Source organism: Streptosporangium longisporum (genome assembly GCF_039534895.1).
In the GTDB taxonomy this organism is placed as follows: domain Bacteria; phylum Actinomycetota; class Actinomycetes; order Streptosporangiales; family Streptosporangiaceae; genus Streptosporangium; species Streptosporangium longisporum.
This window is the reverse complement of the sequence record NZ_BAAAWD010000015.1, coordinates 172,482-230,152: the sequence shown is the minus strand read 5'-3', so window position 1 is coordinate 230,152 and position 57,671 is coordinate 172,482. Positions and strand designations below refer to the sequence as shown.

At 70.5% G+C, this 57,671-nt stretch carries 51 protein-coding genes and 1 pseudogene (2 of these 52 cut by a window edge); 30 read left to right on the top strand and 22 right to left on the bottom strand.

The genetic code is table 11. From position 1 onward, the window contains the following. Window positions 1–468 carry the 3' portion of an isochorismatase family protein gene (locus tag ABD832_RS27450; protein ID WP_344900450.1) on the top strand. Its footprint begins 87 nt before the window's first position, so the window shows 468 of its 555 coding nt (coding positions 88–555); the start codon falls outside the window, past its left edge; its stop codon occupies window positions 466–468. A gap of 189 nt (window positions 469–657) precedes the next feature. Then, a complete protein-coding gene (locus tag ABD832_RS27445; protein WP_344900448.1) occupies window positions 658–1,311 on the top strand; it encodes a TetR/AcrR family transcriptional regulator in 654 nt (217 codons plus the stop codon). A 96-nt stretch (window positions 1,312–1,407) separates the two neighbouring features. Here the strand turns inward: ABD832_RS27445 and map are convergent, their stop codons facing one another. Next, window positions 1,408–2,190, bottom strand: a complete 783-nt coding sequence (map, locus tag ABD832_RS27440; RefSeq protein ID WP_344900446.1) for a type I methionyl aminopeptidase — start codon at window positions 2,188–2,190, stop codon at window positions 1,408–1,410. Between the two features lie 66 nt (window positions 2,191–2,256). On the opposite strand from map, the pseudogene ABD832_RS27435 reads away from it, so the two are divergent. Then, window positions 2,257–2,560, top strand: a pseudogene (locus ABD832_RS27435) (helix-turn-helix transcriptional regulator). 264 nt (window positions 2,561–2,824) lie between these two features. Here the strand turns inward: ABD832_RS27435 and ABD832_RS27430 are convergent. The 3 genes from ABD832_RS27430 to ABD832_RS27420 form a co-directional block, all read right to left on the bottom strand. Next, window positions 2,825–3,094, bottom strand: a complete 270-nt coding sequence (locus tag ABD832_RS27430; protein WP_344900444.1) for a hypothetical protein — start codon at window positions 3,092–3,094, stop codon at window positions 2,825–2,827. A gap of 190 nt (window positions 3,095–3,284) precedes the next feature. After that, the gene (locus ABD832_RS27425; RefSeq protein WP_344900442.1) at window positions 3,285–4,310 is read right to left on the bottom strand and encodes a phosphotransferase family protein; all 1,026 of its coding nucleotides are present in this window, start codon (window positions 4,308–4,310) and stop codon (window positions 3,285–3,287) included. Between the two features lie 254 nt (window positions 4,311–4,564). After that, window positions 4,565–5,479 (bottom strand): TIGR03620 family F420-dependent LLM class oxidoreductase, encoded by a 915-nt coding sequence (locus tag ABD832_RS27420; RefSeq protein ID WP_344900440.1) that lies wholly within the window; start codon window positions 5,477–5,479, stop codon window positions 4,565–4,567. Window positions 5,480–5,588: 109 nt separating this feature from the next. On the opposite strand from ABD832_RS27420, the gene ABD832_RS27415 reads away from it, so the two are divergent. Continuing rightward, complete coding sequence (locus tag ABD832_RS27415; RefSeq protein ID WP_344900438.1) at window positions 5,589–6,170, top strand: TetR/AcrR family transcriptional regulator; 582 nt, start codon at window positions 5,589–5,591, stop codon at window positions 6,168–6,170. Window positions 6,171–6,230: 60 nt separating this feature from the next. Here the strand turns inward: ABD832_RS27415 and ABD832_RS27410 are convergent, their stop codons facing one another. The 7 genes from ABD832_RS27410 to ABD832_RS27380 form a co-directional block, all read right to left on the bottom strand. Beyond that, window positions 6,231–8,045 (bottom strand): acyclic terpene utilization AtuA family protein, encoded by a 1,815-nt coding sequence (locus ABD832_RS27410; RefSeq protein WP_344900436.1) that lies wholly within the window; start codon window positions 8,043–8,045, stop codon window positions 6,231–6,233. After that, a complete protein-coding gene (locus tag ABD832_RS27405) occupies window positions 8,045–8,857 on the bottom strand; it encodes an enoyl-CoA hydratase-related protein (RefSeq protein WP_344900434.1) in 813 nt (270 codons plus the stop codon). The genes ABD832_RS27410 and ABD832_RS27405 overlap by 1 nt, the downstream gene beginning before the upstream one ends. A gap of 52 nt (window positions 8,858–8,909) precedes the next feature. Then, window positions 8,910–11,048, bottom strand: a complete 2,139-nt coding sequence (locus ABD832_RS27400; protein ID WP_344901765.1) for an acetyl/propionyl/methylcrotonyl-CoA carboxylase subunit alpha — start codon at window positions 11,046–11,048, stop codon at window positions 8,910–8,912. 38 nt (window positions 11,049–11,086) lie between these two features. After that, window positions 11,087–12,670 carry an acyl-CoA carboxylase subunit beta gene (locus ABD832_RS27395; protein WP_344900432.1) on the bottom strand — a complete coding sequence of 528 codons (1,584 nt, stop codon included), beginning with the start codon at window positions 12,668–12,670 and terminating at the stop codon, window positions 11,087–11,089. Beyond that, entirely contained in the window at window positions 12,667–13,425 is a 759-nt protein-coding gene (locus tag ABD832_RS27390; RefSeq protein WP_344900430.1) for a TetR/AcrR family transcriptional regulator, read from the bottom strand. The genes ABD832_RS27395 and ABD832_RS27390 overlap by 4 nt, the downstream gene beginning before the upstream one ends. Before the next feature lie 125 nt (window positions 13,426–13,550). Beyond that, window positions 13,551–13,754, bottom strand: a complete 204-nt coding sequence (locus ABD832_RS27385) for a DUF397 domain-containing protein (protein ID WP_344900428.1) — start codon at window positions 13,752–13,754, stop codon at window positions 13,551–13,553. 9 nt (window positions 13,755–13,763) lie between these two features. Next, window positions 13,764–14,606 (bottom strand): helix-turn-helix domain-containing protein, encoded by an 843-nt coding sequence (locus ABD832_RS27380; RefSeq protein ID WP_344900426.1) that lies wholly within the window; start codon window positions 14,604–14,606, stop codon window positions 13,764–13,766. 413 nt (window positions 14,607–15,019) lie between these two features. Between ABD832_RS27380 and ABD832_RS27375 the strand changes: the two genes are divergently transcribed. The 4 genes from ABD832_RS27375 (at window position 15,020) to ABD832_RS27360 (ending at window position 21,532) form a co-directional block, all read left to right on the top strand. Next, window positions 15,020–15,463: an ATP-binding protein gene (locus ABD832_RS27375; RefSeq protein WP_344900424.1), complete on the top strand. Its 444-nt coding sequence runs from the start codon at window positions 15,020–15,022 to the stop codon at window positions 15,461–15,463. After that, entirely contained in the window at window positions 15,460–15,696 is a 237-nt protein-coding gene (locus tag ABD832_RS27370; protein WP_344900422.1) for a hypothetical protein, read from the top strand. Before ABD832_RS27375 ends, ABD832_RS27370 begins: the two co-directional genes overlap by 4 nt. Window positions 15,697–16,624: 928 nt before the next feature. Then, window positions 16,625–20,407: a LamG-like jellyroll fold domain-containing protein gene (locus tag ABD832_RS27365; protein WP_344900420.1), complete on the top strand. Its 3,783-nt coding sequence runs from the start codon at window positions 16,625–16,627 to the stop codon at window positions 20,405–20,407. 66 nt (window positions 20,408–20,473) lie between these two features. Beyond that, on the top strand, window positions 20,474–21,532 hold the full coding sequence (locus ABD832_RS27360; RefSeq protein WP_344900418.1) for a DUF6461 domain-containing protein: 1,059 nt from the start codon (window positions 20,474–20,476) through the stop codon (window positions 21,530–21,532). A 479-nt stretch (window positions 21,533–22,011) separates the two neighbouring features. On the opposite strand, the gene ABD832_RS27355 is transcribed toward ABD832_RS27360, so the two are convergent. Beyond that, a complete protein-coding gene (locus tag ABD832_RS27355; protein ID WP_344900416.1) occupies window positions 22,012–24,066 on the bottom strand; it encodes a protein kinase domain-containing protein in 2,055 nt (684 codons plus the stop codon). 151 nt (window positions 24,067–24,217) lie between these two features. Beyond that, on the bottom strand, window positions 24,218–25,579 hold the full coding sequence (locus tag ABD832_RS27350; protein ID WP_344900414.1) for an FAD-binding oxidoreductase: 1,362 nt from the start codon (window positions 25,577–25,579) through the stop codon (window positions 24,218–24,220). A 367-nt stretch (window positions 25,580–25,946) separates the two neighbouring features. On the opposite strand from ABD832_RS27350, the gene ABD832_RS27345 reads away from it, so the two are divergent. From ABD832_RS27345 to ABD832_RS27330, 4 genes are all read left to right on the top strand, one after another. After that, window positions 25,947–28,670, top strand: a complete 2,724-nt coding sequence (locus tag ABD832_RS27345) for an immune inhibitor A domain-containing protein (protein WP_344900412.1) — start codon at window positions 25,947–25,949, stop codon at window positions 28,668–28,670. Window positions 28,671–28,765: 95 nt separating this feature from the next. Beyond that, window positions 28,766–29,053 (top strand): diacylglycerol kinase family protein, encoded by a 288-nt coding sequence (locus ABD832_RS27340; protein WP_344900410.1) that lies wholly within the window; start codon window positions 28,766–28,768, stop codon window positions 29,051–29,053. Window position 29,054: 1 nt separating this feature from the next. Next, window positions 29,055–29,705, top strand: a complete 651-nt coding sequence (locus ABD832_RS27335) for a diacylglycerol/lipid kinase family protein (protein WP_344900408.1) — start codon at window positions 29,055–29,057, stop codon at window positions 29,703–29,705. Window positions 29,706–29,794: 89 nt separating this feature from the next. Beyond that, window positions 29,795–29,953: a hypothetical protein gene (locus ABD832_RS27330; protein ID WP_344900406.1), complete on the top strand. Its 159-nt coding sequence runs from the start codon at window positions 29,795–29,797 to the stop codon at window positions 29,951–29,953. 164 nt (window positions 29,954–30,117) lie between these two features. Here the strand turns inward: ABD832_RS27330 and mads6 are convergent, their stop codons facing one another. After that, window positions 30,118–31,845 carry a methylation-associated defense system protein kinase MAD6 gene (gene mads6, locus ABD832_RS27325; RefSeq protein ID WP_344900404.1) on the bottom strand — a complete coding sequence of 576 codons (1,728 nt, stop codon included), beginning with the start codon at window positions 31,843–31,845 and terminating at the stop codon, window positions 30,118–30,120. A 361-nt stretch (window positions 31,846–32,206) separates the two neighbouring features. Here mads6 and ABD832_RS27320 point away from each other — a divergent pair, with 361 nt between their 5' ends. The 5 genes from ABD832_RS27320 (at window position 32,207) to ABD832_RS27300 (ending at window position 35,806) form a co-directional block, all read left to right on the top strand. Further along, on the top strand, window positions 32,207–32,605 hold the full coding sequence (locus ABD832_RS27320; protein ID WP_344900402.1) for a phage holin family protein: 399 nt from the start codon (window positions 32,207–32,209) through the stop codon (window positions 32,603–32,605). Then, window positions 32,602–33,309 (top strand): DUF3618 domain-containing protein, encoded by a 708-nt coding sequence (locus tag ABD832_RS27315; protein ID WP_344900400.1) that lies wholly within the window; start codon window positions 32,602–32,604, stop codon window positions 33,307–33,309. Before ABD832_RS27320 ends, ABD832_RS27315 begins: the two co-directional genes overlap by 4 nt. Window positions 33,310–33,412: 103 nt before the next feature. Beyond that, window positions 33,413–34,315, top strand: a complete 903-nt coding sequence (locus tag ABD832_RS27310) for a YihY/virulence factor BrkB family protein (protein ID WP_344900399.1) — start codon at window positions 33,413–33,415, stop codon at window positions 34,313–34,315. A 426-nt stretch (window positions 34,316–34,741) separates the two neighbouring features. Next, entirely contained in the window at window positions 34,742–35,308 is a 567-nt protein-coding gene (locus ABD832_RS27305) for a hypothetical protein (protein ID WP_344900397.1), read from the top strand. 9 nt (window positions 35,309–35,317) lie between these two features. Continuing rightward, window positions 35,318–35,806 (top strand): VOC family protein, encoded by a 489-nt coding sequence (locus ABD832_RS27300; protein WP_344900395.1) that lies wholly within the window; start codon window positions 35,318–35,320, stop codon window positions 35,804–35,806. Window positions 35,807–35,972: 166 nt separating this feature from the next. Here the strand turns inward: ABD832_RS27300 and ABD832_RS27295 are convergent, their stop codons facing one another. Then, a complete protein-coding gene (locus tag ABD832_RS27295) occupies window positions 35,973–36,671 on the bottom strand; it encodes a TenA family protein (RefSeq protein ID WP_344900393.1) in 699 nt (232 codons plus the stop codon). A gap of 131 nt (window positions 36,672–36,802) precedes the next feature. On the opposite strand from ABD832_RS27295, the gene ABD832_RS27290 reads away from it, so the two are divergent. The 4 genes from ABD832_RS27290 (at window position 36,803) to ABD832_RS27275 (ending at window position 39,977) form a co-directional block, all read left to right on the top strand. Beyond that, entirely contained in the window at window positions 36,803–37,639 is an 837-nt protein-coding gene (locus tag ABD832_RS27290; RefSeq protein WP_344900391.1) for a FadR/GntR family transcriptional regulator, read from the top strand. A 47-nt stretch (window positions 37,640–37,686) separates the two neighbouring features. After that, on the top strand, window positions 37,687–38,205 hold the full coding sequence (locus ABD832_RS27285; protein WP_344900389.1) for a MaoC family dehydratase: 519 nt from the start codon (window positions 37,687–37,689) through the stop codon (window positions 38,203–38,205). 29 nt (window positions 38,206–38,234) lie between these two features. Further along, window positions 38,235–39,395, top strand: coding sequence for an acyl-CoA dehydrogenase family protein (locus tag ABD832_RS27280; protein ID WP_344900387.1), 1,161 nt, complete (start codon window positions 38,235–38,237; stop codon window positions 39,393–39,395). Window positions 39,396–39,536: 141 nt separating this feature from the next. Continuing rightward, window positions 39,537–39,977, top strand: coding sequence for an HIT family protein (locus tag ABD832_RS27275; protein WP_344900385.1), 441 nt, complete (start codon window positions 39,537–39,539; stop codon window positions 39,975–39,977). Here ABD832_RS27275 and ABD832_RS27270 read toward each other — a convergent pair. Beyond that, window positions 39,923–40,891: an EamA family transporter gene (locus ABD832_RS27270; protein WP_344900383.1), complete on the bottom strand. Its 969-nt coding sequence runs from the start codon at window positions 40,889–40,891 to the stop codon at window positions 39,923–39,925. The two genes, ABD832_RS27275 and ABD832_RS27270, sit on opposite strands and share 55 nt — an antisense overlap. Window positions 40,892–40,930: 39 nt before the next feature. On the opposite strand from ABD832_RS27270, the gene ABD832_RS27265 reads away from it, so the two are divergent. The 8 genes from ABD832_RS27265 to ABD832_RS27230 all read left to right on the top strand — a co-directional run bounded on the left by ABD832_RS27265 (window position 40,931) and on the right by ABD832_RS27230 (window position 49,355). Then, on the top strand, window positions 40,931–41,446 hold the full coding sequence (locus ABD832_RS27265) for a MarR family winged helix-turn-helix transcriptional regulator (RefSeq protein ID WP_344900381.1): 516 nt from the start codon (window positions 40,931–40,933) through the stop codon (window positions 41,444–41,446). A gap of 87 nt (window positions 41,447–41,533) precedes the next feature. Continuing rightward, window positions 41,534–42,637, top strand: a complete 1,104-nt coding sequence (locus ABD832_RS27260; protein WP_344900379.1) for a sensor histidine kinase — start codon at window positions 41,534–41,536, stop codon at window positions 42,635–42,637. A gap of 228 nt (window positions 42,638–42,865) precedes the next feature. Further along, entirely contained in the window at window positions 42,866–43,627 is a 762-nt protein-coding gene (locus ABD832_RS27255; RefSeq protein ID WP_344901762.1) for a LytR/AlgR family response regulator transcription factor, read from the top strand. Continuing rightward, window positions 43,624–44,142 carry a hypothetical protein gene (locus tag ABD832_RS27250; RefSeq protein WP_344900377.1) on the top strand — a complete coding sequence of 173 codons (519 nt, stop codon included), beginning with the start codon at window positions 43,624–43,626 and terminating at the stop codon, window positions 44,140–44,142. The genes ABD832_RS27255 and ABD832_RS27250 overlap by 4 nt, the downstream gene beginning before the upstream one ends. Before the next feature lie 49 nt (window positions 44,143–44,191). Beyond that, window positions 44,192–45,691, top strand: coding sequence for a sodium/solute symporter (locus ABD832_RS27245; RefSeq protein ID WP_344900375.1), 1,500 nt, complete (start codon window positions 44,192–44,194; stop codon window positions 45,689–45,691). 210 nt (window positions 45,692–45,901) lie between these two features. Then, window positions 45,902–47,218 (top strand): MFS transporter, encoded by a 1,317-nt coding sequence (locus tag ABD832_RS27240; protein ID WP_344900373.1) that lies wholly within the window; start codon window positions 45,902–45,904, stop codon window positions 47,216–47,218. 200 nt (window positions 47,219–47,418) lie between these two features. Beyond that, complete coding sequence (locus ABD832_RS27235) at window positions 47,419–47,748, top strand: DUF485 domain-containing protein (protein WP_344900371.1); 330 nt, start codon at window positions 47,419–47,421, stop codon at window positions 47,746–47,748. After that, window positions 47,745–49,355, top strand: coding sequence for a solute symporter family protein (locus ABD832_RS27230; RefSeq protein ID WP_344900369.1), 1,611 nt, complete (start codon window positions 47,745–47,747; stop codon window positions 49,353–49,355). Before ABD832_RS27235 ends, ABD832_RS27230 begins: the two co-directional genes overlap by 4 nt. Window positions 49,356–49,547: 192 nt before the next feature. Here the strand turns inward: ABD832_RS27230 and ABD832_RS27225 are convergent, their stop codons facing one another. From ABD832_RS27225 to ABD832_RS27205, 5 genes are all read right to left on the bottom strand, one after another. Further along, window positions 49,548–50,450: an aldo/keto reductase gene (locus ABD832_RS27225; protein ID WP_344900367.1), complete on the bottom strand. Its 903-nt coding sequence runs from the start codon at window positions 50,448–50,450 to the stop codon at window positions 49,548–49,550. Window positions 50,451–50,547: 97 nt separating this feature from the next. Beyond that, complete coding sequence (locus tag ABD832_RS27220; RefSeq protein ID WP_344900365.1) at window positions 50,548–52,152, bottom strand: wax ester/triacylglycerol synthase family O-acyltransferase; 1,605 nt, start codon at window positions 52,150–52,152, stop codon at window positions 50,548–50,550. A gap of 187 nt (window positions 52,153–52,339) precedes the next feature. Next, on the bottom strand, window positions 52,340–53,527 hold the full coding sequence (locus tag ABD832_RS27215; RefSeq protein ID WP_344900363.1) for a sulfite oxidase: 1,188 nt from the start codon (window positions 53,525–53,527) through the stop codon (window positions 52,340–52,342). Window positions 53,528–53,749: 222 nt separating this feature from the next. After that, window positions 53,750–55,435 carry a DNA polymerase/3'-5' exonuclease PolX gene (polX, locus tag ABD832_RS27210; protein WP_344900361.1) on the bottom strand — a complete coding sequence of 562 codons (1,686 nt, stop codon included), beginning with the start codon at window positions 55,433–55,435 and terminating at the stop codon, window positions 53,750–53,752. A 215-nt stretch (window positions 55,436–55,650) separates the two neighbouring features. Further along, entirely contained in the window at window positions 55,651–56,793 is a 1,143-nt protein-coding gene (locus ABD832_RS27205; RefSeq protein WP_344900359.1) for an FAD-dependent monooxygenase, read from the bottom strand. Window positions 56,794–56,890: 97 nt separating this feature from the next. Here ABD832_RS27205 and ABD832_RS27200 point away from each other — a divergent pair, with 97 nt between their 5' ends. After that, window positions 56,891–57,493: a TetR/AcrR family transcriptional regulator gene (locus ABD832_RS27200; protein ID WP_344900357.1), complete on the top strand. Its 603-nt coding sequence runs from the start codon at window positions 56,891–56,893 to the stop codon at window positions 57,491–57,493. A 97-nt stretch (window positions 57,494–57,590) separates the two neighbouring features. On the opposite strand, the gene ABD832_RS27195 is transcribed toward ABD832_RS27200, so the two are convergent. Continuing rightward, window positions 57,591–57,671 carry the 3' end of a cupin domain-containing protein gene (locus ABD832_RS27195; protein ID WP_344900355.1) on the bottom strand. Its footprint extends 567 nt past the window's final position, so the window shows 81 of its 648 coding nt (coding positions 568–648); the start codon falls outside the window, past its right edge; it ends in the stop codon at window positions 57,591–57,593.

Genomic DNA, 57,671 nt, shown 5'->3' with positions numbered 1-57,671 from the left:
GCCCGGCTGCTGGCCGCGGCCCGCGAGGCGGGCGTCCCGGTGGTGCACACCCGCGTCTCCTACGGGCCGGGCGGTGCGGACGGCGGCCTGTTCTTCCGCAAGGTCGCCCCGCTGCGGCACCTGGTCGGCGACGGCCCGCTCGGCGCGCTCATGCCCGAGGTGGCCCCCGCCCCGGGCGAGCTCGTCGTCGTCAAGCAGTACGCCAGCGCCTTCTTCGGCACCTCCCTGGCCTCCACCCTCACCGCGCTGCGCGCCGACACCCTGGTCGTCGCGGGCGTGTCCACCAGCGGCTGCGTCCGGGCCACCGCGGTCGACGCGATCCAGCACGGCTTCCTGCCCGTCGTGGTACGCCAGGCCGTCGGTGACCGGGCCCCGGGCCCGCACGAGGCGAGCCTGTACGACATCCAGGCCAAGTACGGGGAGGTCTGGGACGAGGCCGAGACCCTGGCCCGCCTGCGCGCCCCCTGACAGGCGGTTCTCTCACCCGGCGTCAACGGTCGCCTCTGCGGTCGAGCCGCGCCGGGGACGCGCGCCGTCCCGGACGCTCCTCGTCCGTGCGGTGACCGGAAACGGTCGTCCGGGCAGGAACGAAAGTGTTGACTGGTCGGCCAATCAGTAGTATTAGGGAGGGTTGCGGCGCTGCTGTAGTCTTGCGCCGTGCACAGCGGAGGAGGGGCGCGCAGCAGCCGCGCCGACCAGGCCGACCAACGGCGCGCGGAGCTCCTCGAGGCGGCCAGGCGGGTCGTGCTGGAGCGCGGGCTGGCCAGCACCCGGGTCGCCGACATCGCCAGGGCGACGAACGTGAGCGGTGGGCTGATCCACTACCACTTCGCCACCAAGGACGACCTCATCACCGAGATGCTCCGCAGCACCAGCGACTCCGAGGTGCAGCGGCTGAGGGAGATCGTGGCGGAGCCCGGCACCGCCGTCCAGCGTCTCGACCGCGTCCTGCGCTTCTACATCCCGGCCTCCCGCTCCGACCAGAGCTGGATCCTCTGGCTGGACGCCTGGGCCGTCGGGGTGCGCGAGGAGCACGTCCGCACCATCCTGCTGGAGCTGGAGGGCTCCTGGATCGAGATCCTCGGCCAGGTGATCTCCGAGGGCGTCACCTCGGGCGAGTTCGCCTGCGACGATCCGGTGGGCTCGGCCGAGCGGATCGACGGCATGCTCGACGGCCTGGTGGTCCGCTACACCCTGCACACCGGGAACATGTCCCGCAGCCGGTTGCTCCACCACGCCCGGGTCGCCGCCGCCCGGGAGGTCGGTCTGGACCTGTCGGCCTTCTCCGCCGAACCGACCGAGGCGTCCTAGCCGACCGGCCGGGGACGCCGGGGGGAGGGCGGTCCCGCACCCCGGCGGCGACGGACGGCGCACCGCCGGCAGCGGGGAACACGGCCGGCCGTCACCTCACGGCCGCGCCTGCGTGGGCAGGGTGAGGATCTCGGCCCCGTCCTCGGTGATGGCGATCGTGTGCTCGCTGTGCGCCGTCCGGCAGCCCGTCGCGCTCCGGAGCGTCCAGCCGTCGGCGTCGGTGACGAGCTCGGCGGTGTCCGCCATGACCCACGGCTCCAGTGCCAGCAGCAGCCCGGGACGCAGCGTGTACCCGCGGCCGGGCCGTCCCGTGTTCGAGACGTGCGGGTCCTGGTGCATCGTCGATCCGACGCCGTGGCCGCCGAACTCGGTGTTGATCGGGTATCCCGCCTCGCTGAGGACCGAGCCGATGGCATGGGAGAGGTCACCGATGCGCGCTCCGGGCCCGGCCGCGGCTATCCCCGCGCTCAACGCGCGCTCGGTCGCGTCGATCATCGCGACGCTCTCCGGGGGCCTCGCGTCGCCCACGACGAAGCTGATGGCGGAGTCGGCGACGACCCCGCCCACGGAGACGGCGAGGTCGAGCGTCAGCAGGTCGCCGTCGGCGAGCGTGTAGTCGTGCGGCAGTCCGTGGAGCACGGCGTCGTTGACCGACGTGCAGATGTAGTGGCCGAACGGCCCGCGTCCGAAGGAGGGCTCGTAGTCGACATAACAGGACCGCGCCCCGGCCTCGGTGATCATGCCGTGGGTCCACCGGTCGATGTCCAGGAGGTTCGTGCCGACCGTGCTGCGGCTCTTCATCGTCTGCAGGATGTCGGCGACCAGGGCGCCGGCGTCCTTCGCTCGCAGCAGTGCGGTGGGACTCAGGATCTCGATCATGCAACGTCTTCCTCGTGTGACCAATAAGTATCCCGGCCATATTATCCCGGTATTAGAGTTGGAGGCATGGTCAGATTGCCGCTCACTCCCGCAGAGATCGAACGTGGACAGCGCCTCGGCGCCTTCCTGCGACGTGCCAGGGGGGGACAGACCGATGCTCGACACCGCGCTGCGGGCGGGCGTCTCACCGGAGACCCTCCGGAAGATCGAGTCCGGTCGCGTGGCCACCCCCGCCTTCCCGACCATCGCCGCGATCGCCGACGTCCTCGGCCTCTCCCTCGACGCGGTGTGGTCGGAGATCAAGCGGTCGGACGGCGAGGCCGGACTCGCCCGGTCGGATCGCGGCGCGGGTGAGCGGCTGGCCTCGTAGGCCCCCTGACGGCCGCGGTTTCCGCACCGGCATGCACACCGAGGAGGCCGCGCACGCCCGGGAGGCCGCGCACGCCGGGGAGACCCGGGTGCGCCTCGACCTGATCGCGACCTGGCGGGGGGCGACGGTGCTCACCGATCGCCGGTGTCCCGGACGTCGTTCCGGCGCCGCGGTCACACCCGTGGTGCAGGAACGGGGGCGGTCACGACCCGGTGGAGCACATGGCGGCCCTGCCGGTCGCGCGAGGGCGGGCAGGGCGGCCGGTCACACCCGGGGGGCGGGCATGGCCGCGAGGAGGAAGGCCAGCCGGGCCGCGGCGCCGTCGATGTTCTCGCTGCTGCCGAGCCGGTAGCCCCACGAGGTGATGAAGCCCCCGTCGGGGGAGCACGTCACGGTCTCGGCCAGGGTGTTGCTGAAACGGTTGCGGACGTAGACGTACGCGGGGTCGCCGAAGGAGATCCGCCGTACCGACAGGTCGGCGTGCTGCCGTACCGCGGAAACGAACCGTTCCAGGCAGGCCAGCGTGTCCGGCATCGTGCGTCACCTCCGTCTCGACAGAGAATTGCACGATCTTGAGATGCTTATCAAGCAATTGTCGTTTTAGCGGGCGTTCGTATGGACAGATCAGAACGTTGACCCAGTCCGGGGACGCCCGGGAACTCCAGGACGCCCGCGCGTCACGTCCGGCGGGGCGCAGGGCGAGGTGCACGGCCGGGCGGCGGTCTCACATGAACGTCCGGGCGCGCGCGAACAGGTTCAGCGTGGTCGCGTGGAGCAGGTCCCCGATCTCCCTGGGGGCCTTGCCCGCGCAGGCGCGGGCGTGCGTGCCCTCCAGGACGATGCCCAGCTTGAAGCAGGCCATCACCGCGTACCAGTCGGCGGCCGACAGGTCGCGGTCGGACAGGGCCGCGTAGCAGTCGACCAGCTCGGCGGTCGTGGCCAGCCCGGTGACACCGCCGGAGATCACGCCCACCCCGTCCGGGGACGGCCAGGTCGCCAGCAGCCAGCCCAGGTCCAGCAGCGGATCGCCGACCGTGCACATCTCCCAGTCGACGATCGCGGCCACCCGCGGGCCGTCCAGGGCGAACATCAGGTTGGCCAGGTGGTAGTCACCGTGCATGATCCCGGGCACGAACGTCGCGGGCCGGTTGCGCTCCAGCCAGGCGGCCGTCTCCTCCAGGCCGGGGATGTCGGGCCCCGGATACCCGGCCAGCGCGCCGTACCCCTCCAGCTCGCCCATCCAGCGCGGCACCTGCCGCTCCAGGAACCCCTCGGGACGGCCGAAACCGTCGAGCGCGCCGTGGTCGGCCCGCCCGAGCTCGGCCAGCGCCGAGGCCGCCTCCAGCCCCATCCGGTGCCGGATGGCGGGGTCGCCCGCGTGCGGCTCGGGCAGCCCGACGGTGGCGTTGAACCCCTCGACCGGCTCCATCAGGTAGAAGACCGCGCCCATGACGCTCTCGTCGGTACATGCCGCCACCAGGCGCGGCGCGGCCACCGGGGTGTCGCGCAGGACCGCGAGCACCCGCGCCTCACGGCGGAGCACCTCGTTGCTCCTGGCACGCGGGTGCAGCGGCGGCCTGCGCAGCACGTACGCGGCGCCGCCCCGCTCGAAGCGCACCATGACGTTCTGCGTCCCGCCGGTCACCGGCGCGACGTGCTCGAACGGCCCGCCGGGCAGCCCCTGGTCGTCCATCCACGCACCGAGCACGTCGAAGTCGATCGCGGTGACGTCGATGTGCGCGGCCGTCATGCGCCCTCCTGGACCGAATGATGTTCTGGCTGGGGGTGAATCTATGGTTCCCGCCCGCGACGGTCAATAGCGACCCGCGCCACGGGGGAGGCCCGGCTCCGCACGCTTCCCGGGAATCCCCGCGACACGCCGGAGGGCGTGCCCGGCGGGCCGTCGTCAGGCGGTCGTGGTCAGACGGTAGCGGTGGAGCGGTCGCGGTGAAGCGGTCATCGTCAGGTGGTCGTGGTCAGGCGGTCGCGGTGGGGCGGCCGTGGTCAGACGGCCGTGGTCAGGGCGGCCAGCTCGCGCCATTCGGGCAGCGGGAGCGCCGAGGGGGTGGAGGTCAGCACCTGCAGGCACACGTGGTCCGCGCCCGCGTCCAGGTGGGCCCGGACGCGTTCGGCGATGACGTCCGCGTCCCCGTAGGCGACGATCGCGTCGACCAGGCGGTCGCTCCCGCCGTCCGCCAGGTCGTCGTCGCCGAAGCCCAGCCTGCGGAGGCTGGCGATCTGGTGGGGGGCCATGGTGATGTACGGCTCCAGGTGCCCCCTGGCGACCTCGCGGGCCCTCGCGAGGTCGGTGTCCAGCACGACGGCCTGCTCGACCGCGAGCAGGGCGCCGGAGCCCATGATCTCCCTCGCCCGGTGGGTGTGCTCCACGGGCACGAAGTAGGGGTGGGCGCCGAGCGTCCTATCGGCGGCCAGAGCCAGCATCCGCGGTCCGAGCGCGGCGAGGACGCGCCGAGGGGGCGTCGCCGGGGCGGGGGAGCCCAGCGGGATGGCGTCCATCGCGTCGAGGTAGGCGCCCATCGTGTGCACGGCCCGGCCGCGGCTCGGGATGCTGTAGCCGTCCATCTGGATGGGGGTGTCGGACACCCGGTGCCCGCCGAGACCGAGGAGGTAGCGGCCCGGGTACGCCTCGTTGAGCGCGCGTTCGGCCGCCGCCATGGTGATGGGGTCGCGCAGCGCGATGTTGGCGATGCCCGCCCCCACGACCAGCCGCCGGGTGGCGGAGAGCAGCAGCCAGGACTGGCTCACGCTGTCGCGGCCGAACCCCTCACCGAACCACAGGGCGCCGTAGCCGAGTTCCTCGATCTCCGCCGCGGCCTCGCGGACCCTCGCCGCGGGCTGGTCGTCGAAGGCGAAGGTCCAGATCCCGACGCGTCCGAGGCCGGTGGTGTGGTCGTTCATTCAGGACTCTCTTCTCCCGGAGTATCCGGAGAGGGTCTCCGGATAATATGACCGTATGATACGGAGAAGTTCTCCGTTTGCAAACCGGTGTGAGGACCTGGAGGGATCGATGCGGGTCGACGCGCGCCGCAACCGTGAGCACCTGCTGACGACGGCCAGGGCCGTGATCGCGGAACAGGGGCCGGAGGCGTCCCTCAACGAGATCGCGCGCCAGGCGGGGGTGGGGCCGGGAACGCTCTACCGTCACTTCCCCACGCGGCAGGCCCTCCTGGCGGCCGTGTTCCAGGACCGGGTGGAGACGCTGTGCGCGAGGGCGGACGACCTGCTCACCCACACCTCACCGGACGAGGCCCTCGACCTCTGGTCCCGGGACGTGCTCGCCCACGCCCTCACCGACGGCGGGATGTCCACCTCGATGACACGCGACCCGGCCGAGCCCGGCTTCGACTGCCACGCGGCGATGCGCTCGGCGGCGACGGGCCTGCTGTCGAGGGCACAGCGGGAGGGCCGGACGCGCCGGGACGTCGATGTCGAGGACTTCTTCCAGCTCGTCACCGGCGTCGCGCTGGCCGCGAGCGAGCTGCCCGGCGGGCTGGAGCGGGCCGACCACCTGCTCGCGGTGACCCTGGCGGGCCTGCGCGACCGGGACCGCGGCGGTACGGCGGGCTGGAGAAGCGGTGCGGACGGGTGAGGGAAACGGTACGGCGGGCCGGAGAAGCGGTGCGGGCGGTCGCAGAAGCGGGCGGGCGGGTCAGAGAAGACGGCGCGGGATGTCGGCGAGACTCGCGCGGAGCTCCTCGCCCAGGGCCTTGGCCTGGGCGTCGAGACGAGGGCTGGCCGCCACGCCCCGGCCCAGGAGACCGTGCACGACGAAGTTGAGGGCGAGCAGGTTGGGCAGTTCGAAACGTTCGATCCTCAGCCCGGCGGCCGACGGCAGCAGCTCCGCCAGGCGCTCGGTCGTCAGGTGCTCCCTGAGCCAGCCGAACCGTTCCGCGGTGCCGACCCAGACGCCCAGGTTCGCGTTGCCGCCCTTGTCCCCGGAACGGGCGCCCACGATCGTGCCCAGCGGCACCCGCACACTCTCCGCACCGCGACCGGGGTCGTCATCGTCGCCGGGGACGAGGTCGTCACCGGGCACGGCACCGACGACGCGTCCGGCGCTCCCCGCGCTCATCGTGGGGGCCGCGTCCGTGCTCCCCGCGCCCGGCGCGCTTTCTGTCTCCACGCTCCCGGTGCTCCCGGTGTCCCTGTCCGCCGGTCCGCCCGATGAGATCGGCCCGGCCGGCGTGTCCGGGAGCTCGCGGCCGTCGAGCAGGACGCGGGCCCGTACCGACTCCGCCGGGACCAGCGTCGGCCAGTACACCCCGTAGGGCGAGGCGTCGCCCGGAGGCGTCAGGCCGTACAGGCCCGGGTAGCTCGCCAGGCCGCTCTCCACCACGGCCGAGGAGAAGGCCCGCCCGGCCCGGCGCCGGTCGGCGTCCATCACGGTGATGCGCAGCAGGGCGGTCCCGGCGAGCGGGGTCAGCTCCACGTGCACCTCGTCGAACGACTCCTTCGGCACCCGGGACCAGACGGCCTCCTCGGCCAGCCGGGCCTTGGCCTCGATGTCCAGGCCGGTCAGGACGAGCGTCATGGTGTTGCGGTACCCCGCCGCGTAGGTGACGGCGACCTTCAGCGTGTCCGGCGGGGCCTCCCCGCGCACCCCCGAGACGCGGACCCGGTCGGGTCCCTGCTGCTCCAGGCGGATCGTGTCGAACCGGGCGACCACGTCGGGACCGAGGTAGCGGGGGGAGCCGATCTCGTACAGCAGCTGCGCGGTCACCGTGCCGACCGAGACCAGCCCGCCGGTGCCGGGGTGCTTGGTGACCACGCACGACCCGTCGGCCTCCAGCTCCACCAGCGGGAACCCGCAGTGCGCCAGGTCGGGCACCTCGCCGAAGAACGCGTAGTTGCCGCCGGTCGCCTGGCAGCCGCACTCGATGACGTGCCCGGCGACCACCGAACCGGCCAGCGCGTCGAGGTCGCCGGGTCCCCAGCCGTACCGCCAGATGCCCGGCCCGGTGACCAGCGCGGCGTCGGTGACGCGGCCGGTGACCACCACGTCCGCCCCGGCCGACAGGGCGGCGGCGATCGGGCGGCCCCCCAGGTAGGCGTTGGCGGTCAGCGCGGGGACGGACAAAGGCTCGCCGGTGTCCGCGTTCGGCGCTCCCCTCAGGTCGCGGCCGGTCAGGTCGTCCCCGGTGACGCAGGCGACCCTGACCGGCAGCCCGAGGCGCCCGGCCAGCTCGCGCACGGCCTCGGCGCATCCGGCCGGGTCCAGCCCGCCCGCGTTGGAGACGACCTTCACGCCCCGCTCCAGGCACGTCCCGAGGACCTGCTCCAGCTGCGTCAGGAAGGTCGTCGCGTAGCCGGGTCGGCCCTTGGCCCGGTTCCCGGCCAGGATCAGCATGGTCAGCTCGGCGAGCCAGTCGCCGGTGAGCACGTCGATCGGGCCGCCCTCGACCATCTCCCTGGCGGCCGAGAGCCGGTCGCCGTAGAAACCGGAGCAGTTGGCGACGCGCAGCATCAGAGCGCCGCCCCCGGGGGAACCCAGGAGGCGGGACGCTTCTCCATGAACGCGGCGATGCCCTCCTGGCCCTCGGCGGAGGTGAAGCGCCGGGCCGACAGCTCCGCCATCTGGCGCATGCCCTCCTCGACGCTCAGCGTCGGCACGGTCCGCACCAGCTGCTTGGTCAGGGCCAGCGCCTCGGGACCGCCGCGCAGCAGCATGCCGGTGTAGTGGGCGACCGTGGCGTCCAGCTCCTCCTCGGGCACGGCCCGGGTGATCAGGCCGATCTCGGCGGCGCGGGCGGCGTCGAAGGTCTCGCCGGTGAGCAGGTACTCGGCCGCGGTGCGCTGGCCGAGCCTCCGCAGCACGGTCACCGAGATCATCGCGGGCACCACGCCCAGCCGCACCTCGCTGAACGCGAACGACGCCGAGTCGGGGGCGATCGCGAAGTCGCAGGCCGCCACCAGGCCCAGCCCGCCGGCCCGCGCGGTGCCGTTCAGGCGGCACACCACCGGCTTGGGGCTCTCCCAGATCAGGTTCATGATCTCCGGGAACGACGCGGTCACCGGCGCCTCGTGGGGCGCGCCCGGGGCGACCCGCTGTTCCTTGAGGTCGGCGCCCGCGCAGAACACCGGCCCGGTGCCGGTGAGCACGATCACCCGGACGCTCTCGTCGGCCAGCGCCCACTCCAGGCGCTCCTCCAGGTCGCCCAGCAGCCGCACCGACAGGGCGTTGCGGTTGCGGGGGGAGTCGAGGGTGATCGTCGCCACTCCTCCGGACGCCTCCCCGTGCACCAGGCGATCCACCGGCCAGCCCCCATCGGTTCTCATCTCGTTCCTTTCCACGAGGGGCCCGCGAGGGGCCGCCGCTCCGCGGGAGGGGTCACGCCCGCTCCTCGATCACGACCAGCACCGTCCCGGCCTCGACCTGGCGTCCTGGCGTCACGTTAACCGCCGCCACCGTACCCGGCGCGGACGCGGTGATCCGGTGCTCCATCTTCATGGCCTCCAGCACCACCACCACCTGCCCGGCGCCGACCGCCTGCCCGGGACCGACATCGACCCGCAGCACCGTACCGGGCATGGGCGCGGTCAGGGAGCCCGGGGGCACGTGGTCCGCCGGTTCGGGCAGACGCTCCAGCGGGGTGAGGCGCACCGCCCCGAGGGGGGAGTCCACGTACGTCGTCCCGGTCGCGCCGCCGTAGCGGGCCACCGCGAACCGGTGCCGCACACCCGAGGTCTCCAGCACCACCAGCGAGGGGGTGGCGCCGACCAGGACCGTGCCGGGGAAGCCCTCGGCCCGCAGGCCGTCCCTGGTGATCCGGTACGCGATCTCGGTCTCGGCGAACAGGGCCCGCTGCGGCTGCGACACCACGTTGCGCCACCCGCTCGGCAGCCCCGCCTGCACGGTCGCCGCCCGCCGGCCGGCCGCGGCCCGGGCGAGCGCGGCGGCCAGGGCCGACAGCCGCAGGACCGAGGGGGCCTCCGGCGGGCCGTTCTCCGGAAGACGCGCGCCGTCCTTCCCGGCATCGTCCTTCCCGATGCCGTTCTTCCCGGCACCGTGCGAAGGGCCGTTCGGGCCACCGTCCCAGGCGCCGTCAGGGGCACCGTTCGCGGGACCGGACAGGCCGTGCTCGTCGAGGAAGCCGGTGTGCGTCTCCCCGGCGAGGAACGCCGGGTGGCGCAGCACCGCGACCAGCAGGTCCCGGTTGGTGACGGGGCCGTGGATCCGCGCGCCCGCCAGCGCGGCGGCGAGCCTGCGCACCGCGTCGTCACGCCCGGCCCCGTACGCGATCACCTTGGCGAGCATCGGGTCGTAGTGCACGCCGATCTCCGAGCCGTCCTCCACCCCGGAGTCCAGCCGGAGCCCGTACCGGCCCTGTGGCAACGGCGCGAAGCGGGCGTCGACGCCGGGCACGGTGAAGTGGTGCAGGGTGCCGCTCTGCGGGAGCCAGCCGCGCGCCGGGTCCTCGGCGTACAGCCGCGCCTCCACGGCGTGCCCGGACGGCTCGGGCGGCGAGCCGGGGAGGCGAGCGCCCTCGGCGATGCGCAGCTGCCACTCCACCAGGTCGACGCCGTGGACGCACTCGGTCACCGGGTGCTCCACCTGCAGTCGGGTGTTCATCTCCAGGAAGGCGACGGTGTCGTCTGAGACGAGGAACTCCACGGTCCCGGCGCCGACGTACCCGATGGCCCGCGCGGCGGTGACGGCCGCGTCGCACAATCGCGCCCGCGTCGCCGGGGAGAGCGACGGCGACGGCGTCTCCTCGATCACCTTCTGGTGCCGCCGCTGGATCGAGCACTCCCGCTCGCCCAGCGTCCACACCGTCCCGTGCATGTCGGCGAGGATCTGCACCTCGATGTGCCGGGCCCCCTCCAGCAGGGGTTCGACGAACACCGTGCCGTCCCCGAACGCCGCCAGCGCCTCCCCGCGGGCCGACTCGACCGCCTCGGGCAGGTCGTCGGTCAGCCGCACGACGCGCATCCCGCGCCCGCCGCCCCCGGCCGACGCCTTCACCAGCAGGGGTACGGGCCACCCGGAGGCCGAACCGCTCATCCGGGTGAACACCACGTCCAGGTCCCGCTCCAGGTCGTCCATGGAGTAGCCGGGCCCGGCCGTGAAACCGGGCAGCACCGGCACACCCGCCCCGGCCATCAGCGCCTTGGCCTCGATCTTCGACCCCATCGCGGCCACGGCCTCGGCGGGCGGGCCGACCCAGATCAGCCCTGCCTCCGGTACGGCCCGCGCGAAGGCGGCGTTCTCCGACAGGAAGCCGTAGCCGGGGTGGACCGCGTCCGCCCCCGACCTGCGGGCCGCATCGATGATCTTCTCCGTCACCAGGTAGCTCTCGGACGGCCTGGCGCCGCCGAGCCGTACCGCATGATCGGCCTCGGCCACGTGCGGCGCGTCCGCGTCCGCGTCGGAGAAGACGGCGACGGTCTCGATGCCGAGGTCGCGGCAGGTACGGAAGACGCGGCGGGCGATCTCGCCCCGGTTGGCGACGAGCAGGCGGCCGATCACGGGGGTACGCGCGGTCGTGCGCGGGGTCTGGGTCACGGTCACATCCGGAAGACGCCGAAGCCCGAGGGCTCCGGGACGGGGGCGTTGGCGACGGCCGACAGGCACAGGCCCAGGACCGTCCTGGTGTCGCGAGGGTCGATCACGCCGTCGTCGTAGAGGCGGCCGGACAGGAAGAACGGCAGCGACTCGGCCTCGATCTGCGCCTCCACCAGCTGCCGCATCGCCGCGTCGCCCTCCTCGTCGTAGACCTGCCCGCGCGCCTGCGCGGCGGCCCTGCCGACGATGGACAGCACCCCGGCGAGCTGGGCGGGTCCCATGACGGCGGACTTCGCGCTGGGCCAGGTGAACAGGAAACGCGGGTCGTAGGCCCGGCCGCACATGCCGTAGTTGCCCGCCCCGTACGAGGCGCCCATGACGATCGTGAGGTGCGGGACGGACGAGTTGGACACCGCGTTGATCATCATGGCGCCGTGCTTGATGATGCCGCCCTGCTCGTACTCCTTGCCGACCATGTAGCCGGTGGTGTTCTGCAGGAAGACCAGCGGCGTCCGGACCTGGTTGGCGAGCTGGATGAACTGCGCGGCCTTCTGCGCCTCCTCGCTGAACAGCACACCCCGGGCGTTGGCCAGGATCCCGACCGGGTGGCCGTGCAGGCGGGCCCAGCCGGTCACCAGGCTCGCGCCGTACAGGGGCTTGAACTCGTCGAACTCGCTGCCGTCCACGATCCGCGCGATCACCTGGCGCGGGTCGAACGGGATCCGCAGGTCCTCGGGCACGATGCCCAGCAGTTCCTCCTCGTCGTGGCGCGGGTCGCGGACGGGGCCGGGACGGGCGCCGGGCCGGGAGCGGTTCAGGCTCCTGACGATCCGCCGGCCGATCCGCAGGGCGTCGTGCTCGTCGGCCGCGAGGTGGTCGGCCAGGCCGCTGACGCGGGCGTGCATCTCGGCGCCGCCCAGCGACTCGTCGTCGGCCTCCTCACCGGTGGCCATCTTGACCAGTGGCGGCCCGCCGAGGAAGACCTTCGCCCGGTCCCTGACCATCACCACGTGGTCGCTCATCCCGGGCACGTACGCCCCGCCGGCCGTGGAGTTGCCGAAGACCAGGGCGATCGTGGGGATCCCGGCCGCCGACAGCCGGGTCAGGTCGCGGAAGATCCGGCCGCCCGGGATGAAGATCTCCTTCTGGCTCGGCAGGTCGGCCCCGCCCGACTCCACCAGGTTGATCAGCGGCAGCCGGTTCTCGAAGGCGATGTCGGCGGCCCGCAGCGTCTTGCGCAGCGTCCACGGGTTGGACGCGCCGCCCCGCACGGTCGGGTCGTTGGCGACGATCACGCACTCGACGTCCTCGACCACCCCGATCCCGGTGACCACACCGGCCCCCACCGAGAAGTCGCTGCCCCACCCGGCCAGCGGGGAGAGCTCCAGGAACGCCGAGTCCGGGTCGACGAGCAGCTCGATCCGCTCCCTGGCCAGGAGCTTGCCCCGGGCATGGTGCCGGTCGACGTACTTGGGACCGCCGCCCGCCACGGCCTTGGCGTGCTCGGCGTCGAGCTCGGCCAGCCTGGCGAGCATCGCCTCGCGCCGTGCCCGGTACTCGTCGGGCGGGATGTCCGGCAGGATCATGGCCGCGCCTTCCTGGTTGACGTGGACGTCAGGTCATCGGTCCTCGGTATGCGGGCCGGGTCATCGGCCGTCGGAGGATGCGCCGGGTCCGTCGCCGACGGCGAGGGGGCCGAGCCCGGGGCCGGGTCCGCGGGACGGCCCGCGGGGGCCTGCCTCAGGCCGATGGCCCTCGCCCAGAGCGTGGAGAGCAGGGCGACCGCGGTCTCCTCGTCGGCGCGCTCACCGAGGTCCAGCCAGACGTGGGCGAAGTGCTCGACCATCCCGCCGAGCATCACCGCGGTCAGCCTCGGGTCCAGCGACGGGTCGGCCAGCCCCTGCTCCTGCAGGCGCCGCAGCCCCTCGGCGCCTCGGCGCACGAAGACCTCGCGCAGTTCGAGCAGCAGGTCACGGAAGCCCTCGTCGCCGACCGCGGCCTGTTCCAGCATCCGCACCAGCCGCGAGTTGGAGGCCCAGGCGCGCAGGTAGAGCAGGTTGGCGGCCTCGATGCGGGCGTACGGGTCGTCCCCGGTGGCGGGCCCTACCAGGCTGGCGGTGAACATCTCGCCCACCACGGCCGCCGCGACCTCGCGGAAAAGCTCCTCGCGCGACCCGAAGTAGGTGTAGAAGGTGCCGTGCGAGACCCCGGCGCGCGCGCAGACGTCGTCGACGCGCACCGCGTCGTAGCCCCGCTCCTCGAACGCCTCCCGCCCGGCCAGCACGAGCGCGGCCCGGGTGCGACGCCCCCGGCTGCTCAGCGCCTCTGACTTGACGATCACGTCAAGTACGTTAGCTCACGACCGGGATTTCCTCGACCGGCCACCGGCCACCGGCCGGGCCGCTCGCCGAGACGGCGGCCCTGGCCCGGCGGCTTGTCGCGGTCATGTTCGTACGGTGAGTGACGTCATCCGAAATTGCCATTCCTGACACCGTGAATGAATGCGGCCCATTCTCTTGAAGGGAACGTCAGGATAGGGCCGCCGGGGTCTTTGGAATCCCGTACGGCCTGACCTCCACCGGGGAGTGTGGCGACCTCGACGCAGTTGTCGCCCGAGCCAGAAAGAGAGCTCTTCAGCCAGGTCGGCGAGGAGGTTCGGGGAGTGTTCATGATCGCCTCTCAGTTCAACTGATCGATCAATTCGGCCATACGCGCTACGGACGAGTTCGGACTGAGCGCAGATGACCGTATGAGGTCGAAGATGAGCTTATAGCGTTGAAGCTCTTCGTGAGCCTCCAGATACAGGTCACTTGTCGCGGTTTCGATGTAGACGATGCTTGGATCATCTTGGTCCTGGAAATTCAGGATTGTGAACGCACCGTCCATCGCGGCATGGGCTCCGGCGGAGTCGGGGAGGACCTGAACGTAGATGTTCGGTCTGGCGCTCATCTCGATGATGTGCCGCAGTTGTTGCCGCATCACCGACGGACCACCTACGGTTTTGGTCAGTGCGGCTTCGTCGATCACGGCCCAGAGGGTGAGGCACGTCTTGTCGTGCAGGATGGTTTGCCTTGTCAGCCGTGCCTCCACGCGGCGACTGATCTGTGTGTTCTCCATCACCTGGCCACCTTTGAACATCGCCGCAGCGTAGTCCTTGGTCTGGAGCAGTCCGGGCACGCGGAGATCCTCATACGTGTTTATCAAGGATGCTTCTGCTTCGAATCCCGCAAGGGAGCCGCGCCAGATGTCCTGGTAGTTGGACCACCAGCCTTTCTCTCTTGATTGACGGGCCAGCGTCAGAATGGCCTCGTGCTGCACTGGATCCGTGACCGAGTAGAGGGCAAGAAGCGCCCGAATGTTTCCCAGATCTGGTCTGGTCCATTTGTTGGCCTCCATCTTGTTGAGGCGACCACGTGACCACTCCAATCGGCGCCCCGCCTCCTCGACGCTGAGGCCGGCTTGCTCGCGCAGGCGAATGAGTTCGGCGGAGAGGCGGCGTCGACGAACTGTAGGACTTGCCACAACTTCCCCCTTTCTTGCGCAAATGAGACATAAACTCGCATTGAAATTATCGCCTTGAAAGTATCAACGCGATCAGTCACGATGAAGATAGCACTCATAGCCCCGCGTGACGGCGGCTGCCTGTGAATGATCATGTTCGCTCATGGAAAGGCGCGTCAGCCACGCGCGTGGAGACGGTGCGTTGTCCACGGAGATCGACACAAAGACAGAAAGGCCGCGCTGGAAGCTCGATCACGCTGACGACGGGCGCGCTTACGACGCTGTGCAGGGCCTGATCAGGCGCGCCACCGTGTCACTCGTCGCATGCGCTCGTTTCGATCACAACAAGCGAAGGTGTGGCCCCGACGTCCTCGGGCGTGGTGACATAACCACCCGCCCGAGGACTGGATCAAGAACTCGGAGTCTCCTGATCTATGAAGAACCCTAATGCCGTTCCCCCACCTCCCATAAGGACCGACGACAAAACGCGAGAGGCGAACTGGGACCTGCCCATCCATCCCGAAACGGTCGGCAGGGCACGCGGTCTCGTGCGCGAGACCCTCGCCGTCTGGGACGTGCTCAGTGTGGTGGAGAACGTGACCATGGTCGTGTCCGAACTGGTGAGCAACGCGATCCTGCACGGGAAGGCTCCGGTAACCCTCGCCCTGTACCGGTACGGTCGGATCGTACGAGGAGAGATCACCGACCACGGCACCGCATGGCCCGTCCCGACCCCGGCCGGTCCGGATGAGGAACACGGTCGGGGGCTGGCGATCGTCACGGCCTACGCCGACAGGTGGGGAGTCATACCGGCGCAGAACGGCGATCCGGAGGGCAAGACCGTCTGGTTCGTCTGCGCGGAGTGGAGATCCCGGTGAACGGTCCGCTGCCCATCCTGGATCTGCCCGGCGGCGTGCGCATCTGCGCGGGATGCGGCACCCGCATTGTCACGCTGGCCGCCTCCGTGCGCCTGATCTGGGCCGACATCACCGACGATGTGCTCCCGGCGGAGGCCGTCGAGCAGATCACGGCGCCGGTCGCCGACGTCTGGGTCGACCTGCTGTGCAACCCGTCCTGCCCGCCCGGCGACCACGGGCCGCATCCGGGCTGACCGCCACGTCACCATGCCGGATGGCCCTCCCCGTCCGGCCCGGTCACCATCATGCGACGGTGACCGGCCCCCAGCCCGGATCTGGCGAGCGGCGGTGAGAAGACGGCCGACCGAACCGAAGGACGTCCCTGCGATCGCGTCGGTCACGGCGACGTCACCTACCTTGAGGACGTATCGAGGATCCGCACCGGCACCGCCCCTCGGATCATGGCCGGCTTCCGCACCTGTCCATCGGCCTGGCCAGCCTTATCGGCTGGACCAACATCGCCGCTGCCACCGACCACTACTGCAGCCATCCCGCAAACGGTCTCCAGCTACTCGGTCTCACGATATGAGAACGCTTCAACCCTGTCGGGCGGGGCCCCAGCTTCGCCCTCCTGCCTGCGGAGGCGGACTGCATAACCGTCCGACCAAAGCACTACGACAAGTTCAGCGGTCCACTTTTGTCGGTTCCACCCGGTAGCCTCCGAACTGTTGACCAATCCACCCCTGCATTTATTTCAAGTCGCATGAGGATAAGTTATATATTGCAACTAGCCGACTAGTGCAACCTAAAGTGACATCATATTAACTAAGTGTGACTATGCATGTTTTTGAGTTGGGATCAACTAAACTCTGAGCGAATTACGCGCACTGCTGCATTCTTTCTAGTCTATCGGTCACGTCGAGCAAGCTTTCGACTACCCAAAAATGCCTTTACTTTCACCTTGACGTATGTAATGATCATTCGGTTCGATGGAATCGATCATGAAGGGCCGAAGTGAAAACACCCCCTCCGAGGCTTGGCGTGTTAGCGCGTAGCTACCGCCGCACCTCCCTGATAGCCGCTCTTGGGCTATCTACCTCTCTCATTGCAGCACCCGCCGTTGCTGAACCTACACCTATCCCTTCTGCACCTGTAGCGACGCCGACCACCTTGCCTAACCCGGTGGACACGGCAATACGGGAGGCGAAAAAACAGAACAAGCGAGTCGAGATCGAGTCCTATCGGGCTGAGAACTCAACCACCTTCGCTAACCCCAACGGCAAAACTCTCTACACAGAGTTGCACTCCACCCCCATTCGGGTGCAGAAAAATGGAACGTGGCAGCCGATCGATACCACGCTGGTCGAGGAAAACGGTGTCATCAAACCCAAGGCCGCCAAGGGCGACCTGATCCTGTCGGCAGGCGGGGACACCGCGCTGGTGAAGGTCAAGGGCGACAAGGGCGAGGCCGTCATCTCGGCTGCTACCAAGCTGCCCAAACCGCAACTATCCGGTAACACTGCCACCTACCCGTCGGCCTATGGCCAGGGTGTCGACCTGGTCATCACCGCCTCTCCGACCGGGTTCCAACAAGAGATCGTGATCCGCCAGCGGCCTACGACCGCGCTGAAGGTCCGTGTCCCGGTTGCCTTGCCCAAGGGTATGAGCTACGGCAAGGACTCCTCCGGACACCTCGCCCTGCTCGCCGACAAGGGCAAGAAAGAGATCGCCGACATCACCGCGGCGCCGATGGAGGACGCGGCCGCGGCGAAGAATCCCGACACTGGCCGGACCGGCACCGCACCCATGACGGTCGATCAGAAGACCGCTGGGCAGGCGCTCGTGATCACCCCGGACTCCGGGTTCCTAAACGACCCCGCAGTCACCTACCCGGTCACCATGGCCATCGCCTCCGACACCTGGACCGGCACCGGCATCGACGGTGACACCTACATCAACAGCGGCACCCAGCCCAACAGTTCGAACAACAAAAACAAGCAAGACCTCATCGCCGGCATGTCCAACACCGGCAGCGTGGCTTGGCGCGCCTTCATCCGCTTCAACATCGCCGGCACCCCGCTCATGGGCGGCACCGTCGAAAACGCCGACCTGCGACTGTGGAACCACGACTCCAACACCTGCGACTCGCAGATCAACTCCGGCATCCTCGCCCAGCCAATCGTCACCGACTGGAACATCAACACGATGACCTGGAGCACCCAACCCCAGGTCACCGCTAGCGCCCAGGTTGCCAACAAGGGCGCCTACGACGCGAGTTGTCCCAATCGGGGCGAGGGCGAGTTGTACTACTCCATCGAGACCATGGTTCAGGGCTGGATGGACGGTCAAAAAGACTACGGCGTCCGACTTCGCTCCGTCAGCGAAAGCGACCTCACTAACTGGCGTTGGTACCGCTCTTACGAATACGGTGACTGGGGCACTGGCAGCCCCCGCGGACCAGTCCTCTTTGTTAACTATCAGCCAGGAACGATCGAAGAAGATGTGGTGATCCCCACACTGCGAAGTGATCCTTCTGCAGAAGGACCAATTCCCTACGAGGAGGCAATAGCTGGAGAGTTGCAGGCTTATCCCGCTCCACCATCTGCTCAGGACGTGACGCCAGAGCAAGCTCAAACAAATATGGAGCAGGCGACTGACACCTACGAGATAAACACAGAGGATTTGCTTCCTCTTCCGGAAGAGGAACCGCCAACTTCTGATGAGACGTCACCGTCTGTTATCGATACGGTGCCGTCGCCTGGCGCTAAAAACGTCATCACAAATACTTCCGTCCAAATTACCTTCGACGAACCAGTTTCCGGAGTAATAGTAACCGTTAAGGGGCCTGGTGGTGCTGCCGTAACAGGCAGTTTAGTCATGGCGGGTGAGAATAGGACAGCGATTTTCACTCCTAACCAAGCGCTCACGGCGGAAAATATCTATACCGCCGAGGTGACCAGCGCTCAAGACAGCAGTGGTAATAGCATGACTGCTCCGTACAGCTGGTCTTTCACGACTTTAGGTTTAACACCTACACCTGTTCCCGGGCTAGTAGCGGCATACGGCATGGAGGAGACCTCCGGCAATGCAGTGACTGACAGTTCTGGACAGAACAACAATGGCACCGCCAGCAACACCAACCAAATCACATCTGGCAAGTACGGCAAAGCACTGTCGTTCAATGGCGCCACTAGTTGGGTCACTGTAAATAACGCAGATTCGCTGCAGTTGACAACTGGCATGACATTATCGGCCTGGGTTAACCCCACGACCGTAACTGGTTGGCGCACGGTTGTAATGAAAGAATATGATAGCGGCGGCGCTTCCTACGGCCTATACGCCTCCAACGGGTCGACTCCATCGGGTTGGTTGCAGACAAGCGGAAATGCCTCAGAGGTTGATGGGACAACTCCTCTACCTGGCAACATATGGAGTCATGTAGCTGCCACTTACGATGGCGCTAATGCTCGCCTATATGTCAATGGAGCGCTGGTAGGAGAAGAAACGGTCACGGGCAACCTTATTAGCGATGACAGTCCATTGCGCATTGGCGGCAACGCCCGATGGGGTGAGTACTTCAACGGCCTCATTGACGAAGTCCGTATTTACAACCTCTCTCAGACTGCCGCACAGATTCAGGCAGATATGAACAATCCTGTAACAGGATCGGCTCCCGCTCTCACTATTCCCAACAGGAACGATAGGTCATCACAACAACCTTCGACTGCAGATACAGCGGCAGCGCCGGCGACCTTCCCTTACAACCGGGTCGATTGGCCAACGTGCAATAAGGACTTGCTAGCCCAGGTCAAGCGAGCGAGGGCGAATGGGACGTCGGCTGTAGGCCATACGACTAACCCTTATAACTGGTGTGCCGCACAAGCATATGCCTTCCCTGTTTATAAGAGAATTGTTAGAACCACAGGACAGGTAGTCAGCGAGCAGTGGAAGGGGCAGGTCAATTTTAGCCTTGCCGCTCGCGCTTACACCTACGCTGGAGGAAAGAAGGGATCGAATGGTGCTGAAACCGATAAACCGTCAGGGAAGAACAGTCGCGACATCACCTTCGCTTGGCGTATCATCGGTGTTCGATACCAAGGCGATTTAACTTACTTCAACCCTATGATGCTTAGGGCAGGACTCACAACAAGTAGCCATTGTCAGGTCAAAAATGGCCCGCAAGATGGCGGAACCGCCGGCAAAAATTCCCTTTTTACAACATGGGCGTCCGCGCCAGAGGCAGAATGGACGATAAACTCACCCAAGAACACCGGAACAGGTAAAAACCTGATAAGTGCATGTATGATCGTTCCTACTCTGCGTTACACTTCACCTGTAACCAACGCCACTCCCGGCGGTGACGTTACTCGCGATATATCAATTCAGTATCCCGTTGTCAGATGCGACACTTCAGAGCTTATCGAGAAATACACAGGTGGATGTATTTTCACCGATGTAAGCCCTGTGCTGATCTTCGATGCTACGAAAAATGTAGGTATCAAGGAGTCCACCAAGCACGTCTGGGACGCTTACTATCACCCTGAATGGACGTATCCATTACTGGCAGGAAAGAAGGTTCCCGGCCGCGCCCCCAATGGCCTGCTACACCGCACGGTCGAAGGAGCCGTCCCCGGACTAGAAGATCCGGATGAGGCTCCCTCTGGAACTATCAAGGCCAATCGAGACCATTCGATTAGCAAATGTCGAGAGAAATGGCCTATGGTAAATCCAAAGCCAGATGGGTTGGACTGCGACGAGTTCCCATTTGCTAGCACGATGGAAGGTTCACTGTCAGCCAACGGGAACTACTCAGTGAGATATATATCAAATTCCGACAATCGAACGTCAGGTAATCAACTAGGCGTCTTCTACCAGCGCATGCGGAGACTCGGCCAAGACCCATTTTGGGTGTTTGCAAACCCGCTTGCTGCTGATCGCGATCAGCAGCCTCCTCGCTGGCCGTGATCGGCTAAAATAAGTGTGGCCCGCCTGCTATCAGGCGGGCCACACTTAATTTCCCCAAGGAGAAACGTGAACTATGCTCAGGAAAAATACGCAGAGCTTCTGCGTGCCGGGTTGGCTAGAAGCCTCAGTCTGACCTGGTGTCAGGAACGCGATTTAGACGAAGTGGCGCGCAGGTTCGGTGCAAGTCTAGAAACGGGTGGTTTGTGGGCCACCGAAGACGAGATTGAGGAACTAGAAGAAGACGACACCGTCGAGCTAGTCCAGTTAGCTAAGATTAGTGATTGGACGATCGCATACGAACCCAACGGGCATCAAGGATCGAGAAGTGCCGTCCTGGAGTCGCTCTCCTCAGGAAGTCAGGCTCTGAACATTTATTGGAACGTTGAGCTGGATAGCTCCATCAGTTACGCTACGGATGGCGTGATCGCAACTAGCTTTGCAATCAACGAGTTTGACCACCGATCGGGCACTCGCCCAGATGCATTAGACGATGTTCTGGCCGAAGTGGGATTACGCCAAGACTTGACGGTGCAGGAATTTAAGGCGCGCACCCTGGAGTTGGCCGAAAGAATTAGTGGTCAACCTCTAACTACCGAGTGGCTGAGATCTCCCCGATACGTTTTTAAGATCATCAACCCTCTCCCAGAACCTCTCGTTCCTCCTGGGTATTTAAATCCCCGGGCACCCTTTCTGGACGAGCCGGAGTTCGCACGCATTCTTAACAATCCGTCTCCGGGCATGGCACCTAGCATCCTCAAGCAGATCGTTTCCACCGTCCTCTCGATATCCACCCTTGAAGGCACTCTTCCTAACAGGGTGTTGCAGTTGATCGATCATGGTGAGCAGTTCGAAGGAGAACGAATCCTAATAGGCGAAGAGCTAAATCAAAAGGCAAATGATCTTCGCAATAGAATGACCATAAGTGCATCCGGCGAGAGCGAGAGGAATCAACTGGATTTGGAAAGCCAGGTGCTAATCGTTCTCCTGAAAGCTTTGAATCCTTCGCCCATTGAGGCGGCAAGCGCTGCATCTCAAGTCGCCCTCCAGCTCAGTGTGCCGACTAGGGAGCATTTCATGCGTTTAATTGTACTGAACCGCATAAGCAAGGCCATATCAATCCACTGAATCCAGCTACAGTCGACTTATCGAGCCTCTCGCACGATTTTTCCACCTGATCCGGTCAGTCATGATGCTTCCCCGTAGTAGATGGTTCTGCCGTTCTTGTCGAACCGGCCGCGCGGCCGGTTCCTCCTCCGTCCTTGTACGTGCCGTAGGTGGAGTTCGACCACACATGATCGTCCCGAGAAGAGGCTGTTGCCTAGTGGAAGTCGGGACTTCCGAAAAAGGTCGCCTCGTCGGACAGCAGATCTGGCAGCAGCGGGATGAGCGGGGTCTCCTGGGCGGCCGGCAAGAACCCTATCGGTCGAGCCCGGCCTGGACGGTCAAGCCCGCAAGCAGGGCCAGGTAAGCGTGACCTTCCGCTCAACCAGCCGCCTCTCTTTGATGACATCTCCGAGGGTGAGCAGTCGCATGCCCCGATTCTGACTTGCGGGCTACCGATGGCATACAACGAGCACTGATGAAATACGCGGCGCCTCTTGTACTCAGCCGCAGTGGCTCCAGCCGCTCGTCCAGGAGCGTGAGCCGTACGAGCCGCCCCAGATCACGCACTTCTTGGCGGCCGGGAGGCGTACCGGGCCCGCGTAGGCGGTGAACCTGCCGGGGTTGCCCCGGCTGGGGCCGCCCTTCACGCGGAGCGTCGCGTTCATCGCCACCTTGGAGGGGATCACGTACTTCGACAGGGTCACGACGCAGTTCCGGCCCGCCGCGCCGTTGTAGAGCAGGTGGACGGTGGCGACACCGCCCAGGGAGCGGGAGCCGACCACCCGGTAGCCACCCCCGCACACCCCGGTGGCCGTGTGCGGGTTGAGCCTGCGCGGGGTGGGCTTCGGGCTCGGCTTGACGGTGGGCCTGACAGTGGGCTTCGTGGTGGGCTTGACGGTCGGTCCGGCGGTGGGCTTCACCGTCGGCTTGACAGTGGGCTTGATGGTCGGCTTCACGGTCGGCCCGGGGGTGGGCTTCACCGTCGGTCCGGCGGTGGGTGTGGTGCTCGGACCGCTCGACGGGGCGGGGGCCGGCGAGACGCCGGGGGTGGAGGAGACACCGGGCGTCCTGCTCGGCCGCGCCGACCCGGCCGGCTCCGCGGACGAGGTCGTGGAGGGGGAGGGGACGCCCTCGGACTCCCACCCCGCCTCTCCGGCGTTGGGCCACCGGTCCTCGCCGGGCCGCAGTGACGGCTGCGCGCGGGGCCGGGACGGCGGACTCGTGGTGGCCGCTCCGTCCTCGGAAGGGGCGGGGGATTCCTGACCGGTCCCGGAGGGGTCGCCGGGCAGGACCGTCCGGCCCGGCCCGGTCTCCGTCGCACCGGGGACCGCCCTCGGCGCAGCCGCGGCCTTCTCACCCGCCTGGAGGAGCACCACCGTTCCGGTGGCCGTGCCGAGCGCGGCCACCACCGCCACGCCGGCGAACAGCAGCCCCACCGGCCGGCGCGACCGCTCCGGCGTGCCCGGCGTGCCCGGCGCGTCCGGTCCGGCCGGGGAAGCGTGCGGGGAAGCGGGCGGGGTGCCGGTCCCTGAACCGCTCCCGGCACCGGCGGCGGCACCGGTCACGGAGCCGCCATGGCCGAAGGAGCCGACGGAGCCTGCAGAGCCGACAGGGCCTGCGGAGGCGGGGACGGTACCGGCCGTGGCACCGGTCACGGGGTCAACGGGGCCGATGCGACCTGCGGACCCGGGGACGGTACCGGCCGCGGCATCACCGGTGCCGGACGGCGGCAGGGGGTCGGGAAGGGCGAGGACCGCGCCCGTCAGGCGGCCGACGAGGTGCTCGGCATCGGGACGCAGCGCCGGGTCCTTGGACAGGCAGACCGCGACCAGGTCCCGCAGCGGCCCCTCCAGCGCCCCCAGCTCGGGCTCGGCGTTGAGGATCCGGTTGATCACGGCGGCGATGGAGTCGTGGCCGAACGCGGGCCTGCCGGTCGCGGCGAAGACCATCGTGACGCCCCAGGCGAACACGTCGGCCGCGGCCGTCACCTCGCCCGACCCGAGCTGCTCGGGCGCCAGGTAGGACGGGGTCCCCATGGTCACCCCGGTCGCCGTCGTCCCCGGGGAGTCAAGGGCCCTGGCGATCCCGAAGTCGATCACCACCGGGCCCTCGGGGCCCATCAGCACGTTGGCGGGCTTGAGGTCGCGGTGCAGGATGCCCGCGCGGTGGATCGCGGCCAGCGCGGTGGCTGTGCTCACGGCGAGCCGTGCCAGGGAGGCGCCGCGCCGGGGCCCCTCGGTCTCGACCAGCCGGCGCAGGGACGGGCCGGGGACGTACTCGCTCACGATGTACGGGCGGCTGCCGGCGAGGTCGGCGTGCAGGACCGGGGCGGTGCAGAACGGGGCCACCCTGCGTGCGACCGAGACCTCGCGCAGGAACCGGGCCCTGGCCTCGGGGTCACCGGCCGCGCCGTGGTGCAGCAGCTTGACGGCGACCGATTCGCCTCCCTGCCCCCGGCCGAGGTAGACGGTGCCCTGGCTGCCCGTTCCGAGCCGGCCGAGCAGTTCGAACGCTCCGAGGTGACGGGGGTCCTCCGGCGTGAGCGGCTCCGCCATGATGCCCCCCTGACAAAACCCCGCGAATGGAATACGTGGTGAAGAACGCTACCAGCGAGGACGATGGGGTGGATCTCAGATGGCCCCGCCGGAAGCCGGGGACGCGGGCGGGGACGCGGGCGGGGACGCGGCCGGAGACGTGGGCCGGGCCTCAGATGGCCTTGCCGGGGTTGAGGATGCCGAGCGGGTCGAAGACCGCCTTGATCCCGTGGTGGATCTCCTCGGTGACCGGGCCGGTCTCCAGGGCCAGCCAGCGCCGCTTCAGCAGCCCGACGCCGTGCTCGCCGGTGAGCGTGCCGCCCATCCGCAGGGTCTCCCGGAAGACCGCGTCGGCCGCCTCCCACACCTGGGGCGGGGGCTCGGTCAGGGCGCGGTCGAAGATGAAGACCGGGTGCAGGTTGCCGTCCCCGGCGTGGGCGACCGTGGCGATCACCACGTCGTACCCGGCCGCGATCTCCTCGATCTTCTCGATCATGTACGGCAGCGCGGAGCGCGGCACGCACACGTCCTCGACCAGGCACGTGCCCAGCCGCTCCTTGGCCTGGTAGGCCATCCGCCGGACCGCGATCAGCTCCTCGGCCTCCTGGGGGGACGACGACACCGCCACGAAGGCCGCGCCGCCCGCGGTGCAGAGCTCGGCCATGCGCTCGGCGACGGCCGGGCCGTCCGCCGCGTCCGACTGGCCGATCAGCATCGCCCGGGTCGACTCCTCCAGGCCGATGTTGCGCCAGTCGTCGATGGCCTGGAGCGTGGTGCGGTCCAGCATCTCCATCAGGGACGGCTGGCAGCCGGCCGCGATGATCGCCGAGACGGCCGCCGCCGCGTCCCTGAGCGAGCCGAACTCGGCCGCGATCGTCGCCGGATGGACCGACGGGGCCCTGCGCAGCCGGACCGTGGCCGCGGTGATCACTCCCAGCGTCCCCTCGGAGCCGACGAACAGGCCGGTCAGGTCGTACCCGGTCACGCCCTTGACGGTGCGCCTGCCGGTGTTGATCACGCGCCCGTCCGCGAGCACGACCTCCAGGCCCAGGACCGAGTCGCGGGTCACGCCGTACTTCACGCAGCGCAGCCCGCCCGCGTTGGTGGCCAGGTTGCCGCCGATGGTGGAGATCTCGTACGAGGACGGGTCGGGGGCGTACATCAGCCCGTGCTCGCGCGCGGCCCGGTCCAGGTCGGCGGTGATGACGCCCGGCTCGACCACGGCGATCTCGTCGTCGGGGGAGAGCTCCCTGATGGCGGCCATCCGGTGCAGCGACAGCACGACGCACCCCTCGACGGCGGTGGCGCCTCCGGCCAGGCCGGTCCCGGCCCCGCGGGGGACCACCGGGACGCGGTGCGCGCTCGCCCAGGTCATCACGGCGACCACGTCGTCGCGGGTCTGCGCCAGTACCACGGCCAGCGGGTTCCCCGGCTCCAGGAAGGTCCGGTCGCGGGCGTAGGAGCCGGTCACGTCGGGGTCGGTCAGCACCTTCTCCGGGGTGAGCGCGGCGACGAGTTCGGAGATAGCGGTCACAGCTTGGACTGTACGACCTGAGGCGGGGTGGCCGCCCCGCGCCCCCATGACCCGAGGTGGGACCGTTCCCGCGCTCCGGCGGTCCGGGGCCGGACGCCCGCCTCGCGTCCCGTTCCGCCACGCCCGGCCAGGTCAGACGAAAAATCCACCATTCAGGGCAAAAGAGGGCTTTATTTCAGTTTTACAACATCATGCATTCGCTTGACTCTTTCTTTACTTTCTCGTCTAACGTCCCGGTTCGGTGCGCCTCATCGAGCGCGCCGGAGAGGTCCGTGCCCGGTGGAACCCGCGGCACAGGGAGGGGACGACGTTGTCCGGCAGAGTCAGCAGCGGAGGCGCCCGTAAGCGCCTTCTTGCGATCGTTCCCGTGATCGGCCTGGCCGTCACGGGACTGGCTGTGGGCGGTGCCTCGGCCGATACCGACGACTCGGTCGCGCGGTACCAGCCGACCGCGGCCGACTACTACATCAACTACGCGCCGCCCAGGGACGAGCCCGAGGTCGACGACCCGGCCGTGCCCTCGGCCAGGGCACGCAAGACGAGCCCGTCCAAGAGGATCGACCGCAAGTACTCCGAGGGCAACCCCGCCGCCGCGCGCGTGCTGGCCGCCCGGGAGGCCGAGGCGATCAGGACCGGGCGCAACCCCGTCGACTTCATCTTCAAGAAGTCCAAGACCGTCAGGACGGCCAAGCTCCTGACCCTGCTGGTCGAGTTCAACGACAAGGCCAACGACGACTTCTCCGGATTCTCCCGCCCGCTGGACGTCAACAGCGAGGACCCGGCCGAGTGCGTCACCGAGCCGGCGGGCACGCTGCTCAACGGCCCGTTGCACAACAAGATCCCCAACCCGGCCACGCTGGCGCACAAGGACAACAACAGCTTCTGGGTGCCCGACTTCAGCCCCGAGCACTTCAACAAGATGCTCTACACCAAGGAGGGCATCACCCAGCGGGTCCGCACCGACCTGACCGACCCCCGGGACGGCAAAAAGGGCATCGACATCTCCCGTCACACCATGAAGAACATGTACGAGGAGATGTCCAAGGGCGCCTACACCGTCACCGGGCAGGCCAGCCCGTGGATCAAGGTGCCGCACTCCGAGGCCTACTACGGCGCCCGCGCCTGCGGCCAGCCGGTGCAGGACATGAGCGGCCACCCGAGCAACCCGCGCGGCGCCGGCCAGCTCGCCATCGACGCGGTGAACACCCTGGTCACCACGAACCCGGACTTCCCCTGGGCCGACTACGACGTCGAGGACGTGGCCGACTCCGACGGTGACGGCAACCTCGCCGAGCCCGACGGCGTCGTCGACCACCTGGTCCTGGTCCACGCCGGCAAGGACAAGTCCTCCGACGGCGGCGCCGAGGGCACGTACGCGATCTGGGCCCACTCCAGCGCGGTGGCCGGCGGCTACCAGGTGCCCGGCGAGAACGTGAAGATCTCCAACTACATCGTGCAGCCCGAGGACTCCGGCGTCGGCGTCTTCGCCCACGAGTACGGCCACGACCTGGGCCTGCCGGACCTCTACGACACCACCGGCCAGGCGTCCTCCGCCGTGGACTTCTGGGACCTGATGTCCAGCGGCTCGCACAGCGGCCCGATCTTCCAGTCGATGCCCACCCACATGGGCATCTGGGACAAGTGGATCCTGGGCTGGGCCGACCCCGAGGTCTTCAACCCCGGTGACCGCGCCCGCGCGGTCACGATCGGCCAGGCCTCGCGCACGCCCAAGCTCACCGAGGACGGCGTCCGGATCAACCTGGAGAGCGCCCCGCTGAGCATGGTCGAGCCGCACAGCGGCACCAAGACCTGGTGGTCCAACCTCGACCAGGAGTGGGCCGACGTCAAGCTCACCCGCGACGTCCAGGTGCCCGCCGGGACCGACGTGAAGTTCTGGGTCTGGAACAACTACGACATCGAGCAGGACTGGGACTTCGGCTTCATCGAGGTCTCCACCGACGGCGGGGCCACCTGGGCCCAGCAGAAGGTGTACACCGAGGGCGGCGCGCTGGTCTCCACCGACGACGACTACGCCGACCCCAACAAGAACCTCGCCACCTTCGGCAACAAGAAGTACGGCCTCACCGGCACCACCGACGGCTGGCGGCACGACTACGTCGACCTCACCCCGTTCGCCGGCAAGGCCGTCAAGCTCCGCCTGGCCTACGACACCGACGCGGCCTTCACCCCGCGCGGCTGGCACGCCGACGACTTTTCGATCACGAACGGCGCCCAGACCGTGTGGAGCGACGACGTCGAGGGCGGCGCCAACGGCTGGACCGCGACCGGCGGAACCTTCACCAACACCCACGGCCAGGGCTGGACGATCAACGACGGCAAGCGCGAGATCTCCCGCTTCTACCTGGCCGAGTGGCGCAACCTCGACGGGTTCGACAAGGGCCTGCAGTACACCTACAGCACCAACTACTCGCGTGAGGGCGCCTGGAAGGTGGAGAAGGTCAAGTACAACGCGCCAGGCCTGCTCATCTGGTACCGCGACTCGACCTACACCAACAACTCGCTGGCCAACAACCTGGAACTGCCGCCCAGCATCGGTTCCAAGGGCAGCCTGATCCTGGTCGACTCCCACTTCGACCCGCTCCGGCGGACCGGCACCGCGGCCGAGAAGGACCCCACCACCCTGAAGAACATGCAGGGACGCGTGCAGACCTCCAACGCCGCCTTCTCCTTCGCCAGGACCTACCCGTTCACCGAGTGCTTCGAGGCGCCCGGGGAGCCGTTCAGCGAGTACTGCACCAAGACCGGCGCGCTGCGCGGCGTCTCGGAGTTCACCGACGCCAAGACCTGGTACCCCGGCTTCGAGGCGCGCGGGACCAGCCTGTTCTACCGCGACTTCGACGCCTCGGTGGTCGTCCCCTCCAAGGGCGACCAGATCTACAGCACCCGGGTGGTCAACGAGGACGGCACCCCGGCCACCGAGCTGTACGGCACCGACATGGGCAACGGCCACGTGCTCGGCTCCGGCAACCCCGGTGACGAGGGCAAGGCGCTGGGGGTGAAGGTCAGGCTGCTGACCCCGCTCATCGGCAACCTCGGCGCGATCGTCCAGGTCACCCCGCCGAAGAAGTGACCGCCTGATCCCCCGGGCAACCGGGTGGGGCCCCGCCGTCGCCGACGGCGGGGCCCTACCATGTGACGGGCACGACCCGACCGGATAGGGGCAGCGTGGGAGAGCTTCGAAGCAAGGCCGAGCACACCGAGGCCATCAGGGCCAAGGGCAGAGTCTGCGTGGTCGTCAACACACGCTCGCGCCGCGGCCGCCGTCGTTACCCCGAGGTGGTCCGCCTGCTGCGGGCCGCCGGGTTCGACCCGATCCGGATCTTCCCCGTGCTCGACCCCCGGCGCCTGCGCGCCACCCTGGAGGAGGCCCTGGCCGCCGGGCCCGACCTGCTCGTGGTGGGCGGGGGGGGACGGCACGCTCAGCGCCGCCGTCAAGCACGTCGCCCACCGTGACGTGGCCCTCGGCGTGCTGCCCCTGGGCACCACCAACAACTTCGTCCGCAGCCTGGGCGTCCCGCTCGACCTTCCCGGGGCGATCCGGGTGCTGCGCACCGGCAAGGTCGCCGACATCGACCTGGGCATCGCCGGGGACCGCGAGTTCGCCAACCTGGCCAGCTTCGGGGTCTCGGTCGAGGTGGCGGGAACGGTGCGCAACTGGGTGAAGCGCCTGCTGGGCCGCGCCGCCTACCCGCTCACCGCGCTGACCGTCCTGCCGGGCCACCGCCCCTTCCGGGCCTTCCTGACCGTGGACGGCCGCCGCCACGAGCTGCTCACCCACCAGCTCAACATCGCCAACGGGCGCTTCCACGGGGGCTGGCAGGTCGCCAAGGACATCAGCATCGACAACGGCCGCCTGGTCGCCTACCAGCTCGGCTCGGGCAAGCGGCTGCGCCTGGTGGCGGAGACCCTGCTGCGGGGCGCCGGCGGCCGCTGGCGGAGCGTGGCGGGCGGGCCCTTCGTGGTGGGCCGCGAGATGCACCTGGAGACCGACCCGCCGATGGCGGCCGACGTCGACGGCGAGGTCCGCCTGATGACCCCCATCACGATCCGCACCGTCCCGAACGGCCTGCGGGTGATGGTCCCCGAGGAGTTCGTCGACTCCTGAACGCCCCTCGCGGGCCGGTGCCGCGGACGGCGCTGATTGGAGGCGGTCTTCCGGGGTAGTGGACCGGTCTCACGAGAGGGAGGGACACCATGGCTTCGATCATCGCTCGCGTCAAGAACTACCTGCGCACCCCGCAGGGGCAGCGGAACATGGAGAAGGCCAAGACGATGGCCCGCGACCCGCGCAACCAGCAGAGGATCCGCGGGCTCCTCAGCCGCTTCCGCGGTGGCTCCACCCACCGCCGCTGATCGTCCTCCGGCGCCCCGCCGGGCCCGTCCAGGGCCGGGCGGAGCCTTGGCACGTCCCCAGGACGGCCGTCCGGGCGACGGCCGTTCCCTGACACCCGTTCCACGGCGCCCGTCCGGCGGTCACACCGCCGGTCGTGCCGTCTCCCGGGTCATGTCATCCCCGGTCATCCGCCCGTCATCCGCCGGATCCTCGACCTGAGCCTGCCGAACAGCGGTTCCCGCTCCGGCGGCGCGGCAGCGGCGTCCCCGGCCTCCCCGGTGCTCCTGGCGTCCCCGTCGGCGCCCGCACCGGCCTCCTGGGCCGGCACACGGCTCTCCTGGGCCGGGGCACGGCCGGGCGGGCCGTTCGCCGCGTGACCGGCCGTCCCCTCCGGGGCCGTGGCCCTGCGCGTTCTCCCGTCGCCGTCCGTGCGTACCCCCGGATCCGTCGGATGCCCGGAAGCCGCGGGGGGCGGGGGAGGGAGCACGTCCGGAACGGGTACCGGTCCGGCTGGCCCCGGCGCGGGCGGTGACTCCGGCCGCCGTGCCCGGCGCAGATCGGCCAGGGCCTCGGCGGCGCAGGGCCGGCTGCCCGGCGCCGGGTCGCGCATCCGCCGCAGCAGGTCCATCACCGCCGCGGGCACCTCGTCCGGGGACGCCTCACCCGGGACGGGCCCGGCGTCCGGCCCGGGGGCGCCGGGGGCGGGGAGCCGGCCGGTCAGCACCTGGAAGGCGATCACCCCGGCCGCGTACACGTCCGAGGCGGCCGTCATCCGCTCCGGCATGGCCTGGCACTCGGGGGCGGCGTAGTGGGTGTCGAGGACGTTGGGCAGCTCGTTGGCCACGGTGTGCGCGCGCGGGCCCGGCTTGGCGTAGTCGAACCCGGTCAGCATCGCCCGGCCCTCCTCGGTCACCAGCACGCACGCCGGGCTGAGCGCCCGGTGGATCACGTTGTTGGCGTGCACGTGGGCCAGCGCCAGCAGCACGTCCTCCACCACGTCCAGCCGGGCCTCGGCCGGCAGCGTGTCCGACGGCCCGTCCGGGGAGCCGGACAGGTGCAGGTGCAGCGCCCGGCCGTGCACGTCGTCGAGGACCAGTACGAAGCGGCTCTCGTCGTCGACGGCGAAGAAGTCGCGGGCGCGCACCACGCACGGGTGCGCCGGGATCCTGGTGAGCGCCTGGTAGGCGTTGGTGATCAGCCGCCGCTCGGCCGCCCGCGGCTCCTCCTCGGCCAGCGGGTCGGCCCGGTAGACGCGCAGCAGCACCGTCTCGCTGCCCGGCACCGTCGCGTTGATCGCGCGGTACTCGGTGACCCGGGTGTCGCCGCCCAGCTCCTCCTCGACCTCCCAGCTGCCGAACCGCGGAGGCGCCGTCGAACGCCGCACGCTCCCGTTGAGCGCCTCGATGATCGCGGTCCCGTACGGGGTGGTGTCCGTGGTGTGACCGCGCCTGACCCGGGAGACGTCGGCCAGCGTGCCGATCAGCCCGTCCAGGCCGGTGACGTGCCGGGAGTCGCGGCCCGCCGGGTCCACCAGCTCCGCGTCGGCGCCGGTGAGCACCACGAGGCTGTCGACGTAGACCCGGCCCAGCTCGCGGCGCTCCTGGGTGAGCAGCCCCTTGAGGGCGCGCCCGTTGCCGCGCAGCTTGGTCACCGGGGAGCCGAACGCCTGCCGCCGCTGCGGGAACCAGCGCGTCCCGGCCACCTCGATCCGGCCGCGGGTGCCCTTGACGTCGATCACGCAGAGCGCGTGGCCGGTCAGGACGATCACGTCCACCTCGAAGGTGTCGTCGTCGCGGGGCACCTCGATGTTGTGCAGCAGCAGCCAGTCGTCCGGGGCGTGGTCGCGAAGGTGTGCGATGACCCGTCGCTCGGCGTCGTTGACCGGGCTTCCGCCGCCGACGATCTGTGCCATCTGTACCGTGCCGCCTTCCTGATCGTGCTCACCGTGCCCGCAGTATCCCAACAGGCCCGTCCCGGCGGGTACCTTCGCCACCCCGGCGCCCGGGCACGGGCCTGCCTATGATCATGGCGTAGTTCCGGGCCCGTCCGCCCGCGCGATCCGCGAGACCGACGCGGGGGGCGGCCTTCCCCGCGGGGCCTTCCCGCCGGGCCTCCCCGCGCGGCCTGTCCGGGCGGGCGTCCCGCGGCCCGTGGACGGCGCGTCCCCCGGTACGTCCCGTCCCCGCCCGCCGATCCCTTGATCACGGCCGCGGGACGATGTTTGCCGTGGCCGGAGTGGGTAGACGCCTGTCCTGTAGGGGAGGAGGCACGCCATGACCAATGCCAAGGAGTCGCTGCCCACGTCCGAGCTGATCCGGCAGATGTCGGAACAGGTCTCGCGGCTGGTGAGGGACGAGCTCCGCCTGGCCAAGATCGAGCTGACCGAGAAGGGCAGGCACGCCGGGATCGGCGTCGGACTGTTCGGCGGCGCCGGGGTCGTGGCCCTGTTCGGGGGCGGATGCCTGGTCGCCGCGGTGGTCCTGCTGCTGGCACAGGTCCTGCCCGCCTGGGCGGCGGCGGCGATCGTGGGCGCGGTGCTGCTGGTCGTGGCCGGAGCGCTCGGCTTCTTCGGCAAGCGCCAGGTCACCGAGGCCGTGCCGCCGACCCCCGAACGGACCATCGAGAGCGTCAAGGACGACATCGACGCCGTGAAAGAGAGGGCGCACCGATGACTGAGACAGACCCGGGCGGGGCGCGTCCCCAGCCCGAGGCCGGAACCACCGGAGCCCGCCGCAAAGAGGTCGGCGAGCCCGTGACGCCGGAGGAGAGCGGGTCGCTGAACATCCCGCCCCGGCAGCCGGACGACGCGTCCGACGAGGAGGACGACCCCGGCACCGCGGCGTCCCGGCGCGATGGCGTGGCCCGGTCCCCGGAGGCGCTCAGCGCGGTCCCGGACCAGGCGGACACCACCCCGTACGCCAACACCGGTGCGGGCAGCACCGAGGCGAAGATCGGAAAGACCGTCGGCGACGACGGGAACGACGCCGAGAGCGTGCGTCGTGACATCGAGGAAGCGCGCCGGGAGCTCGGCGACACCGTGGAGGCACTGGTGCACAAGACCGACGTGAAGGCCCGTCTGCAGGAGACCGCGAGCCAGAAGGTCGACGACCTGCGCAAGGTCGGCGCGGCGACCGCGAGCAGCGCCACCGACATGGTGGAGCGGGTCAGGGCGGCCGCCCCGGAGATGGTCGGACGCGTCAGAGAGGCGGCTCCCGAGGTCGTCGGCCGGGTCAAGGAGGTGACCCCCGTCGACATCAAGGACGCGGCGGGCAAGGTCACCACCGAGGCGGGCAAGCGTCCCGTCGCGACCGCGGCCGTGATGGCCGCGATCGCCCTGGTCCTCTTCAGGATCCTGCGGCGGGGCAAGAAGAAGTAGATGTCCCGCAGCGCCGGCGGAGCCGTTCCCGACACTTCGCGGGGGGCGGCTCGCTCTCGTCCCCCAGACCCCCTCGGAGCTGCCCAGGCGGGCCTGGTGGGGGGTGCTCAAGCGCACCGTCTCGGAGTTCCAGGAGGACGGGCTGCCGGACTGGGCCGCGGCCCTCACCTACTACGGGGTGCTCTCGATCTTCCCCGGCCTGATCGTGCTGGTCTCGCTGCTGGGCCTGGTCGGCCAGGACGTGATCTCCAGCATCCTGGCCCAGGTCGCGGTCCTCGCCCCGGGCGACGTCACGAAGCTGGTGAGCGACCAGATCACCCAGCTGCGCGGCAGCGGCGGCGCCAGGGGCGTTCTGGCCGTCGTCGGCCTGCTGGTCGCCCTGTGGTCGGCGTCGGGCTACATCGCCGCCTTCGTCCGGGCCGGGAACGCGATCTACGACATCCGCGAGGGACGGCCGCTGTGGAAGCTGACGCCGCTGCGGGTCGGGCTGACGCTGGTGTTCGTCGTCCTGATGGCCGCCGGGGCGGTGGCCGTCACCTTCACCGGCAGGCTGGCCGAGCTGGCGGGGAACGCGCTGGGCGTGGGGCAGACCGCGGTCGCCGTCTGGGACTACGCCAAGTGGCCGGTGCTGGTCCTGATCGCCACCGGGCTGGTGATGCTGCTCTACTGGGCCGCGCCCAACGTCCGCCAGCCGGGTTTCCGCTGGATCAGCCCCGGCGGCCTGCTGGCGGTGCTCCTGTGGGTCGTGGTCTCCGCCGGATTCGCGCTCTACGTCGCCAACTTCGGCTCCTACGACAAGACCTACGGCACGCTGGGCGCCGTCGTGGTCTTCCTGGTCTGGCTCTGGCTGTCCAACATGGCCCTGCTGCTGGGGGCCGAGTTCGACGCCGAGCTCATGCGGGGACGCCAGATCGTGGCGGGCCACCCGCCCGAGCAGGAGCCCTACGTCGAACCCAGGGACGAGCCCGAGGACGAGGGACCGGTCCCGGGGCCCGGCGAGCGCTGACCTCGCGCTCCGAAATATCGAGAATTGCTGGATTTATAGCGAAATAGCACGAACTAAAGATCTGTTAAGCCTGACTCATACTTCTCGGGGTAATCTGACCGTTTCCGGGTGGGCGGCGGACCCCCTCCACTCCGCCCGCCCGGGTCCGGGGCTCCCCTCCGGAGGCCCGGTCGACCCCGCCGGTGCCCGGTACAGGCCCGTCGGTGCCCGGTCAGGACCCGGTCAGGACCCGGTCGACCCGATCAGGGCCCTGGTCGCCTGCCGGGCCCCGTCGGACCCCGTGGAGGCTCCCGGGGGCCAGGTGGGCTCTCCCCGCCTTCCGGCCGGAAGGGCGAATCATCCCGATCGTGGCCGCGGGGGCGCCCCGCCGCATGTAGCGTTCTGGAAGCAGGACACGTTCTCGGGGCAGGACACACCGGAGGTCGCATGCGCCGTGCTCTCGGGATCGTCGCCGGTCTCGTTCTCGTCGCCGCGGCCCTGGTGCCGCCGCAGGCCCAGGCCAGCTGCGTCACCGCGGCGAAGAAGTGCCGGGGAGAGCCGCTGATCGGCATCGAGCTGTCGGCCGGGGCCGCCCCCCGCGCCGGTGGCGGTGGCCGGGTCTCCTACACGCTCGACTACGCGATGACCCTGACCCCCTCCTTCGCCCCCTACTGGGGCGACTTCTGGGTGGGAGGCCGCTTCCCCCGGGGCGCGCGGGGCCCCGCCACGGCGACGCTCCTGGACGGCACCGGCAGGCGGCTCGCCGTGCTGGCCTGCCGCGAGCACGCCGACGGCGTCTGGTGCGCCGCCGGGAGCCACCTGCCGCCCCGCGGCCGGATCGTCTTCACGGCCAGGCTCGCGCCGGACGGCCCGGCCACCGCCAGGCTCGGCTTCGACAGCTTCGAGGGACTCGACCGGGAGCAGTCCGAACGCCGCCGCACCCGCGCTCAGGCCCGCGAGAGGTTCTGCAACCACCGTTTCACCACGATCGTCACCACGACCCCCGACTCCTGAGGAGACGAGTTGAACGCCGTCCTGACCGGTGTGCACCATCTCAAGCTCTGGGTGAGCGACCTGCAGCGCAGCCGAGCCTGGTACGAACGCGTGCTGGGCCTGGAGCACCACATCAGCTTCCAGGACGACGACGGCGTGATCAGGGGCGTGAGCCTCCTCGTCCCCGGCGCGGGCTTCCAGATCGCGTTGCGCGAGAACCCCGCCCTGGCCGCCGCCCTCCGCGACGCCGACCCCTTCGCGCTCCAGGTCACCCGGGACGGGCTCGACGCCTGGGTCGCCCGCCTGGACGAGCTGGGCGTCCCGCACGGCCCGCTCATCAGGGCCTCGGCCGGTCACGCGCTCGGCTTCACCGACCCCGACGGCGTGCAGATCCGCCTGTACGCCCCTGACGAGGAGGTCCACGCGGCCCAGGTCGACGCCGAGGGGGTCTATCGCTCCGGACCCTCGGACCCGCCCGGACCCTCGGACCCGCCGCCCGCCCCGGACCACCGGGCCTGACGCGCGACCCCGCTCCTCACCGGGCCCGGCGCGCCTTCCCGGACCGGGCCCGGCACGCGGTCCGCGTCCCGTCCGTGGTCCGTCACAGGGTCCCGTCCGTGCTTCCCCACCGCGCGTCCCGTCACCGCGGTCCCGTCACCGCGTCCCGGACCGGTGACGGGCGCGCTCAGGACTCGGTGGCCATGTCGAAGAAGCGCCGCTCCAGCCGTACGGCGCGGCGGAAGACGTCGAGCACGCGCAGCCGCTCCTCCTCGCCGAGGCGCGGCCCCAGCCGGTCCAGCTCGCCGCGGATGAACTGCACCCAGGCGCGGAACTCCGGCCCCTCGTGCAGCTCGATCCACTCGCGGTGCACGAAGTTCTCCGGCAGCGGCTCGGCGGCCCGGCTCGCCCACCCCAGGTAGGACCACTCGGCCACGCAGAGCAGCGCCAGGATGCTCGGGTAGTCCAGGCCGCGCCTGGCCTCGTCCATCAGGGCGCGGAACTCCTCGGTGACCGGCTCCAGCCGGGGGGAGGTCAGGTCTCCGGGGGTGGCGCCGAGCGCCTCCAGGGCCCGGTCGAAGTACGTCAGCTCCTGCGAGGTGGCGGTCTGTCCCAGGAAGCGGCCGAACGGCACCCGTGACTCGAAGGTGTCCGCGCTGGCCACGGCCGCGCCGAGCAGGGCCGTGAAGGAGTCGACGAACTGCAGGTCCTGGATCAGGTAGCGCCGCATCGCGGCGTCGGGGACGTCGCCCCGGGTGATCGAGGCGGCGAACGGATGGCTCACCACCGCGCTCCACTCGGGTTCGCTCAGCGAGCGCAGCCACTCGCTGAAGGAAGGGTCCGCGGCACCCGCGCGCCACTCGTCGTAGGGAACGACCTGCTCCACCGGTCTTCTCCTCGCGCTCAGGCCTTCCGGCCCCGTCCGCATCACCGTCAGCGTGAATGCTAACCCGTCGGGCGCGGCCGCGGCGGTCGCGGGACGCGCCGCGGTGAGGCGCTTTCGCCTACGATCGCCGGGTGACCGCCTACCAGGCACTCGCCGCGGACCTGCGCCGTCGCATCGTCTCGGGGGAGTTCCGGCCGGGGGACCGGTTGCCCGTCGAACCCGAGCTGTGCGCCGGGTACGGCGTCAGCCGCAGCACGGTCCGCGAGGCGCTGCGGCTGCTGAGCAGCCAGAACCTGATCAGGACCGTGCGCGGGACGGCCGGGGGCAGCTTCGTCGCCCACCCCGACCCCGACCACATCAGCGCCTACCTGGAGACCAGCGTCGACATGATGCGGCCGGGCATCGACCAGCTCACCGAGATCAGGGAGCTGCTGGAGGTGCCCGCGGCGGGGCTGGCCGCCCTGCGCCGTACCGGGGCCGACCTGGAGGCGCTGCGGGACTGCATCGCCGGGGCGCGCGGCCGCGCGGCCGGTGAGGTCTTCGCGCCCAACCGCGACTTCCACGTGGTGCTGCTGCGCGCCGCGGGCAACCCGCTGCTGGAGATCGTGGCCCGGCCGGTCTTCGAGGTGCTGGAGGGGCGTTTCGTCCGGGACCGCGCGCCCCGCGCCGCCCTCGACGCCATCGACCGCGAGCACCGGGTCGTGCTGCGCCACGTCGAGGCCGGGGACGCCGAGGGCGCCCGCGAGGCCACCCGCAGGCACCTGGAGAACCTCAGGACGGTCTACTACCCGAGCGTGGAGCGGCCCGCCCCCGCCGGCCGGGACCCCGCCCCGGCCGGTCGTGGTCCCGGCCCCGCCGGTCGCGGCGCGGAACCGTACGACCCCGCCCGTGCCGGCCGGGACCCCGCGGCCCGCGGTTCCGTACCGGACACGGGGGAAGAAATCACCGAGCGGGCCATTGACCGGTAAAACATCAGACGATTAGCGTCAAGGTCCCGCCGTCCAGGGGAGAGACCGTGACCGTGCACGAACCCGGCCTGGGCCGGTACTACGAGGACTTCGTCGTCGGCGACGTCTACCGGCACCCGCTCGGCCGCACGATCAGCGAGGCCGACAACACCTGGTTCACCCTGCTGACGATGAACACCAACCAGAACCACTTCAACGCCCACTTCGCCGCGCGCGCCCCGGTCGGGAGGATCATCGTCAACTCCGGGCTGACCGTGGCGATCGTGCTCGGCATCTCGGTGATCGACGTCAGCCAGACCGCCCTGATGAACCTCGGCTGGGACGAGATCAGGCTCACCCACCCGGTCTTCCTGGGCGACACCCTGTACGCCGAGTCGATCGTGGTCGAGAAGCGCGAGTCGAGGTCCCGCCCGTACGCGGGGATCGTCACCTGCCGGACCCGCGGGCTCAACCAGGACGGCGACGAGGTCATGTCCTGGCGCCGCGCGGTGATGGTCTACCGCCGCGACGCCCCGCACGACAAGAACTACTTCCCGCAGGCCAAGAACGGCCCGCTCACCCCCTGAGGGCCGCCTCCTTCCGAAAGGACCTCGCGATGGACTTCGAGCTCAACGAGGAACAGCAGCTGTTCCGCCGGACCCTGCGGGAGTTCGTCGACAAGGAGATCGTGCCGGTCGCCTCCGAGTGGGAGCGGACCGGCCGCTACCCCACGGAGATCGTCGAGGGGTTCGGGCGGATGGGGCTGTTCGGCATCACGATCCCGGAGGAGTACGGCGGGCTGGCGCTGGACCGGGTGTCGTTCGCCCTGGTCTTCGAGGAGATCGCGCGCGGCTGGATGGGCGTGGCCGGGGTGCTCGGCTCCCACTCGCTGGCCTCCTGGATGATCGCCAGATACGGCACCGACGAGCAGAAGGACGCCTACCTGCCCGACCTGGCCACCGGCGCCCGCCGTACCGGCATCGCGCTGACCGAACCGGCGGCGGGCACCGACCTGCAGGGCATCCAGACCCGCGCCGTCCGCGACGGCGACCACTACGTGATCAACGGCACCAAGACCTGGATCACCAACGCCCGGCACGCCGACCCGATGCCCGTGCTGGTCAAGACCTCGCTGACCGACCCGGCGCACCGCGGCATGTCGCTGATCCTCGTCGAGGCCGGCACCCCCGGCTACACCGTCAGCCGGGACCTGCCCAAGCTCGGCTACAAGGGCACCGAGACCTGCGAGATCGTGCTTCAGGACGTGCGCGTCCCGGTGTCGGCGCTGCTCGGCGGGACCGAGGGGCGGGGCATGCAGCAGGCGCTGTCCGCGCTGGAGCTCGGCCGGGTCAACATCGCGGCCCGCGCGGTGGGCCTGTCCCAGTGCGCCTACGACGCCGCGCTGAGCTACTCGCGCGAGCGCCACGCCTTCGGGCAGCCGATCTCCGGTTTCCAGGCCGTCCAGCTCAAGCTCGCCGACATGGCCACCGACATCCAGGCGGCCCGGCTGCTGACCTACTGGGCGGCGGTCCGCTCCGAGAGCGGCGCGGTGAACTCCGAGGCCGCCATGGCCAAGTACTTCGCGTCCGAGGTCGCGCTGCGCGCCACCATGGAGGCCATGCGGATCCACGGCGGGTACGGCTACTCGCAGGAGTTCGTCCTGGAGCGGCTCTACCGGGACGCGCCCCTGATGGCCATCGGCGAGGGCACCAACGACATCCAGCGCATGGTCATCGCCAGATCCCTGATCTCCGGGAGCGCCAAGGTCGGCTGGTGACCACCGCCACGGCACCCGCACCCCTGCTCCGCCGCACCGGCCGTACCGCTGCGCCGTCGCCCCCGGTCCGCGTTCCGCGCCGTACCGCCCACGCGTCCGGCGGGTCCGGAACGGCGGCCCGTCCTGCCCTATCCTGGCGTGATGCCCGATGAGGAGTGCCTGTTCTGCGCCATCGCGGCCGGGGAGCGCCCGGGTCACGTCGTTTTCTCCGACGACGTGGGCGCGGCCTTCCTGGACGTCCGGCCGGTCTTCAAGGGCCACGTGCTGGTGGTCCCGCGCGCCCATGTCGAGACGCTGACGGACCTCCCGGTGCCGCTGGTCGGCCCGTTCTTCGAGCGCGTCCGCGCCGTCGCCGGCGCCGTGGAGCGGGGGCTGGAGGCGGGCGGCACGTTCGTGGCGATGAACAACCGGATCAGCCAGAGCGTCCCGCACCTGCACGCCCACGTCGTCCCGCGCAACCGCAAGGACGGCCTGCGCGGCTTCTTCTGGCCCCGGACGAAGTACGACGACGCCGCCGAGGCCGAGTCCTACGCCCGCCGCGTCCGCGAGGCCCTGGACGGCTCCCTCCCCTCGGACGGCTGAGCCCCCGCCCCGCCGGGCGACCCGGCCCCCCGTTCCGCCCGGCTCCGGGCGAGCGCCAGGAGACGGGCCGCGGCGGGCTGCCCCAGCAGTACCCCGAGCAGGGTCAGCGCCAGCCCGCAGAGCTGCCGCCCGGTGAGCGCCTCACCGGCGACCGTCGTGCCGAGCAGCACCCCGGTCACCGGGTTCAGCAGCCCGGCCAGTCCCACGGTGCCCGTCGGCAGGTGCCGCAGCCCGGCGAACCAGGCGACGAAGGCCAGGGCCGTGGCGACCACGGTGACGTACCCGAACGCGAGGAGCGCGGGTCCGTCCAGGTCCGGCGGCGGGCCCTCCAGCACGACGGCGAAGGGCAGCAGGACGACCCCGCCGGCGATGAGCTGCCAGGAGGTCGACGCCGTCACGTCGGTGTCCGCGTCGTTCCACCTCTTGGCCAGCACGTGGCCGATCGACGACATCACCATGGCCGCGACCGAGGCGAGCACGCCGAGGGCGTCGACGGCGGCCGCGCCGGTGAACAGCATGAGGCACACCCCGGTGACGCCGGCGCCCGCTCCGGCCAGGTGCGCGATCCGGGGGCGTTCCGACAGCACCGGCCAGGCCAGGAGCATCATCACCACGGGCGACGCCGCCATGATCGTCGAGGCGACGCTCGTCGGCAGCAGCTGGGCCGCGAGGTAGATCAGCGCGAAGAACGCGCCCATGTTGAGGGTCCCCAGGACCGCCGACCGCCACCACCACGACCCGTGCGGAATCCTCCGGGCGGCCAGGAGGAGCAGCAGCCCCGCGGGCAGCGCCCTGATGGCCGCGCCGTAGAGGGGCTGGCCGGGCGGCAGGAACCGGTGGGTGACGAAGTAGGTCGTCCCCCACGCGACCGGCGCCAGCGCCGTGACCGCGACCCACCGGAATTTGGCTTCCATGGAAGACAATATAGCTTCCATGGAAGCTATGCTCGTCCCATGAGCGAACCCCTGGACCACGTGGCCCGCATCCAGAGGGAGTGGGCCCGCGAACGCCCGGACCTGGACGTGAGCCCGCAGGGGGTCATCGGGCGCCTGCACCGCCTGGCCGGGCACCTCACCGAACAGCTCTGCGTCGTCTACCGCAGGTACGGGCTCTCGGAGGGGGACTTCGACGTCCTGGCCACCCTGCGGCGCGGGGGCCCGCCCTTCGAGCGCGCCCCGGGCGAGCTCGCCGCCTTCACCATGGTCACCACCGGCGCGATGACCAAGCGCGTCGACCGGCTCGAACGCGACGGGCTCGTCACCCGCCGCCGCAGCGAGAGCGACGGCCGGGGGAGGGTGGTCGCGCTCACCGCCGCGGGCAGGGAGCTGATCGACCGGGCGTTCGCCGAGCACATGCGCAACGAGCGCCGCCTCCTCGACGAGCTCCCCCCGGAACAGGCCGCGCGGCTCGAGGAGATCCTGACCGGCTGGCTGGCCCGCTTCGAGACCCCCGTACGGGTGCGGGAATGAGTCCTCGCCGTCCCTGTCCTGATGAGGAAAGCTCCGTGATCTCCATGGACGAGGCACGGACGGGACGGGGAGTATAAGGTCCGGAGCGTGGAACCCGTCGTCGCCGTGCTGCTGGTCATCGCCCTGGTCGGCGTGCCCGCGCTGGTGCTGTGGCGGGTGCTGCGCGGGCGCCGGGAGCTGGGCAGCAGCCCGGCGGAGCGGGCCACGTTCGAGACCCTGCACACCGCCTCGCTGGCCGCGCCGCCGCTGCGGGCCGGGCTGACCGAGGCGGGCGCGCAGAAGGCCTCCCGGTACCTGCGCGAGCTGCTGGGCTCCCCGGCGCTGGCCATCACCGACGAGAAGCGGCTGCTGGTCTACGACGGGGAGGGCGACCACCACGCCCGCGACGCGTTCACCCACGCCGACAGGACCCTCGCCGGGGGGCGGACCAGGGTGCTGGGCCCGGAGGTCGTCTCGTGCGACCTGCCCGAGTGCCCGATCAGGTTCGCCGTGGTGGTGCCGCTCACCACCGACGGCCGGGTGGTCGGCTCCCTGGCCGCGTACGGCGGGCACGCCTCGGCCGGGCTGGTCAGGGCCGTCCACGAGGTCGCCAGCTGGGTGGACTCGCAGCTGGAGCTGGCCGAGCTCGACCGGTCCAGGACGCGCCTGATGGAGGCCGAGGTGCGGGCGCTGCGGGCGCAGATCTCCCCGCACTTCATCTACAACTCGCTGACCACGATCGCCAGCTTCGTCCGTTCCGACCCGGACCGCTCCCGTGAGCTGCTGCTGGAGTTCGCCGACTTCACCCGCTACTCCTTCCGGCGGCACGGGGAGTTCACCACGCTGGCCGAGGAACTGCGCTCGATCGACCGGTACCTGACCCTGGAACGTGCCCGCTTCGGCGACCAGCTCCACGTGACGCTCCGCATCGCCCCGGAGGTGCTGCCGGTGGCGGTGCCCTTCCTGTGCCTGCAGCCGCTGGTGGAGAACGCCGTCCAGCACGGGCTGGAGAGCAAGCCGGGGGTCGGGCGCATCTCGATCATCGCCGAGGACGCCGGGGCCGAGTGCCGGATCAGCGTGGAGGACGACGGCGTCGGCATGGAGCCGGCCCGCCTGCGCCGCATCCTGGCCGGTGACGCCGACGAGCGCTCCGGGGCCGGGGGGGGTGGGGCTGGTCAACGTGGACGAACGGCTGCGCCAGGTCTACGGTGACGAGTACGGCCTGGTGGCGGAGACGGCCAAGGGGGGCCGGCACGAAGGTCAGCGTCCGACTGCCGAAGTACCATCCGGGTGTCTCGGCCCGTTGAACCCGAGCCCGGCCGGCCGGTGACCACCACGTCCGCCGTCGGGGGCCCCCGCTCGCGACCACGAAGAGTTGACAGGCGATGTCTGATTCATCACCCTCAGAAATTCCCACGTGAACGATCCGGAGGGGTGACCGTGACCGGCCTGCGCGTCCTCGCGGTGGACGACGAGCTTCCCGCGCTGGAGGACCTGGCCTACCTGCTGCGGGACGACCCCCGGATCGGGGAGGTCTCCCTGGCCAGGGACGGGGCCGCGGCGCTGCGCGTCCTGGACCGGGCGATCGCCGACGGCCGGCCGATCGACGCGGTCTTCCTCGACATCCGGATGCGCGGCCTGGACGGGGTGGTGCTCGGCCGGTTGCTCTCCCAGTTCGCCAACCCGCCCCGGGTGGTCTTCGTGACGGCCTACGAGGAGCACGCGGTCGACGCCTTCGAGATCAAGGCCGAGGACTACCTGCTCAAGCCGGTCCGGCCGGAGCGGCTGGCCGAGGCCATCCGGCGGGTTTTCGTCTCGGCCGAGCTGCCGGAGAGCGAGGCCACCGGCCGCACCGACCCCGACACCATCCCGGTCGAGCTCGGCGGCGTCACCCGCTTCGTGGCCAGCACCGAGGTCCGCTACGTCGAGGCGCAGGGCGACTACGCCCGCCTGCACACCGCGGGCGGCAGCCACCTGGTGCGCATCTCGCTGGCCACCCTGGAGGAGCGCTGGGCCTCGGCCGGGTTCGTCCGGGTGCACCGCAGCCACCTGGTCGCGGTCAAGCACATCGACGAGCTGCACATCGACTCGGGCCGGTGCGTGGTCCGCATCGGCGAGACCGAGATCCCGGTCAGCCGGCGCCACACCCGCGAGCTGCGGGACCTGCTGGTCCGCCGGGCGCGCAAGGGCCGGTCCGAGTGAGCCGCGAGCCCGAGCCCGAGCGGGGCCCCGAGCGGGGCGCCGATCCGCGCCGCTGGATCGCCGACCTGTCCCGCCGGGACCCCGACCGCTCCCGCCGGGACCCCGAGCGCTCCAGGAAGGATCCCGACCGGCCGCGCCGGGAGCCCGAGCGGCCCCGGCGCGAGGTGGTGACGAGCCCCCGGACCCTGGCCCCGCGCCACCCCCGCTACCCGGTCACCCGCGAGATCGACGAGCAGACCCGGCTGGGCGAGGTCTACATGCGCTCGCTGATCCGTACCCAGTTCCGGCTGGCCCTGTTCGTCTGCACGGTGCTGGCCTGCGTGGTGGGCGGCCTGCCGCTGCTGTTCCTGCTGGTGCCCGAACTGCGCGCGGTCCACCTGCTGGGGATCCCGCTGCCCTGGGCGGTGCTGGCGGGCCTGATCTACCCGGCGTTCGTGATCGGGGCCTGGCTCTACGTCCGGCAGGCGGAGCGCAACGAGCGCCACTTCGCCGAGCTGGTGGACCGGGCCCGTTGACCCCCCGCCCCGGGCCCGGAGCCCTCCCGAACCCGCGGAAAGGCGTCGGATGAGCACCGCGTACGGGGTGACGGCGGTCGTGCTGGTGGTGGTGGCGGCGGTGCTGATCGGCGCGTTCGGCATCAGGCTGTCGCGGACCACCTCCGACTTCTACGTCGCCTCGCGCACCGTCTCCCCGCTGTGGAACGCCTCCGCCATCGGCGGGGAGTACCTGTCGGCCGCGAGCTTCCTGGGCATCGCCGGGCTGATCCTCACCTACGGCGCGGACATGCTCTGGCTGCCGGTCGGCTGGACGGGCGGCTACCTGGTGCTGCTGGTGCTGGTCTCGGCGCCGCTGCGGCGCTCGGGCGCGTACACGCTGCCCGACTTCGCCGAGGCGCGGCTGGAGTCGATGGCGGTACGGCGGATGGCCGGGGTGCTGGTCGTGCTGATCGGCTGGCTGTACCTGATGCCGCAGTTCCAGAGCGCCGGCCTGGTCCTGCGGGCCATCACCGGTGCCCCCGACTGGGCCGGGGGGCTGCTGGTGGCGGCGGTGGTCGCGGTGAACGTGATGTCCGGCGGCATGCGGTCGATCACGTTCGTCCAGGCGTTCCAGTACTGGCTGAAGCTCACCGCGCTGGCCGTGCCGCTGGTCTTTTTGCTGCTGGCCTGGCGGGACGGCGGGGCGCCGGGACTGAGCGCGCAGGACACGGCCGTCTGGGCCCTGCCGCTGGCCGGTGACCGGGAGTACGGCCTGTACTCGACCTACTCGCTGATCCTGGCCACGTTCCTGGGCACCATGGGGCTGCCGCACGTGCTGGTGCGGTTCTACACCAACCCCGACGGCCGGGCCGCCCGCCGCACCACGCTGGTGGTCCTGTCGCTGCTGGGGGCCTTCTACCTGCTTCCGGCCGTCTACGGCGCGCTGGGGCGGATCTACCTCCCGGAGCTGGAGGGCAGCGACACGGTGGTGCTCGCGCTGCCCGGCCACCTGATCGGCGGGGTGGCCGGCGACCTGCTGACGGCGCTGGTGACGGCCGGGGCGTTCGCGGCGTTCCTGTCGACCTCCTCGGGGCTGACCGTCTCGGTCGCCGGGGTGATCGGCCAGGACATCCTCAAGGGCGGGGTGCGCTCGTTCCGGGCCGCCGCGGTGCTGGCGGTGATCGTGCCGCTGGCGCTGGCCACCGCGGCCCGCTCGCTGCCGGTCGCCGACGTCGTGGGGCTGGCGTTCGCGGTGGCGGCCTCCTCCTTCTGCCCGCTGCTGGTGCTGGGCATCTGGTGGCGGCGGCTGACGCCCGCGGGCGCGATGGCCGGGCTGCTCGCCGGGGGCGGCCTGGCCTGCACGGCGGTCCTGATGACGATCGGCGGAGGCCCGCACTCCGGCCTGCTCGGCGCTCTGCTGGCCCAGCCCGCGGCCTGGACGGTACCGATCGCGTTCCTTGTCATGGTGGTGGCCTCGCTGCTGACGCCGTCGCGGATCCCGCCGAACGTGGCGCGGACCATGGTGCGTCTGCACACCCCCGAGACCCTCGACCTGGACCGGGGCGACTGGCGGCCCCGGTCCTCTTGACGGGTCCGGCGACCTATGGCGGAATGACCGTTATGTGGGTTTATTTAGGCTGCTTTGATTAGGTTTGTTACTTATCGGCTTTGATGGTGGGGCGCCCGCCGGGACCGGCGGCGCCGCCGGTGCCCTCGGTGTCGTCGGCGCCCTCGGTGTCGCCGGCGCCGCCGGTGCGCCGTCCCGGGACCGGCCGGTGCGCCGGCTCCCCGCCCGGCGGTGACGCCTGAGGTCCTGCGGCTGCCCCGGTTCAGGCTCGTCTACGTCGGGATGGCCGTCAGCCTGCTCGGTGACGCCTCGCTGCTGCTGATCCCCGCGATCCTGGCCAAGAGGCTCACCGGCTCGGACGGCGCCGCGGGCCTGACCCTGTTCTTCTTCACGCTCCCGCTCTGCCTGTCGCCCTTCTTCGGGTACCTGATCGACCGTACGGACCGCAGAAGGCTCCTGGTCGTCACCTGCCTGCTGTCGGGGGTCGCGCTCCTCCCGCTGGTCGCGGTCACCGGGCCGGACACGTTCTGGCTGGTCTACCCGGTCTCCGCGGCCATGGGCTGCTCGTACGCGGTGATCTTCGCGGCGCTCGGCGGGCTGCTCAAGACCATGTTGCCCGAGCGGCTGCTCGGGCAGGCCAACGGTGCCCTGCACACCACCCGGCAGGGGTTGCGCCTGGTCGGGCCGCTGCTGGGCGTGGCGATCCACGCCGCGTTCGGGATCGGCGCGCTGGTGCTGTTCGACGTGGTCACCTTCCTGGTCGCCGCCGCGGTCTTCGCGGCCCTCCCGGTGACGGCCGCGGCCCGCCCCGCCGCGGGAGGCGCCCATGGAGGCGCTCGTGGAGGCGTCCGTGGAGGCGCTCGTGGAGGCGTCCGTGGAGGCGTCCGGGGACGCGCCCCGGGTGGTGTTCCGGGAAGGGGCCCGGGCACCGGCCCGGTCGCGCGCGCCCGGCCGGTCAGGGAGGAGTTCTGGGCCGGTGCGCGCCACCTGTCCGCCGACCCGCCGCTGCGCCGCGCGGCCGGGGCGTCCTGCCTGATGTTCACGCTGGCCGGGGCCACCGAGTCACTGATCTTCGCCGTCATCGAGCACGGGCTCGGCAGGTCGCCGGAGTTCACCGCGCTCACCTCCGTGGCCATGGGGCTCGGGGCGATCGCCGGGGGACTGCGGGGCCCCGCGCTGATGGCGCGCAGGGGGGAGCTGTTCGTGATCGGCGCGGGCATCGTGCTGTACGGCGTGGCGATCCTGTCCTGGGTGGTCCCGGCCGAGACGGTCGTGCTGGCCGCGATGGCGGTCGCCGGCGCCGGCCTGACCATGGAGGGGGTGGCCAGGGCCACCCTGGTGCAGCGCCGCAGCCCCGGTCACCTGGTGGGACGGGTCTCCACCGCGTTCGAGTCCCTGGCGGGGGTCACCCAGCTGTTCTCCCTGCTCGCGGGCGCTGCGCTGGTGTCGGTGGTCGACTACCGCGCCCTGCTCGTCCTGGTGGGCCTGACGGTGTGCTGCGCCGGGGGTCACGCGCTCCGGGGACGGGCCCGGTCCGTCACCGGATGACACCGCGCCCCACCCGCGGGTGACCGGCCGGACGGCCCCTGCGACCGTTCGTCGTACAAGACAGACCTTTCACCGCAGGACATATCCAACTGAACGCGACTCGGCGGCGCCTCGGCGAAGAGACCGCGTACGGGTCTCCACGGAGGGTAGCGTCGCCCCCTACGTTGTCCGTGATCCAGATCACATTTGTGGGAGGTCTTGTGACCGCCAGGCAACACGATTCATCGGTCTATGAACAGATTCAGGCCAGCGAACAGTTCCAGGAGCTGAGGCGCCGTTTCCGGGCGTGGGCGTTCCCGATGACGGCCGCTTTCCTCACCTGGTACCTGTTGTACGTCATCCTGTCGGCCTGGGCCCGTGACTTCATGGGCACGAAGGTCATCGGCAACATCAACGTGGCGTTGATCTTCGGTCTGCTCCAGTTCGTGTCGACCTTCGGCATCGCCTGGGCCTACTCCCGTTTCGCCGGCAGGAAGCTCGATCCGCTGGCCGACGAGATCCGCCACGAGACCGAGGGGAAGAGCGAATGAGCAGTCAGCTGCTGTCAACGATCCTGTTCCTGCTCTTCGTCGCGGTGACGCTGGGGATCACCTTCTGGGCCAGCCGTAACACCAAGGACGCCACCGACTACTACGCCGGCGGCCGGGGCTTCAGCGGCGTGCAGAACGGCCTGGCCATCGGCGGCGACTACATGTCGGCCGCCAGCTTCCTGGGCATCGCCGGCATCATCGCGTTGTCGGGCTACGACGGCTTCCTGTACTCGATCGGCTTCCTGGTCGCCTGGCTGGTGGCGCTGCTGCTGGTCGCCGAGCTGATGCGCAACTCCGGCAAGTTCACCATGGCCGACGTGCTGGCCTTCCGGATGAGCCCCCGCCCGGTCCGCACGGCCGCGGGCGTCTCCACCATCACGGTGTCGATCTTCTACCTGCTGGCCCAGATGGTCGGCGCGGGCGCGCTGGTCGGCCTGCTGCTCGGCGTCACCTCGCCGGCCGGCAAGGCGCTCACCATCGTCGGCGTCGGCGCCCTGATGATCGTCTACGTGGTGATCGGCGGCATGAAGGGCACCACCTGGGTGCAGATCGTCAAGGCCGTGCTGCTGATGGGCGGCGCGGCCCTGATCACCCTGCTGGTGCTCGCCCACTACGGCTTCAACCTGTCGGGACTGCTCGGCGACGCCGCCACGCAGAGCGGCAAGGGCGACTCCTTCCTGGTCCCGGGCCTGAAGTACGGCACCGAGGCGCAGGGCCTCGCGGGCAAGATCGACCTGATCAGCCTGGGCCTGGCCCTGGTGCTCGGCACCGCCGGCCTGCCGCACATCCTGATCCGCTTCTACACGGTCCCCACCGCCAAGGACGCCCGCAAGTCCGTCCTGTGGGGCATCGGCATCATCGGCGTCTTCTACCTGCTCACCCTGGTGCTCGGCTTCGGCGCGGCGGCCCTCGTCGGCGGCAAGGCGATCCTGGCACAGGACAAGGCGGGCAACACGGCGGCACCGATGCTGGCCGAGGCGATCGGCAAGCAGATATTCGGCGACGTGGGCGGCACCGTCCTGCTGGCCGTGATCGCGGCGGTCGCCTTCGCCACGATCCTGGCGGTCGTCGCCGGCCTGACGCTGGCCTCCAGCTCCTCCTTCGCCCACGACCTGTACGCGCACGTGTTCAAGCGCGGCAACGTCACCGACAAGGAGGAGGTCATGGTCGCCCGGATCTCGGCCTTCGTCATCGGCGCGGTCTCGATCGGGCTCGGCATCCTCGCCCAGGGGCAGAACGTGGCGTTCCTGGTCGCGCTCGCCTTCGCGGTGGCCGCCTCCGGCAACCTGCCCGCGATCCTCTACAGCCTGTTCTGGAAGCGGTTCAACACCGCGGGGGCGGTCTCGGCCATCTACGGCGGCCTGGTCTCCGCGCTGGTCCTGGTGATCTTCTCGCCGGTCGTCTCGGGCAGCGCCACCTCCCTGTTCCCCGACGCGAACTTCGCCTGGTTCCCGCTGAGCAACCCCGGCATCGTCTCGATCCCGATCGGCTTCCTGGCCGGGTTCATCGGCGCGCGGCTCAGCAAGGAGTACAGCGCCGGCAAGTACGCCGAGATCGAGGTCCGCTCGCTCACCGGCGTCGGCATGGAGCGGGCCAGCAAGCACTGACCGGCGGTGACGGGTACCCCCCGGCACGCCCGGCCGTCACCGGCCGGACCCGGGACCGGCGGCATCGAGGACGCCGCCGGTCCCGGTGGGTTACCGGCGGGGACCACCGGATCCGGACAGGATCCGGGCCGGTCCCCGACCGGCCCGCGGGGCCCGGCCGCGACGCGGCCGGGCCCCGCTCGTCTCACCCGGTCAGCGGGACGCCTCGTCCAGCAGGGCCAGCTCGTCCTCCGACAGCGTCAGACCGGCCACCGCCAGCAACGGCCGCAGCTGCTCGACGTTGCGGGCGCTGGCGATCGGCGTGGCCACCGTGGGCTGGGCGGCCAGCCAGGCGAGCGCGACGGTGGCGGGGGCGACGCCGTGCGAGGCGGCCACCTTGTCCAGCGCGTCCAGGACCCGCGGGCCCCGCTCCGACTCCAGGTACTCCGCCGCCTTTCCCGCCCGGGGGCTGTCCACGGTGACCCCGGGACGGTACTTGCCGGTCAGGAAGCCACGGGCCAGGCCGTAGTAGGGCGTGCTGGTCAGCCCCTGCTCGATGACCACGTCGCGCAGCGCCCCCTCGTAGTCGCGTTCGAGGAGGTTGTAGTGCTGCTGGAGCACCCCGTAGCTGGCCAGGCCGTCCCGCTCGGAGATCCGCATCGCCTCGCTGAGGCGCTCGGCGCCGTAGTTCGACGCGCCGATGTTGCGGACCTTGCCCTCGGTGACCAGCGCGTCGAACGCGCCGAGGGTCTCCTCCAGGGGCGTGTCCGCGTCGTCGACGTGGGCCCAGTACAGGTCGATGTGGTCGGTGCCCAGCCGGCGGAGCGAGTCCTCGGCCGCCGCGCGGATGTTGGCCGCCGACAGACCGGGCCGCTCGCCCCACATGCCCACCTTGGTGGCGACCACGATCCGGTCGCGGTTACGGCGCGAGGCCATCCACTCGCCGACGATGGTCTCCGACACCCCACCGGAGTAGAGGTCCGCGGTGTCGACGAGGTTGCCGCCCGCCTCGGCGTAGGCGTCCAGTACCGCGAACGAGTCGTCTCGATCCGCGGTCCAGCCGAATACGTTGCCGCCGAGGCAGAGAGGGAACAGGTTCAGCTCAGAAAAGCTCATGGGCTAACTCTATTTCGCGAATAATCGCGCGGTTGCCGGGCATCGGCGACGACCGGTCCTCCGGGCCGCGCTCCCACCCCGGACGCCACGACATGACCTACCGGAACAGGGAGACGTCCCCGCCGCCGCGGCCGGCCGGGACCCGCCCGCCCTCCGCCCGCGGGTGGTCCCCCAGCTCGTCCATGGCCTCCCGCAGGTGGCTCATCAGCCGCCACACGTCGGCCACCCGGTCCGGGCAGGACAGGATGCCGAAGTCGAGCGAGCCGTCGTAGGAGAAGCAGGTGATGCTGACCCCGCCGCTCACGTCGGTCAGCACCGACATGGGGTGGTAGGCGAGCACCCTGGCCCCGCACAGGTAGAGCGGGAGCTGCGGGCCGGGCACGTTCGAGACGATCAGGTTGACCGGCGGCAGCACGATCGAGGCCAGCCGGAACACCGCGGAGGTCGCCAGCGCGGTGACGGCGGCCGGCAGCATCGACGACAGCTCGCCCAGCCACCCCGCGGGGGAGCCGGCGAAGCGCCGCTTGGCCGCGCGCATCGTGCCCGCCATGACCCGCAGACGCTCGCGCGGGCAGGCCAGATCGGTCGGGATGGGGGTGACCATGACGGAGATCTGGTTGCCCAGCCGCCCGCACCCGCCGTCGCGGAGCGCGACCGGGACCGCGGCGATCAGCGGCCGGTCGGGGAGGGCGTCGCGCTCGCGCAGCCAGGCGCGCAGCGCCGAGGCGCAGAGCGTCATGACCACGTCGTTGACGCTGGCCCCCGCGTCCTTGGCGATCCGCTTGACGTCCGCGAGCGGGATCGACCCGAAGGCGAAGCGCCGCTCGGCGCCGATCGGGCCGTTGAACGGCGTGCGCGGTGCCGCCAGCACGGGCAGCTCGGGCAGCTCCTCCATCCTTCCGGTGACCATCCGGGTGGCCGCCGCGGCCACCTGCCGGGCGCCCGGCAACGCCGAGGCCAGAGGCATCGTGTCGAGCTCGGCCGCCATGCGGCCCAGCGAGTACAGCGTCCGGGCCGGTTGCAGCACCGTCCTGGCCATCGCCCCGGCGAGCATCCCGGCCAGGCCGGGGGCGGTGGTCGCCGGCGCGGTCGGGGGCGGGGGCGGCTCGACGGCGCGCGGCTCGGGCGTCAGGTCCAGCAGCGCGGCGATCGTCTCCGCCCCGGACACGCCGTCGATGGCGCAGTGGTGGACCTTGGCGTAGAGGGCGACCCGGCCGCCGGTCAGGCCGTGGATCAGGTGCATCTCCCACAGCGGGCGGGTCCGGTCGAGGTGCCGCTCGTGGATCCGGGCGACCTCCTCGGCGAGCCGGGCGTCGTCACCCGGGGGCGCGAGGGTCACCTCGTGGACGTGGTCGGCCACGTCGACGCCGGTGTCCTCGGTCCAGTACGGCCGGTCGAGGCCGAACGGCACGGTGACCAGCCGCATCCTCAGCGCCGGGGTCAGGTGCAGCCGCTCGCGCAGCAGCCCGATCAGGCGCTCGCGGGTGACGGTCGCGGCGCCCCCGGAGCTGCCGGCGTCCCCGGAGCCCAGGGGGTCCCCGGAATCCCCGAAACCCCCGGAGCCTGCCGGGCCCTCGGAGCCACGGGGGTTCGCGGATCCCCCGGGGCACGGGGCGAGGACGGCCAGCCCCGCGACGTGGGCCGCGGTGGTCGCCGACTCGGCGTGGAGGAACTGGGCGTCGAGCGCGGTCAGCTGGCGCATCGATCGAGCCTCCTGGAAGACGGGGGAACACGCGTCGCCATCATCACCCCGGCACGTTTCCCTCTCGTTTCCTCCCCGGGACCGGGGCCGCCCTTCCGGGACGGCCGGGCGGCCCGGCCGATCGTCACCGTGAGTAGTCTTCCCCTTTCATGCCGTGGGCATGCCTTCCGGGCGGCACGGGCCGGGGTCATCCGTCCACGACGGTCACCGGGTGGCGGACGACGGCGTCGAAGAGGTAGCCGAAGTCGTTGTGCGGGGTGCGGTCGGGCTGGACCGCGCCGGTCTCGTCGGTGGCGCGGGCCAGCAGCAGGTGCGGGCCGGTCCGCTCCGGCCTCCAGACGACCTGCCAGCGGGTCCAGGCCGCCGCCGTGTTGGGGCCGCGCAACGCGACGCGCTGCCAGTGGGCGCCGCCGTCCAGGCTCACCTCCACGTCGGCGATCCGGCCGCCTCCCGACCAGGACCGGCCGCGCAGCACGTGCGGCCGCCCCGCGGTCAGGGTGGCGTCCCAGGGCAGCTCGAACGCGCTCCTGACGCCCTGCACGGTCAGCGGGGGACCGCCCCCGGGCGGGTAGGCGTCGCCGAACATCCGGTAGAACTCGGTGTTCCACGGCGAGAACAGCGGCGCGGCGGAGACCTCGATGTCGCCGACCCACTTGATCGAGGCCAGGCCGATCCAGCCGGGGACGACCAGCCGTACCGGATGGCCGTGGTCGGGCGGGAGCGGCTCGCCGTTCATCTCGTAGGCCAGCAGGACGTCGTGCATCGCCTTGGCCACCGGGATCGGGCGGCGCACCCGTCCGTAGTCCACGCCGTCGTCGGTCACGTAGACGGGGTCGAGCCCGCGGGCCATCACGTCGACGGCGTCCGGGGTGAGGCCGGACCGTTCCAGCACGGTGGCCAGCGGCACCCCGCGCCAGCGGGCCACCCCGATGCCTCCCAGGCCCCAGGGGGTGCCCTCGGCCCGGCGGTGCTGCTGGGAGGCGAACAGGCTCCGCCCGTTGCCCGCGCACTCGATCGCCGCGTCGCGCGTCACCGAGGGCAGCGCGAGCAGTTCCCGGTAGCCGAAGCTCCGCGGGGCGGCCAGGCCGCTGCCGTGCAGGCGCAGCTGCCAGGTCTCCGCGTCGACGATCGGGGTGCGGGTGTGGTTGCGCACGAAGAACCGCTCGTTGGGCACGTGGAAGCCGACGTCCCCCATGGCCTCCCAGCGCATCTCCGCGTTGGTCTCGTGCTCGGTGAACAGCTCCGGCGGCAGCGGCTTGACGATCCCCGGGGCCGGGCGCCCCTCCCGCGCGTCGTCGTCCTCGGTGGTCATCGCGTTCCCGCCCGCCCGGTCGCGACGGTAGGCGGTCTCGTGTCGGGTCTTCTCGTACGGCATCCGGCACCACCCCTTCTTCTACATCTATTTCCTACCAGGAAACCCGGTAATAGCGAAGGACGGAACGCTTCTGTCACCCCTCTCGTTTCGTCCCGGCCGATGGACCCGGCCGCCCCGGCCACCCCGGGTGCCCCGACCGGCCCGGGGACGCAGCGGACGCAGCGGACGCAGCGGACGCCGGGGACGCCGAAGACGCCGAAGACGCAGCGGACCTCCGCCATCTCAGCGCCCCAGGAAGGCCAGCAGCCGTTCCAGCGGCCAGGTGTTGATCACATCGTCGGCGGTGAGCCAGCCGCGCTGGGCGACGCCGATGCCGAAGCGCTGGTTGTCCAGGTGCGGCACCGCGTGGGCGTCGCTGTCGACGGAGAACCTCACCCCGTGGTGGCGGGCCAGCCGCACCAGGTCCGAGGGCAGGTCGGAGCGGTCGGGGAAGGAGTCGATCTCCATCGCGGTGCCGGTGCGGGCCGCGGCGCGGAACACCTCGTCCCAGTCGGCGTCCACCGGCGGGCGGATGCCGATCCTGCGGGTGGTGGGGTGGCCGATGATGTGCACGTTCGGGTTCTCGCAGGCGGTGACGAACCGCCGGGTCATCTCCTCGCGCGACTGGTTGAAGTGCGAGTGCACGCTGGCCACGCAGACGTCGAACCCCTCCAGCACCTCGGCGGGCCAGTCGACCGAGCCGTCCGGGGCGATGTTCAGCTCGCTGCCGTGCAGCAGCCGCATGTCCGGGTACCGCTCCTGCAGCGCGCGCAGCCGCGCCCGCTGCTCCAGGGCCTTGTCCAGGGTCATCCGCTGCATCGCCAGGTCGGGCGCGTGGTCGGTCACCGCGTAGTAGGAGTACCCGCGGGCGTGGGCGGCGGCGACCATGTCCTCCAGCGAGGCGATACCGTCGGTCAGGTCGGTGTGGGTGTGCAGGTCGCCCCGCAGGTCCTCGACGGTGACCAGCACGGGCAGCTCGCCGGCGAGCGCGGCGGGGATCTCGCCCCCGTCCTCGCGGAGGGTCGGCGGGATCCACGGCATGCCGAACGCCGCGAAGACCTCCTCCTCGGTCGCGGCGGCGATCACCCGTTCCCCCTCGAACAGGCCGTACTCCGAGAGCTTCCAGCCCTTCTTCACGGTGATCTCCCGCAGGTGCACGGTGTGCTCCTTGGAGCCGGTGAAGTACATCAGCGCGGCCCCCCACGACTCGGCGGGGATCAGGCGCAGGTCGACCTGGACGCCGTGGGCGGTGCGGATCGAGGTCTTCTTCGGGCCGGAGGCGACGATCTCCGCGACGTAGGGCTGCGCCTTGAAGTCGTCCATCAGCGACTCGGGGCCGACCGCGAGGACGTCGATGTCGCCGACGGTGTCCTTCATCCGGCGCAGCGACCCGGCGTAGGCGATCCGCTCGGCGCCCGGCAGCGAGGCGATCACTCGCTCGGCCAGGTCCATGGCCGTCCCGGTGTGCATCCTGGCGCTGTTCTCCGCCAGGTGCTCGACTCCCCGCAGGAGGTTCTCCAGGGTCTTGGCGCCGAAGCCCTTGACCCCCTCCAGGCGTCCCTCCTGGATGGCCTTCGCCAGCGCCTCGGGGGAGTCGATGCCCAGTTCCTTGTAGAGGAAGACGGCCTTCTTCGGCCCCAGCGAGGCCACCCGGGTCAGCCGCCGCACCCCCTGGGGGACCTTCTCGCGCAGCTCGTCGAGCTGGCGGAAGCCGCCCCGCCCCAGGTACTCCTCGACCTTCTTGGCGATCGCCTCGCCCACCCCGGGCACGCTCCGCACCGGTACGGTCGTGATGTCCTCGGCCAGGCCGGCGATCGCCTTGGCCGCCTTCTGGTAGCTGCGCACCCGGAAGGCGTCGCCGCCGTTCATCGCGAACAGCTCGGCGTACTCCTCCAGGGCGGACGCGACGTCGTCGTTAGCTCGTGCCATGCCCACAGCCTAGAAGGCGGTGCGGATCACACGGTGGACGCGGTACGGGCGCGCCAGGTGGCCGATCCCGGCCGGAGGGGCCGGTGACGGCCGGCAGGCCCCCGGGAAGGCGCCTCGCCCACCGGAGGGACCGGTGACGGCCGGCGGGCCTCCGGAAGGCGCCCGCTCATCGGACCGGGCCGGTGCCGGCGGCACGCCCGCGGACGTCGCCGGCGTCAGGCCGGGTAGGTCTTAAGCCGTATGCGGTCGCCGGTCTCCTCCGGGACGGGCTCGGCGAGGACGTCGGGCATCGTCCGGCCCGATACCCCGAAGAGGTGGTCGGCCACCTGCTCGCCGATCAGCTGGTTGCCCTCGACATAGGCGCGCATCTCGCGCTCGTAGGCGTCGAAGGCCTCGCGGTACCCGCCGTGCGCGCTCGCCAGCTCGCCGGCCAGGACGTACGCGCCGACCAGTGCCTGGGAGGTCCCGAGCCCGGAGGTGGGGGCGGCGCAGTGGGCGGCGTCGCCGAGCAGGACGATCCGGCCGTCCGACCAGCCGTCCATCCGCACCTGCGCCGAGGTGTCGAACCAGAAGTCGGACGCCTCGTCCATCAGCCGCAGCAGCCGGGGGATCTCCCAGCCGTCGTCGGCGAACCGTTCGGCGACGATCCTCTTCTGGGCGCCGGTGTCGTGCCGGTCGTAGGCGAGTCCGTCGGCGGCGAAGGAGAGGCTCACCCTCGCCTCGGTGTTGGACCGGGCGCTGAAGACGTTCACCGACTTGCCGGGGGCGCTGTAGAGCAGTCCGCTGTGGTCCAGGCCCAGGTAGTTGGCGGTGGTGAAGACGCCTCCGTACAGCCCCAGGGGCCGCAGGTAGCGCGCCTCCGGGCCGAAGGCGAGGGATCTGACGACCGAGTGCAGCCCGTCGGCTCCCACGACGAGGTCGAAGACGCGCGGCTCGCCCCGCTCGAAGTCGGCCCGCACACCGTCGGCGTCCTGGGAGAGGGCGGTGACGGAGTCGCCGAAGACGTACTCGGCACGGTCCCGGGTCAGGTCGTACAGGACGCGCGTCAGGTCACCCTTGAGGATCTCCAGCTCGCCGGAGAACACCGTGGACGGCAGGGTCGCGTACGGCAGGCCGTCGGGGCCGATGAGCGTGGCGTCGCCCATGCGGGTGCTGTGCCGCCGTACCTCGGCCATGACGCCCATCCGTTCCAGCACGTCCACGGCCGGGCCGCGGAAGTCCACGGCGTAGCCGCCGTCGCGCAGGGCCGGTGCCCGCTCCACGACGGTGGGGCGGAAGCCGTACCTCAGCAGCCAGTGGGCCAGGGCGGGGCCGGCGACGCTCGCGCCGGAGATCAGGACGTTCCCGTTGTTCGTCATGCCGCCGACGGTAGCGACTTTTTGTCCAAATGGTCAAACCGCTTGGTTTATCCATATGGTCTAACCGTTTGGTCCACGCATCGGTAGGATCGGTGGCATGGGGAATCGTGAGGATCTGCTCGCCGGGGCCAAGCGCTGCCTGCTGGAGAGGGGATGGGCCCGGACGACCGTCCGCGACATCGCCGAGGCCGCCGGCGGGGTGAGCCACGCGGCCATCGGGTACCACTTCGGGTCCAGGGAGACACTGCTCGTCGAGGCGTTCGTCCAGGCCATGGAGGAGTGGGGGGCCGAGATCGACCGGGCGCTGGGCGCCTACGCCGGCCCCGGGGCGACCCCCGCGCAGCGCTACGAGGCGCTCTGGACGGAGATGATCAGGTCGTTCACCACGCACCGCAAGCTCTGGATCGCCAGCGCCGAGGCGTTCGTGCAGGCCGAGCACTCTCCCGAGCTACGCGACCGGCTGGCGGCGGGCCAGCGGGAGGGTCGCCGCGGCACGGCGTCCGCGCTGGCCGGGGTGGACGAGGACGCCGTCCCGGAGCGGACCGTGCGCACCCTCGGCTCCGCGCACCTCGCCCTGATGAACGGGGTCATGATGCAGTGGCTGCTCGACCCCGATCACGCCCCCACCGGGCCCGAGGTGGTCGAGGGCCTGCGGGCCCTCATCGGGTCCGTGGCACCGGACGCCCCGGCTCCGGCGTGATCGCGAAGGACGGGCCCGGATCCGCCTCGCTCGTGAGGGCAGCGGTGACGGCGGCGGTGACGGGGGCGGTGACGGGGGCGGTGACGGGGGTGGCGTCCTACGGGACGGGGTAGGTCAGCAGGTGGCCGCACATGCCGTCGCGGGGCACGGCGGGGACCCGGTCGACCCCGGCCTCGCG

Excerpts from the sequence above, each read along its gene's own strand:
- map (WP_344900446.1), bottom strand. The coding sequence starts at position 2,190 with ATGATCGAGATCCTGAGTCCCACCGCACTGCTGCGAGCGAAGGACGCC.
- ABD832_RS27430 (WP_344900444.1), bottom strand. The coding sequence starts at position 3,094 with ATGCCGGACACGCTGGCCTGCCTGGAACGGTTCGTTTCCGCGGTACGG.
- ABD832_RS27425 (WP_344900442.1), bottom strand. The coding sequence starts at position 4,310 with ATGACGGCCGCGCACATCGACGTCACCGCGATCGACTTCGACGTGCTC.
- ABD832_RS27420 (WP_344900440.1), bottom strand. The coding sequence starts at position 5,479 with ATGAACGACCACACCACCGGCCTCGGACGCGTCGGGATCTGGACCTTC.
- ABD832_RS27415 (WP_344900438.1), top strand. The coding sequence starts at position 5,589 with ATGCGGGTCGACGCGCGCCGCAACCGTGAGCACCTGCTGACGACGGCC.
- ABD832_RS27410 (WP_344900436.1), bottom strand. The coding sequence starts at position 8,045 with ATGCTGCGCGTCGCCAACTGCTCCGGTTTCTACGGCGACCGGCTCTCG.
- ABD832_RS27405 (WP_344900434.1), bottom strand. The coding sequence starts at position 8,857 with ATGAGAACCGATGGGGGCTGGCCGGTGGATCGCCTGGTGCACGGGGAG.
- ABD832_RS27395 (WP_344900432.1), bottom strand. The coding sequence starts at position 12,670 with ATGATCCTGCCGGACATCCCGCCCGACGAGTACCGGGCACGGCGCGAG.
- ABD832_RS27385 (WP_344900428.1), bottom strand. The coding sequence starts at position 13,754 with ATGAACACTCCCCGAACCTCCTCGCCGACCTGGCTGAAGAGCTCTCTT.
- ABD832_RS27375 (WP_344900424.1), top strand. The coding sequence starts at position 15,020 with ATGAAGAACCCTAATGCCGTTCCCCCACCTCCCATAAGGACCGACGAC.
- ABD832_RS27355 (WP_344900416.1), bottom strand. The coding sequence starts at position 24,066 with ATGGCGGAGCCGCTCACGCCGGAGGACCCCCGTCACCTCGGAGCGTTC.
- ABD832_RS27330 (WP_344900406.1), top strand. The coding sequence starts at position 29,795 with ATGGCTTCGATCATCGCTCGCGTCAAGAACTACCTGCGCACCCCGCAG.
- mads6 (WP_344900404.1), bottom strand. The coding sequence starts at position 31,845 with ATGGCACAGATCGTCGGCGGCGGAAGCCCGGTCAACGACGCCGAGCGA.
- ABD832_RS27320 (WP_344900402.1), top strand. The coding sequence starts at position 32,207 with ATGACCAATGCCAAGGAGTCGCTGCCCACGTCCGAGCTGATCCGGCAG.
- ABD832_RS27315 (WP_344900400.1), top strand. The coding sequence starts at position 32,602 with ATGACTGAGACAGACCCGGGCGGGGCGCGTCCCCAGCCCGAGGCCGGA.
- ABD832_RS27305 (WP_344900397.1), top strand. The coding sequence starts at position 34,742 with ATGCGCCGTGCTCTCGGGATCGTCGCCGGTCTCGTTCTCGTCGCCGCG.
- ABD832_RS27280 (WP_344900387.1), top strand. The coding sequence starts at position 38,235 with ATGGACTTCGAGCTCAACGAGGAACAGCAGCTGTTCCGCCGGACCCTG.
- ABD832_RS27275 (WP_344900385.1), top strand. The coding sequence starts at position 39,537 with ATGCCCGATGAGGAGTGCCTGTTCTGCGCCATCGCGGCCGGGGAGCGC.
- ABD832_RS27270 (WP_344900383.1), bottom strand. The coding sequence starts at position 40,891 with ATGGAAGCCAAATTCCGGTGGGTCGCGGTCACGGCGCTGGCGCCGGTC.
- ABD832_RS27265 (WP_344900381.1), top strand. The coding sequence starts at position 40,931 with ATGAGCGAACCCCTGGACCACGTGGCCCGCATCCAGAGGGAGTGGGCC.
- ABD832_RS27245 (WP_344900375.1), top strand. The coding sequence starts at position 44,192 with ATGAGCACCGCGTACGGGGTGACGGCGGTCGTGCTGGTGGTGGTGGCG.
- ABD832_RS27230 (WP_344900369.1), top strand. The coding sequence starts at position 47,745 with ATGAGCAGTCAGCTGCTGTCAACGATCCTGTTCCTGCTCTTCGTCGCG.
- ABD832_RS27225 (WP_344900367.1), bottom strand. The coding sequence starts at position 50,450 with ATGAGCTTTTCTGAGCTGAACCTGTTCCCTCTCTGCCTCGGCGGCAAC.
- ABD832_RS27220 (WP_344900365.1), bottom strand. The coding sequence starts at position 52,152 with ATGCGCCAGCTGACCGCGCTCGACGCCCAGTTCCTCCACGCCGAGTCG.
- ABD832_RS27215 (WP_344900363.1), bottom strand. The coding sequence starts at position 53,527 with ATGCCGTACGAGAAGACCCGACACGAGACCGCCTACCGTCGCGACCGG.
- polX (WP_344900361.1), bottom strand. The coding sequence starts at position 55,435 with ATGGCACGAGCTAACGACGACGTCGCGTCCGCCCTGGAGGAGTACGCC.
- ABD832_RS27205 (WP_344900359.1), bottom strand. The coding sequence starts at position 56,793 with ATGACGAACAACGGGAACGTCCTGATCTCCGGCGCGAGCGTCGCCGGC.
- ABD832_RS27200 (WP_344900357.1), top strand. The coding sequence starts at position 56,891 with ATGGGGAATCGTGAGGATCTGCTCGCCGGGGCCAAGCGCTGCCTGCTG.